The organism is Nocardia sp. NPDC057663 (assembly GCF_042799895.1).
Lineage (GTDB): Bacteria > Actinomycetota > Actinomycetes > Mycobacteriales > Mycobacteriaceae > Nocardia.
Map to the genome: position 1 here is coordinate 1 of NZ_JBHVHX010000030.1, position 53,880 is coordinate 53,880.

59 protein-coding genes are annotated in these 53,880 nt (G+C 67.6%); 29 read left to right on the forward strand and 30 right to left on the reverse strand.

Going from position 1 to position 53,880, the window contains the following annotated elements; all coding sequences use genetic code 11:
- Positions 1-1,448, reverse strand: a 1,448-nt coding sequence (locus tag ACFVAV_RS33205; protein WP_379039570.1) for a toll/interleukin-1 receptor domain-containing protein, incomplete at its 3' end; no start/stop codon positions are given.
- Between the two features lie 599 nt (positions 1,449-2,047).
- Here ACFVAV_RS33205 and ACFVAV_RS33210 point away from each other — a divergent pair.
- The gene (locus ACFVAV_RS33210; RefSeq protein ID WP_379039571.1) at positions 2,048-2,323 is read left to right on the forward strand and encodes a hypothetical protein; all 276 of its coding nucleotides are present in this window, start codon (positions 2,048-2,050) and stop codon (positions 2,321-2,323) included.
- Position 2,324: 1 nt separating this feature from the next.
- Here the strand turns inward: ACFVAV_RS33210 and ACFVAV_RS33215 are convergent, their stop codons facing one another.
- Together ACFVAV_RS33215 and ACFVAV_RS33220 are read right to left on the reverse strand one after the other, a co-directional pair.
- A complete protein-coding gene (locus ACFVAV_RS33215; protein WP_379039572.1) occupies positions 2,325-2,846 on the reverse strand; it encodes a hypothetical protein in 522 nt (173 codons plus the stop codon).
- Positions 2,847-3,002: 156 nt separating this feature from the next.
- Positions 3,003-3,374, reverse strand: coding sequence for a hypothetical protein (locus ACFVAV_RS33220; RefSeq protein ID WP_379039573.1), 372 nt, complete (start codon positions 3,372-3,374; stop codon positions 3,003-3,005).
- A gap of 104 nt (positions 3,375-3,478) precedes the next feature.
- Here ACFVAV_RS33220 and ACFVAV_RS33225 point away from each other — a divergent pair, with 104 nt between their 5' ends.
- Together ACFVAV_RS33225 and ACFVAV_RS33230 are read left to right on the forward strand one after the other, a co-directional pair.
- Positions 3,479-3,793: a hypothetical protein gene (locus ACFVAV_RS33225; protein WP_379039574.1), complete on the forward strand. Its 315-nt coding sequence runs from the start codon at positions 3,479-3,481 to the stop codon at positions 3,791-3,793.
- A gap of 727 nt (positions 3,794-4,520) precedes the next feature.
- A complete protein-coding gene (locus ACFVAV_RS33230; RefSeq protein WP_379039575.1) occupies positions 4,521-4,709 on the forward strand; it encodes a hypothetical protein in 189 nt (62 codons plus the stop codon).
- A 55-nt stretch (positions 4,710-4,764) separates the two neighbouring features.
- On the opposite strand, the gene rmuC is transcribed toward ACFVAV_RS33230, so the two are convergent.
- The 3 genes from rmuC to ACFVAV_RS33245 all read right to left on the reverse strand — a co-directional run bounded on the left by rmuC (position 4,765) and on the right by ACFVAV_RS33245 (position 7,810).
- Positions 4,765-6,339, reverse strand: coding sequence for a DNA recombination protein RmuC (gene rmuC / locus ACFVAV_RS33235; protein ID WP_379039577.1), 1,575 nt, complete (start codon positions 6,337-6,339; stop codon positions 4,765-4,767).
- Between the two features lie 529 nt (positions 6,340-6,868).
- A complete protein-coding gene (locus ACFVAV_RS33240; RefSeq protein ID WP_379039578.1) occupies positions 6,869-7,309 on the reverse strand; it encodes a hypothetical protein in 441 nt (146 codons plus the stop codon).
- 60 nt (positions 7,310-7,369) lie between these two features.
- On the reverse strand, positions 7,370-7,810 hold the full coding sequence (locus ACFVAV_RS33245; RefSeq protein WP_379039580.1) for a transcriptional regulator: 441 nt from the start codon (positions 7,808-7,810) through the stop codon (positions 7,370-7,372).
- A 280-nt stretch (positions 7,811-8,090) separates the two neighbouring features.
- On the opposite strand from ACFVAV_RS33245, the gene ACFVAV_RS33250 reads away from it, so the two are divergent.
- The 5 genes from ACFVAV_RS33250 (at position 8,091) to ACFVAV_RS33270 (ending at position 9,865) form a co-directional block, all read left to right on the forward strand.
- Positions 8,091-8,546: a hypothetical protein gene (locus ACFVAV_RS33250; protein ID WP_379039581.1), complete on the forward strand. Its 456-nt coding sequence runs from the start codon at positions 8,091-8,093 to the stop codon at positions 8,544-8,546.
- Between the two features lie 223 nt (positions 8,547-8,769).
- Positions 8,770-8,961: a hypothetical protein gene (locus ACFVAV_RS33255; protein WP_379039582.1), complete on the forward strand. Its 192-nt coding sequence runs from the start codon at positions 8,770-8,772 to the stop codon at positions 8,959-8,961.
- 58 nt (positions 8,962-9,019) lie between these two features.
- Positions 9,020-9,211, forward strand: a complete 192-nt coding sequence (locus ACFVAV_RS33260; RefSeq protein WP_379039583.1) for a DUF6011 domain-containing protein — start codon at positions 9,020-9,022, stop codon at positions 9,209-9,211.
- A gap of 127 nt (positions 9,212-9,338) precedes the next feature.
- Positions 9,339-9,572 (forward strand): type II toxin-antitoxin system ParD family antitoxin, encoded by a 234-nt coding sequence (locus ACFVAV_RS33265; RefSeq protein WP_379039584.1) that lies wholly within the window; start codon positions 9,339-9,341, stop codon positions 9,570-9,572.
- Positions 9,569-9,865 (forward strand): type II toxin-antitoxin system RelE/ParE family toxin, encoded by a 297-nt coding sequence (locus ACFVAV_RS33270; RefSeq protein WP_379039586.1) that lies wholly within the window; start codon positions 9,569-9,571, stop codon positions 9,863-9,865. Before ACFVAV_RS33265 ends, ACFVAV_RS33270 begins: the two co-directional genes overlap by 4 nt.
- Before the next feature lie 84 nt (positions 9,866-9,949).
- On the opposite strand, the gene ACFVAV_RS33275 is transcribed toward ACFVAV_RS33270, so the two are convergent.
- The 10 genes from ACFVAV_RS33275 to ACFVAV_RS33320 are packed head-to-tail and all read right to left on the reverse strand — an operon-like array spanning position 9,950 to position 20,004.
- The gene (locus ACFVAV_RS33275) at positions 9,950-10,249 is read right to left on the reverse strand and encodes a hypothetical protein (RefSeq protein ID WP_379039587.1); all 300 of its coding nucleotides are present in this window, start codon (positions 10,247-10,249) and stop codon (positions 9,950-9,952) included.
- Positions 10,246-12,957 (reverse strand): DNA translocase FtsK, encoded by a 2,712-nt coding sequence (locus ACFVAV_RS33280; protein ID WP_379039588.1) that lies wholly within the window; start codon positions 12,955-12,957, stop codon positions 10,246-10,248. Before ACFVAV_RS33280 ends, ACFVAV_RS33275 begins: the two co-directional genes overlap by 4 nt.
- Positions 12,958-12,967: 10 nt before the next feature.
- A complete protein-coding gene (locus tag ACFVAV_RS33285; RefSeq protein WP_379039589.1) occupies positions 12,968-15,955 on the reverse strand; it encodes a toprim domain-containing protein in 2,988 nt (995 codons plus the stop codon).
- On the reverse strand, positions 15,952-16,764 hold the full coding sequence (locus ACFVAV_RS33290; RefSeq protein ID WP_379039590.1) for a DUF4913 domain-containing protein: 813 nt from the start codon (positions 16,762-16,764) through the stop codon (positions 15,952-15,954). The genes ACFVAV_RS33285 and ACFVAV_RS33290 overlap by 4 nt, the downstream gene beginning before the upstream one ends.
- Positions 16,761-18,650, reverse strand: coding sequence for a type IV secretory system conjugative DNA transfer family protein (locus tag ACFVAV_RS33295; protein ID WP_379039591.1), 1,890 nt, complete (start codon positions 18,648-18,650; stop codon positions 16,761-16,763). Before ACFVAV_RS33295 ends, ACFVAV_RS33290 begins: the two co-directional genes overlap by 4 nt.
- Entirely contained in the window at positions 18,635-18,889 is a 255-nt protein-coding gene (locus ACFVAV_RS33300) for a hypothetical protein (RefSeq protein ID WP_379039592.1), read from the reverse strand. The genes ACFVAV_RS33295 and ACFVAV_RS33300 overlap by 16 nt, the downstream gene beginning before the upstream one ends.
- A 5-nt stretch (positions 18,890-18,894) precedes the next feature.
- Positions 18,895-19,218, reverse strand: coding sequence for a WhiB family transcriptional regulator (locus tag ACFVAV_RS33305; RefSeq protein ID WP_379039593.1), 324 nt, complete (start codon positions 19,216-19,218; stop codon positions 18,895-18,897).
- Complete coding sequence (locus tag ACFVAV_RS33310) at positions 19,215-19,469, reverse strand: hypothetical protein (protein ID WP_379039594.1); 255 nt, start codon at positions 19,467-19,469, stop codon at positions 19,215-19,217. The genes ACFVAV_RS33305 and ACFVAV_RS33310 overlap by 4 nt, the downstream gene beginning before the upstream one ends.
- On the reverse strand, positions 19,466-19,771 hold the full coding sequence (locus ACFVAV_RS33315) for a hypothetical protein (protein WP_379039595.1): 306 nt from the start codon (positions 19,769-19,771) through the stop codon (positions 19,466-19,468). The genes ACFVAV_RS33310 and ACFVAV_RS33315 overlap by 4 nt, the downstream gene beginning before the upstream one ends.
- Positions 19,768-20,004, reverse strand: a complete 237-nt coding sequence (locus ACFVAV_RS33320) for a helix-turn-helix domain-containing protein (RefSeq protein ID WP_379039596.1) — start codon at positions 20,002-20,004, stop codon at positions 19,768-19,770. Before ACFVAV_RS33320 ends, ACFVAV_RS33315 begins: the two co-directional genes overlap by 4 nt.
- A 160-nt stretch (positions 20,005-20,164) precedes the next feature.
- Between ACFVAV_RS33320 and ACFVAV_RS33325 the strand changes: the two genes are divergently transcribed.
- The 4 genes from ACFVAV_RS33325 to ACFVAV_RS33340 all read left to right on the forward strand — a co-directional run bounded on the left by ACFVAV_RS33325 (position 20,165) and on the right by ACFVAV_RS33340 (position 23,429).
- The gene (locus ACFVAV_RS33325; protein ID WP_379039597.1) at positions 20,165-20,938 is read left to right on the forward strand and encodes a GntR family transcriptional regulator; all 774 of its coding nucleotides are present in this window, start codon (positions 20,165-20,167) and stop codon (positions 20,936-20,938) included.
- 12 nt (positions 20,939-20,950) lie between these two features.
- A complete protein-coding gene (locus ACFVAV_RS33330; RefSeq protein ID WP_379039598.1) occupies positions 20,951-21,625 on the forward strand; it encodes a YdcF family protein in 675 nt (224 codons plus the stop codon).
- Between the two features lie 134 nt (positions 21,626-21,759).
- Positions 21,760-21,942 (forward strand): hypothetical protein, encoded by a 183-nt coding sequence (locus tag ACFVAV_RS33335; RefSeq protein WP_379039599.1) that lies wholly within the window; start codon positions 21,760-21,762, stop codon positions 21,940-21,942.
- Between the two features lie 206 nt (positions 21,943-22,148).
- A complete protein-coding gene (locus ACFVAV_RS33340; protein WP_379039600.1) occupies positions 22,149-23,429 on the forward strand; it encodes a hypothetical protein in 1,281 nt (426 codons plus the stop codon).
- Positions 23,430-23,517: 88 nt separating this feature from the next.
- Here the strand turns inward: ACFVAV_RS33340 and ACFVAV_RS33345 are convergent, their stop codons facing one another.
- Entirely contained in the window at positions 23,518-24,399 is an 882-nt protein-coding gene (locus ACFVAV_RS33345; RefSeq protein ID WP_379039601.1) for a ParB/RepB/Spo0J family partition protein, read from the reverse strand.
- Complete coding sequence (locus tag ACFVAV_RS33350) at positions 24,399-25,106, reverse strand: ParA family protein (RefSeq protein ID WP_379039603.1); 708 nt, start codon at positions 25,104-25,106, stop codon at positions 24,399-24,401. The genes ACFVAV_RS33345 and ACFVAV_RS33350 overlap by 1 nt, the downstream gene beginning before the upstream one ends.
- A 219-nt stretch (positions 25,107-25,325) precedes the next feature.
- On the opposite strand from ACFVAV_RS33350, the gene ACFVAV_RS33355 reads away from it, so the two are divergent.
- Positions 25,326-26,768 (forward strand): hypothetical protein, encoded by a 1,443-nt coding sequence (locus tag ACFVAV_RS33355; protein ID WP_379039604.1) that lies wholly within the window; start codon positions 25,326-25,328, stop codon positions 26,766-26,768.
- A complete protein-coding gene (locus tag ACFVAV_RS33360; RefSeq protein WP_379039605.1) occupies positions 26,768-28,609 on the forward strand; it encodes a hypothetical protein in 1,842 nt (613 codons plus the stop codon). Before ACFVAV_RS33355 ends, ACFVAV_RS33360 begins: the two co-directional genes overlap by 1 nt.
- A 78-nt stretch (positions 28,610-28,687) precedes the next feature.
- Here ACFVAV_RS33360 and ACFVAV_RS33365 read toward each other — a convergent pair whose 3' ends face one another.
- Positions 28,688-28,912, reverse strand: a complete 225-nt coding sequence (locus ACFVAV_RS33365; protein ID WP_379039606.1) for a hypothetical protein — start codon at positions 28,910-28,912, stop codon at positions 28,688-28,690.
- 292 nt (positions 28,913-29,204) lie between these two features.
- Between ACFVAV_RS33365 and ACFVAV_RS33370 the strand changes: the two genes are divergently transcribed.
- From ACFVAV_RS33370 to ACFVAV_RS33380, 3 genes are read left to right on the forward strand one after another with little or no spacing between them, the layout of a single operon-like run.
- Entirely contained in the window at positions 29,205-29,615 is a 411-nt protein-coding gene (locus ACFVAV_RS33370; RefSeq protein ID WP_379039607.1) for a plasmid mobilization protein, read from the forward strand.
- A 10-nt stretch (positions 29,616-29,625) separates the two neighbouring features.
- The gene (locus tag ACFVAV_RS33375; protein ID WP_379039608.1) at positions 29,626-31,485 is read left to right on the forward strand and encodes a relaxase/mobilization nuclease domain-containing protein; all 1,860 of its coding nucleotides are present in this window, start codon (positions 29,626-29,628) and stop codon (positions 31,483-31,485) included.
- Positions 31,486-31,543: 58 nt separating this feature from the next.
- Complete coding sequence (locus ACFVAV_RS33380) at positions 31,544-32,200, forward strand: hypothetical protein (RefSeq protein ID WP_379039609.1); 657 nt, start codon at positions 31,544-31,546, stop codon at positions 32,198-32,200.
- 126 nt (positions 32,201-32,326) lie between these two features.
- Here ACFVAV_RS33380 and mobF read toward each other — a convergent pair whose 3' ends face one another.
- Positions 32,327-37,078, reverse strand: a complete 4,752-nt coding sequence (gene mobF / locus ACFVAV_RS33385; RefSeq protein ID WP_379039638.1) for a MobF family relaxase — start codon at positions 37,076-37,078, stop codon at positions 32,327-32,329.
- A 325-nt stretch (positions 37,079-37,403) separates the two neighbouring features.
- Between mobF and ACFVAV_RS33390 the strand changes: the two genes are divergently transcribed.
- Positions 37,404-37,610, forward strand: coding sequence for a hypothetical protein (locus tag ACFVAV_RS33390; protein ID WP_379039610.1), 207 nt, complete (start codon positions 37,404-37,406; stop codon positions 37,608-37,610).
- A 221-nt stretch (positions 37,611-37,831) separates the two neighbouring features.
- On the opposite strand, the gene ACFVAV_RS33395 is transcribed toward ACFVAV_RS33390, so the two are convergent.
- Positions 37,832-38,350 carry a hypothetical protein gene (locus tag ACFVAV_RS33395; RefSeq protein ID WP_379039611.1) on the reverse strand — a complete coding sequence of 173 codons (519 nt, stop codon included), beginning with the start codon at positions 38,348-38,350 and terminating at the stop codon, positions 37,832-37,834.
- Positions 38,351-39,372: 1,022 nt separating this feature from the next.
- Here ACFVAV_RS33395 and ACFVAV_RS33400 point away from each other — a divergent pair.
- A complete protein-coding gene (locus tag ACFVAV_RS33400; RefSeq protein WP_379039612.1) occupies positions 39,373-39,645 on the forward strand; it encodes a hypothetical protein in 273 nt (90 codons plus the stop codon).
- Between the two features lie 14 nt (positions 39,646-39,659).
- Here ACFVAV_RS33400 and ACFVAV_RS33405 read toward each other — a convergent pair whose 3' ends face one another.
- Complete coding sequence (locus tag ACFVAV_RS33405) at positions 39,660-40,661, reverse strand: hypothetical protein (RefSeq protein WP_379039613.1); 1,002 nt, start codon at positions 40,659-40,661, stop codon at positions 39,660-39,662.
- Between the two features lie 128 nt (positions 40,662-40,789).
- Between ACFVAV_RS33405 and ACFVAV_RS33410 the strand changes: the two genes are divergently transcribed.
- Both ACFVAV_RS33410 and ACFVAV_RS33415 read left to right on the forward strand, forming a co-directional pair.
- Positions 40,790-40,951 (forward strand): hypothetical protein, encoded by a 162-nt coding sequence (locus ACFVAV_RS33410; RefSeq protein ID WP_379039614.1) that lies wholly within the window; start codon positions 40,790-40,792, stop codon positions 40,949-40,951.
- Positions 40,952-40,955: 4 nt separating this feature from the next.
- Complete coding sequence (locus tag ACFVAV_RS33415; protein ID WP_379039615.1) at positions 40,956-41,213, forward strand: hypothetical protein; 258 nt, start codon at positions 40,956-40,958, stop codon at positions 41,211-41,213.
- 54 nt (positions 41,214-41,267) lie between these two features.
- Here the strand turns inward: ACFVAV_RS33415 and ACFVAV_RS33420 are convergent, their stop codons facing one another.
- Positions 41,268-41,504 carry a hypothetical protein gene (locus ACFVAV_RS33420; RefSeq protein ID WP_379039617.1) on the reverse strand — a complete coding sequence of 79 codons (237 nt, stop codon included), beginning with the start codon at positions 41,502-41,504 and terminating at the stop codon, positions 41,268-41,270.
- A 139-nt stretch (positions 41,505-41,643) separates the two neighbouring features.
- On the opposite strand from ACFVAV_RS33420, the gene ACFVAV_RS33425 reads away from it, so the two are divergent.
- The gene (locus tag ACFVAV_RS33425) at positions 41,644-42,489 is read left to right on the forward strand and encodes a hypothetical protein (RefSeq protein WP_379039619.1); all 846 of its coding nucleotides are present in this window, start codon (positions 41,644-41,646) and stop codon (positions 42,487-42,489) included.
- 82 nt (positions 42,490-42,571) lie between these two features.
- On the opposite strand, the gene ACFVAV_RS33430 is transcribed toward ACFVAV_RS33425, so the two are convergent.
- The gene (locus ACFVAV_RS33430) at positions 42,572-42,934 is read right to left on the reverse strand and encodes a hypothetical protein (protein ID WP_379039620.1); all 363 of its coding nucleotides are present in this window, start codon (positions 42,932-42,934) and stop codon (positions 42,572-42,574) included.
- 101 nt (positions 42,935-43,035) lie between these two features.
- Positions 43,036-44,037 (reverse strand): hypothetical protein, encoded by a 1,002-nt coding sequence (locus ACFVAV_RS33435; protein ID WP_379039621.1) that lies wholly within the window; start codon positions 44,035-44,037, stop codon positions 43,036-43,038.
- 204 nt (positions 44,038-44,241) lie between these two features.
- Between ACFVAV_RS33435 and ACFVAV_RS33440 the strand changes: the two genes are divergently transcribed.
- Together ACFVAV_RS33440 and ACFVAV_RS33445 are read left to right on the forward strand one after the other, a co-directional pair.
- Positions 44,242-45,372: a hypothetical protein gene (locus ACFVAV_RS33440; RefSeq protein ID WP_379039622.1), complete on the forward strand. Its 1,131-nt coding sequence runs from the start codon at positions 44,242-44,244 to the stop codon at positions 45,370-45,372.
- A 264-nt stretch (positions 45,373-45,636) separates the two neighbouring features.
- Complete coding sequence (locus tag ACFVAV_RS33445; RefSeq protein ID WP_379039623.1) at positions 45,637-45,864, forward strand: hypothetical protein; 228 nt, start codon at positions 45,637-45,639, stop codon at positions 45,862-45,864.
- A gap of 309 nt (positions 45,865-46,173) precedes the next feature.
- Here ACFVAV_RS33445 and ACFVAV_RS33450 read toward each other — a convergent pair whose 3' ends face one another.
- On the reverse strand, positions 46,174-46,944 hold the full coding sequence (locus ACFVAV_RS33450) for a hypothetical protein (RefSeq protein ID WP_379039625.1): 771 nt from the start codon (positions 46,942-46,944) through the stop codon (positions 46,174-46,176).
- A 147-nt stretch (positions 46,945-47,091) separates the two neighbouring features.
- A complete protein-coding gene (locus ACFVAV_RS33455) occupies positions 47,092-47,667 on the reverse strand; it encodes a hypothetical protein (RefSeq protein ID WP_379039626.1) in 576 nt (191 codons plus the stop codon).
- A gap of 1,464 nt (positions 47,668-49,131) precedes the next feature.
- Between ACFVAV_RS33455 and ACFVAV_RS33460 the strand changes: the two genes are divergently transcribed.
- Positions 49,132-49,758, forward strand: coding sequence for a hypothetical protein (locus ACFVAV_RS33460; RefSeq protein ID WP_379039627.1), 627 nt, complete (start codon positions 49,132-49,134; stop codon positions 49,756-49,758).
- 225 nt (positions 49,759-49,983) lie between these two features.
- The gene (locus tag ACFVAV_RS33465) at positions 49,984-50,184 is read left to right on the forward strand and encodes a hypothetical protein (protein WP_379039628.1); all 201 of its coding nucleotides are present in this window, start codon (positions 49,984-49,986) and stop codon (positions 50,182-50,184) included.
- A 45-nt stretch (positions 50,185-50,229) separates the two neighbouring features.
- Here the strand turns inward: ACFVAV_RS33465 and ACFVAV_RS33470 are convergent, their stop codons facing one another.
- Positions 50,230-50,562, reverse strand: coding sequence for a hypothetical protein (locus tag ACFVAV_RS33470; protein WP_379039629.1), 333 nt, complete (start codon positions 50,560-50,562; stop codon positions 50,230-50,232).
- Complete coding sequence (locus ACFVAV_RS33475) at positions 50,562-51,191, reverse strand: recombinase family protein (RefSeq protein WP_379039639.1); 630 nt, start codon at positions 51,189-51,191, stop codon at positions 50,562-50,564. The genes ACFVAV_RS33470 and ACFVAV_RS33475 overlap by 1 nt, the downstream gene beginning before the upstream one ends.
- Positions 51,192-51,599: 408 nt before the next feature.
- Between ACFVAV_RS33475 and ACFVAV_RS33480 the strand changes: the two genes are divergently transcribed.
- Complete coding sequence (locus ACFVAV_RS33480; protein WP_379039630.1) at positions 51,600-52,511, forward strand: pentapeptide repeat-containing protein; 912 nt, start codon at positions 51,600-51,602, stop codon at positions 52,509-52,511.
- 83 nt (positions 52,512-52,594) lie between these two features.
- Positions 52,595-52,903 (forward strand): hypothetical protein, encoded by a 309-nt coding sequence (locus ACFVAV_RS33485; protein ID WP_379039632.1) that lies wholly within the window; start codon positions 52,595-52,597, stop codon positions 52,901-52,903.
- 66 nt (positions 52,904-52,969) lie between these two features.
- Here the strand turns inward: ACFVAV_RS33485 and ACFVAV_RS33490 are convergent, their stop codons facing one another.
- Positions 52,970-53,176, reverse strand: coding sequence for a hypothetical protein (locus ACFVAV_RS33490; protein ID WP_379039633.1), 207 nt, complete (start codon positions 53,174-53,176; stop codon positions 52,970-52,972).
- Between the two features lie 332 nt (positions 53,177-53,508).
- On the opposite strand from ACFVAV_RS33490, the gene ACFVAV_RS33495 reads away from it, so the two are divergent.
- Positions 53,509-53,829, forward strand: coding sequence for a hypothetical protein (locus ACFVAV_RS33495; RefSeq protein ID WP_379039634.1), 321 nt, complete (start codon positions 53,509-53,511; stop codon positions 53,827-53,829).
- The last annotated feature ends 51 nt before the right edge of the window (positions 53,830-53,880 follow it).

Sequence of the window (53,880 nt, forward strand, 5' to 3'; positions counted from 1 at the left end):
ACCAGACCCTGGTGGCCGGTGATCGGGTCGCCGGCGGGTTGTCCGGTGTCCGCGTCCCACAGCCGCACCGTGCCGTCGATACCGCCGGAGACGATTCGCTGCCCGTCCGGGCTGAACGCCACCGCATACACCGACTTCACGTCGACGAACACCGAGTTCTGGTGCCCGGTCATCGGGTCACCGATCGGCTGGCCAGTGGCCGCGTCCCAGCGCCGCACCGTGCCGTCCATACCGCCGGAGACGATTCGCCGCCCGTCCGGGCTGAACGCCACACCGGTCACCTGGCCTTGGTGCCCGTTCAGGGGTTCGCCAGTGGGTTGGCCGGTGTCCGCGTCCCGTAGTCGCAGCGTGCCGTCGCCGCCGCCGGATACGATGTACCGCCCGTCCGGGCTGAACGCCACGCTGGTCACCTCATTCTGGTGCGCGGTGATCGGGTCGCCGACGAGTTGGCCGGTGGCCGTGTCCCATAGCCGCACCGTGTCGTCGCTGCCGGCGGAGACGACGCGCTGTCCGTCCGGGCTGAGTGCCACCCTCACCGGAGCGGTCGTCTCGATGATCTCGAGCGCGCCGCCGCGGGCGATTAGGGCGTCGAGGAGTGCGCCTTCGTCCGGGTTCGATCCGATCCGCTGCGCGGCCAGGATCTGCTGCAGCGCACGAACGTCGCCGCCGGACCGGCTACCGGCGAGCATGGCCCTGGCGTCGGACACCAGCAGTCGAGCTATCACCTGGTTCCGTTGGTGTATCGCCTCTCTTCGTTGCATGAACGCGATCGTGGCCGCGATGACGGCGATAACGGTCAACAGGACCAGGCCGACGATGGCGGCGCGCCGGAGGCGGCGGAAGCGGCGTTGCTCGCGCAGGTCGTCACTGGCGAGTTCGTATTTGGGTTTGCCGTGGATCGGGGCGGCCAGGTCGGTGACCTTCTCCCGGAACATCGGTGCGCGCGGATCCCAGGGGGCGTCGTCGCTGACGTCGACATAGAACGGCTCCGCGGCGAGTGCCCCCGGCTCGGTCAGCACCGGCAGGGCCGCAGTGGAGCGGTCCGGGTCGAACCGTCCGGTGTCCTGGTCCCAGGTCAGATGCCCGCCGGCGACGACGAACAGTAGCCGTTCGGGCCCGCGGTCCTGCAGCCAGTGGGTGACCTCCTTGTTGACCCAGCCGGAGGCGGCCGCAGTCGGGGAGAGCACCACGATCAGGTAGCGGGCACGGTCCATCGCATCGGTGACCTTGCCCCACAGGTCAGGACTGGCTGTCAGGTCGGTGGCGTCACGGAAGACCCGCAGCGCGTGCAGTCGGCCCACCCGCCGGCCGATGCGGTGCAGGCTCTTCTGGATCCCGGCGGCGACCGGCCGATCGTGGTGGGTGTAGGAGATGAACGCGTCGTAGTCGAACGACGCCTCTTGTCTGCGAGTCTGCTGCTCCGGAGCCGGGGCAGCCTGAGCGCACATGGGTTCTCTCCCTGCTCTCCAGCTGGCGGTGTCGAGTCTCGTGGTCGGGACTATCTGAGCCTGACGCACGTGAGCACGGATGTCGCAGGTAGGTGACTACTCGTTTTTGCAGCACGGGTGTGCGCTCGTCCGCGATCGTTCTCTCAGCCGACCGGTTGAACCCGGTGGGCTGCGGAATGCGGTACACGCGGCAACAGTCGATGCGATCGGAAAGGTTGCTGTCCCGTTGACGGATCCGCTACCGGACGCGCTTCGACCTGGGCTGAGGCTCTCAGAAGAGGGTGTCGGCGACACGCAAGGGCCGGTACCCGGTGCCCTCAAGTACCGGTCAGCGACCGGCTCCACGTCATAGTTCCCATCGAGCACCGTCCAATATCGACCGCCAGATGGCATCTGAACTGGAAAAGCCCGCACCCGTCCTCCGTTCTCCGTAGCGGAATCAACACGGAGCCACAGAGCTACACACCTCAGAGAACAGTCGCAAAACCCCGTCGGAGTGTCGTCAACACCACGTCACACCACAGGTCCAGGTCCCCCAGAGAAACCTCTACGCCGCGCTGGTCCAGCAGGCCGTCACCATCGCCCGCCGCTGCCCCGTCGTGGTCGACGCCCCGTTCCTCGGCTACATCAGCGCCGCCGGCGAACAAGGCCAGCGGCTCAGCGAATACATCCGCACGATCGCCGGCGGCGACACCACGATCCGCACAGTCTGGGTCGGCACCGACACCACCCAGCTCCGCGAGCGCATGGCCCACCGCGGCGCCGAGCGTGACCAGCCCAAGCTCGCCGACTGGGAGACCTACCGCACCAGCGTGCTGGACTCCGGCCTGGCCCGCACCGGCCCTCGCGTCGTGGACTACCTCGTCACGAACTGACTCAGCTCTCGTGCTTCGCGCACAGGCCGCGGCCGCCGGTCGGGATCGCGCACCGCTGCCCGTTGGCCTTGACCGCACCGCACTGCAGGTCGGCCGCGTGCACGTGGCAGCGGTTGCGGCCGGCGAGCGGCTCGATGCCGCACGGCCGACCGGACTTCGTCGGCGCCGTGCAGCGGGTGCTGGTCTGGTCGATAACGTCGATTCGGGTGGCGATGCGCCGGTTGGTCTGGGTGGCGACCGCGCGGTTGTGCCGAGCCTGTTCCTGGCGGCCGCGTTCGGCGTCCTCGAGATCGGTCGGGCTCATCCCGGCGTACGGTTCTTCGCCGGTGATCCAGCATTTCGCGGCGTAGGCGGCGATCCCGTCGCGGCTTTGTGCGTGTAGCCAGACGATCTTGCCGAGCCCACGGAACGCCAGATCGTAGGGCTCCTGATCCGGCTCCCGCTTGGCGTAGTGCTCGATGTATTCCACGGCGGCGCGGGCCAGCTGCGCCCGCTCGGGGATGCTCGGTTTACGACGGGCCATGGGCCGGTACCGTACTGGCCCGCAGCAGGAACCACACCCCAAACCGGCGATTGGAATCCCGGGAAAAAGTCGAGGTGAAGGCATATTTCTGCTGCCACCGGGCGCCCGGGTCGCTGCCTGACGGCCCCGCTGGCGGATGCCGACGTGGTAGGTGGTTCAGCGTTCTCGGCCGTAGCCACGCTCGCGCTCGCGCAGGGCACGCTCAAGCGCGTTACCCGACCAATCGGCGAGGGCGTTTCGCTGTGGGCTCAGGATGTTTGGGTACGCAGCATCGTGGGCTTCCCGCTTCCGAGCGGCCTCGGCGGCGGCTCGCGCGATGTCGTGATCACTGCGAGCTTCCAACAGCAGGTGGTGCGCCCTACCGCGCATCTTGTCCAACCGGTCGTAGTCCGGCCCAGTCATCCCGGAGATCTTGAGCTGATGGTCCAGTTCGACCAGCTCGGCGCCGATCTCATCGAGGCGTTGCTGGTCGGGATGCCATCCCACCTGCTGCATCTCTGCGATCAGATCCAGGTAGCGATCGGCCAAGCTGCTCACCACGGTCCCCTGCCGTCGACGACGTCCAGGTCTGACGATACGCCGGATCCCCGTGCGGCCCTGGGGTTGTCATACCGCAGATGCACCATCGCTGTATGAGCGCGCACGATGCCGTCAACACCGCAAACCTCGAATCAGCCCGCCGGGCCGGATGGCCGGAACTCACCGGCACCCCCGCACAGATCGGCTGGGCGGCCACCATCCGGGCAGCGCGGATGCGCGAGTTCGACGCCGCCGAATCCCCCGTATCCGGGATGACCGCCGCGGCCCGGGCCGCGCTTCGCGGCGTGCTGCTCGAAGTCACCACCGCCAGCGATTGGATCGACACACGGTGCCACGCCCATTGGCACCTGGTCTTGCTGACCATCAAGCGAAGCCAGGAAGAGATCGTCGCGCTCGGCGCGCTGTAGCAGTCTCGGCGCGGGCCCTCCTGCCCGCGTTCAACCGTCTCGCGCGGTGCGCTTGGGCGAACACGGCTACACGTAGCAGGTGCTGATGCGGAACGGTGGGTGCAGGAACGAGGTCCCACACTCGCGGCACCGCACGAGGACATGGGCGTGAAGAGTAAATTCTCTGCCGCGATATCGACAGTGTTGTGAACCGGCCAATTCGAACGCGGATCCGCCGTCGTCGCCAGACGGACATCTGTCTGGAAAAGGCGCGAGAATCAGCGCATCACTGTGCTCTCGTAGCCTCGGATCCTCCTGCACCCATCGCAGTCCCTGAACCGTGATGCGCAGCACGAGAATTGCTGGTCTCTGTGGGTCCACCGTTGTGGCCATACGGCTCTCGACCAACCCGCGATCACTGAGGCTGCGGATCGCTCTGCGCCAGGTAGCTCGCGCGGGCCGATCCCGCGGCGCCTTGTCGTGAGGGTTGAGATCCGCATCCACATCCCACCAATTCGGCAGAGCGCTGAGGCGCTCCCACCGAAGGGGGTCGGCGCCGAGCTCGGTCCTGAGCATCAGGCCGAAAAGTATCTCGCGCTGAACGGAACCCAGACCCCGTGACATGGGCAGATTCTAAGTGCATCCCTTGCGGCGAAGTGCTTGTGCTCGAATAAGAACCGCCTTCCACCGGGCAAGGGCGGAAGGCGGTCAGATCACCGTCGTTGTGCATTCAGAAACGGAGACGAGGATGAGCGTAACCAAACGCCCGCCCCCCGAGAAAGACGTTCCGCCCCCGGCCCCCCAGCCCGTACACCCACTACTCGCGTTGGTCCTCGGTCTCGACATCGCCGCGGTCGTGGGTCTGCTGACCGACTGGCAGACCGCTGCGGGGGTGCTGGCGGCGGTGCTCAGCCTGTTCGGCGCGCAGCGCCGATAGTTGGGAAACGGCCGCCTACGTGCCCATGTAGGCGGCCGTTCCACCGTTCTTGGCCTCAGTTCCGGGCGATGAAATCCACGACGTTGCGGTCCATCTCGGCCGTGCCGACCTCCAGCACATCATCCTGATCGTCGGCCCGGCTGCCGTCGGTCTCCGTCGCCTCGGGGAGCGCGAGAGTCTTGGCCACCCGATCGACGGTGCTGGGGGCAGGGATTGCGTCGGCGGCGTCGGCGCCCTGCAGCTCCTCGATCTGTCGTGCTGCGGGCAGGACTTCGCGTTCCATGGCGTTGACGGTGACGTTGAACTGGTTCACCGCGCCGCCGAGTTTGGTGCCGAGTTTGTTCAGCTCTCCGGCCACTTTGCGCAGGTGCTTGGTCAAGGCAGCGCACATGGCCGCGGTGACCCTTGCGTTTTCGGCCATCGCCTCCTGCCGCAGGACCATCGCGACCGACTTCAGCATCGTCAGCAAGCTGGTCGGGGTGGCCAGGACGACTTTGCGGTCGACGGCGTATCTCCACAGCTCGGGGTCCTGCTCCCACGCCTCGTACAGGAACACCTCCGAGGGCACGAACATCACCACCAGCTCCGGCGAGTGATCGGGAAGGTCCCAATACTGTTTGTCGGAGAGCTGGTCGATGTGTCTGCGCATGGTCTTGATGTGGCTGGCCATCAGCTTCTTGTGCTCGTCGGCGTCGCGGGCGTCGTGGGCGTCGAGGAACGCGTTGAACGGGGTCTTGGCGTCGACCACGATCGTCATCTGCCCACCGATCCGCACCGTCATGTCCGGGCGCAGCGTGGCGTCGCCGTCGGTGAGGCTGGGCTGCTCGGCGAAGTCGACGTGGTTGAGCATCCCGGCGGCGTCGACGACGTTGCGCAGCTGCTGTTCGCCCCACTTGCCGCGGGTATGCGGCCGGCGCAGGGCACTCACCAGCCGCGCGGTCTCCTCGCGTGCCTGCGTGCTGGTCACCCGCAACTGCTCGTTGTCGGTGGACAGCTGCTGCAGCCGCTCACCGAGCGCAGCGTAGGACCCGACCCGGTCCTTCTCGACCCCGCGCACGTACTCGGTCAGGGTCGAGACCTGCGTCGAGAGCGGCTTGATCAGCTCGTCGATGGCCTTGCGCCGCTGGTCGAGCTCCTGGCCGGTGGCCTGGGCGCGCTGGTCGACCATGTCGGTGAGCTGCTTCATCCACCGGCCGTTGGTGACCTCGAGGACTTCGGCGGCCATCCGCTTGATGCTCTCCTTCTCGTTGCGCAACAGCTCGATCTGCTCGTCGTAGCGGCCTTCCGCCGCGGTCAGATCGGCCTCGGCCCGCGCACGAGCGGCCGTCTCGGTGCGGACCTTCTCGTGCAGCACCTCCAGCTGCTCACCGGCGGACTCACGATCGCGCCGAGCCTGCTCGGTGACCGCGTCCCGCTCGATACGCACCTTCTCGACCGCAGCCTCCTTCTCGATGTCGGCCTTCTCCCCCGCCGCATCCCGCTCGCGCCGCAGTTGATCCGCGGCCTCCTGCCAGCGCCGCGCCTGCTCCTCGGCGACAGCCGCGCGGCCGCGCCCCACCATGAACCCGACCCCGCCCGCGAGGCCGGCCACCACGAACACCATCACCACGAACACACCAATGCCGATCAAGTCGAAACCCTCCTGAACGTCGATGCGACCCCTGCCCCTGATGAGCGGGGGAAGTGGAACATCGCCCGGCCGAGCGCTCGCCGAACGCGCAGGGAGATGTACCACTACCCACCGACATCAACGAAACAGGCGCTGACCAGCGAAAACGGACTGGGCGCAAGGTTTTTCGACGTTTCGGAAGTTCAAGGTGAGGGCGTGCCTGATCGAATCACGCTGTGGCGGTGCTCATTCCGAATCGCGGAGTGCGCGGTTCAAGATCGCGAGGGCGACCCGGTCGGCTTCGGCTTTGGTCGTCGCCGGTGGGACTGTCTCGCTCGCTGCCGCGCTGCTGCCACAGCTGTTCGGCCAGTTCGTGCGCATACTCCTCGGCCTCGATCCCGAGGACGCGCACACAATCCTCGGCGCGGGCGGCGAGAGCGTGGATCTCGTCCTTGAGCGACCCCGATACCCCGCATACCGGGACCCCAGACCGCGAGAACGGGCCGCCGGCGACGATGCCAGCGGCCCGTTCTTCGTGTTGCGGTCCGAGTTACCCGCGCTTGGCGAAGCGGGTGGCATAGAACGCGCGGGTGCCTCCGAGGAGCTTCTCGAACCGGCGTTGCGCGGTTGAGCGGTAGTTCCCGCCCCCGGCGGCGGTCACCTCACGCCAGCTCAGGACCGGTTCTCGTGTCGGAGTGGTCTGCCCCGGCGGGTATCCGCGACCGATCCACAGCAGCTCGTCGTAGGTGGCCTCGAGCAGACGCTGTAAGCGCACCACATCGGTGATGGCGGAATCGAGCGTGGTCGGGTCGGCCAGGCTGTCCGGGTCGGTCTTCGCCGCGATCAACGCCGCGAGCGAGCCCGCCGCGTAGTCGGCGAGTTCCTCGGCCGCGCCGTGGTTGCCGATCCATGCCAGCTCGTAGGTGTGGCGAAAGGTTCCGTCGGGCTGAGGGTGGATCCCGTGGCGGCCGCGAGTCTGATCGATGTCCATCTGCGAATTCCTTACTGCTGTCGTGATTGCTGTCGTCGTGGAAGGTCGGAGGGGGATTGGTCAGTGCCCGGTGGTGACCAGGGCAGCGACGCCGAGCCAGAGCCAGTGCCAGGACTGATCCAGATGTGCCGCGCCAGAGGCGAGTCCGGTCCCGGCGCGGTAGAAGCCACCCAGGCCGAGGCGGTCGGAGAGCGCGGCCAGCGTGGTACGCCGGTCGGCCCAGTAGTGGGTCACCGCGCTGACCGCCAGACCGCCGGCGGCCCAGCCGAGGTCGATCGGCAGGTGTAGCCACCAGGCCACCGCCGCCAGGCACAGCGCGAGCGTCAGCGTGTAGGTGGCGACGTGCTTGGCGCACTCCCACCGCCCGTGCCAGCCCGGCGCGCCCTTGCCCGCGGCCTGGTGGCTGGTCTGCACCCAGTAGTCGCCGACCTGGTGGCCGACGAGGAAGGCACCGAGCACGGCAGCGAAAGTCGCTGCGGTGATAGCGGTCTGGTCGATCATGGAAACCCCCTGAGACTGTAGCAATTTTGCTACAGACAAATGTAGCAAAATTGCTACAGCTAGGGAAGGTGGTCGCGGAAGAAGCGCACGCAAGGCGGCTTTCGGCAACGGGACGTCAGCCGGGCGCCGATTCTGGCCAAAAGCTGCCTCGTGCAGACCGCGCTCTGATCGAGGCCCATGTGTTGTTTCAGCCCGCCTCATGCGTTTGTGCGAAACCGATCAATGCGCAGGTCGCAAGGTCGCTGGTGACCGGAAATTCGAGCTGAAACAGACCCGGTTCGTGTGTCATCAGCCCGAGCTCGGCAGCGCGGCCGAGCTCGGGCTGGACGAAACGGCCGTGTGGTCGCCGCAGCCGCGCGAGGATGGCGCGATGGCCACCCTCGAATCCGACACCGCCAGCGCCGATCCGACGCTCGACGGACCTGTCCGCTACACCCTCGCGATCCTCGTCTCCGCCGACACCGACGAGATCGTCACCGTCACGGTGAACGGTCTGACCGCACCCCGCGTCGGCGAGCGGCTCAACTTCGACGTCGGCGAACAGCCGCTGTCGGTGAAGGTCGTCGACGTCGCCCACTGGTTCTTCACCCCGGAAGACGACCCGGACCACCGCGAGATCGTCGTGACCGCCCAGCCTCTCGACGTCGATGTGCCGGTCGCCAAACAACTGCTCGACACCGATGTCCTGGAACAGTGGTGCACACGGTTCGCCGCCGTCGGACCCGCACGCAAATGACGCTGCGCCGGCGTTGAAACAGTCGCGGATTCGTCTGCTATCGGGGCACCCATGACCCTGGACCAATAGGACTGAAACAGTCGAAAATTGGTGCCCCAGGGTTGAGGTCATGCACGAAAACAACTACCGCACAGCCCATCCCGCACCGACCCCGCTCGTCTGGCGTAGCGACCGATCCCGACGAGCGAGGCGGTTGCACCCCGGTTTTCTACGGTCTCGCGCCATGACCGACAACGCCGCGGCCAACCCGCCGTCCAGCACTTCCGGCAGCACCTCGTCGCCCGAGGTTCCCCAGCGCTCCCGCTTCACCCGATGGGCCCGCTACGTCGCCGGTGCCGCTGCGACCGCCCTCGCAGGTGCGGTGGCAGAGGAACTCCTCCACTGCCTGGCCGAGGCCGCACTGTGGCTGCTGTAAGGCGGATCTGTCGGTGCCTCGTGTCACGCTTGCGGCATTGTGCTTGGAGGTGATCGGCATGGCCGGAACCGGCGACCGTCCCGAGGTTCGACTGGTGGCGCACTGCCGCCGCTGTAATGGGTGGCTCGTCTCGGCGGAATCGGTGCGAGCGGGCATCGGCCCGCGGTGCGCGAGCCGCGAGGCTGCCGAGCAGCGCGCCGCCGCAGCACTCCAGCCGATCGCGCTGACGCTGTTCGACGTCGCCGCGTAACCGCGTCAGCGTGGCCGGCGGTCTCTCCTGTCCGCCGCCCACTGCCTGCCGCGCCGTCGGTACTCGGCCTGATCGATCTGGCCGGTCCATACCCGCAATGTTACCAAAATTTGGTAATCTGCTGGTCATGGGTAGGAACACATCGATCAGTCTCGACGAGCACTACACCGGGTTCATCGCTGAAGAGGTCGCCTCTGGCCGCTACAGCTCGGCCAGCGACGTCGTGCGCACCGCGCTGCGCCTGCTCGAGGACCGCGAGACGCAGCTGCGCGCGCTGCGTGCCGCGCTCGTCGACGGCGAGAACAGTGGTCCGGCCACCCCGTTCGACTTCGACGCCTTCCTGGCGGGCAAGCGCCGGTGACCCGCTACCTGCTCACTCCGGCAGCGCAGACCGACCTGCATGACATCTGGGACTACACCGAAAAGATCTGGAACGCCGAGCAGGCCGACACCTACATCCGGCGGATCCAGGCCGCGATCGAAACCGCCGCCGCCACACCTGGTGTCGGCCGGGCGTGCGATGAGATCCGCCCCGGCTACCGCAAGCTCGCGGCCGCGGCCTCCCACGTCATCTACTACCGGATCAACGCCGACGACGACGTCGAGGTCGTCCGGATACTCCATCAGCGTATGGATGTGGACTCGCACCTGTAGCCGTGCCGCCTGAGAACATAGCTGGGCCCTCACCCGAATTCCGCTCGGGTGAGGGCCCAGTCTTGTGTGGCTACCGTGTGCCGGTCACAGCTCCTCTACGCAGGTAGTCGCGTCGGCGAAATACCGCACGGCCCCGGAGGCCGTTGCGCGTTTGCGCCACTGGCCGATCCGGGCGTACCCGGCGCCGCTCAGTGCCCGGTCCAGCGCGTCCAGGCTCGCTTCGGCCTCGGCGGGTAGGCGCACCGATTCCCACCACGAATTCACGGTGCGCCCGTGAAAGGTGCCGGTCTCGGCGTCGTAGTAGACCTCGCAGCTGTAGAGGTCAGCGGCCGCGTCCCCGGTGTCGAGGCGGGCGATGACGTAGAGGTCGATCAGCTCGGTCATCTCTCCACCTCGGGAGTGTGGATGTGGCGCCGACCGGCCGGTGCCCGCATCGGCACTGGCGCAGGCGAACTGGACTTCGACTGGTCGCCGCGAACCGACTTGCCGGTGCGCGGGGTGCGACCACCTCGCGCGGAGGCTGCGGCCTGGCGCTGGGCAACCCGGTCATCGCGTTGGGTGACGATCGCAGCGGTGCGGGCCTCCCACGCCGTGCTGCGCTGGTGCACCGCGCGACCGAGCTGTCCGGCCCGCCCGCCGACAGCGTTGATCTGCGCTCGGATCGCGGTCTGCTGGTCCACATCGGCACCCGCGAACGCCAGATTGGAGGTGAGGGCGTCGCGCTGCTGGGTGAACCTCTGACGGGCCCGCTCCACGCCCTCGGTGGCGCCGACAGTTACCGATTGGATCGTCTCACCGAGATCGGCGACACCGGACCGCACAGCCGCGGTCTGCTGCTCGGTGGCGGTGACCCCGGTGATGCCGGTGTCGTCGATCTGCTGGGTGATCGTCTCGGTGAACGTCTTCTTTAGGGCCGAGGCCGCTTTGATCGTGCGCCGATGGTCGAGGTCGGACTTGGTGCGCTCGTCGGCGAACATCAGCTCCGGCACCTGGTCCTCACGCCGGATTCGGCCGAGGTCGATGTCGTCGAGTACCGCGGTGAGTTGGGCGCGCTCGATCGGGGTCAGACCCTTGCCGTCGACGGCGATACCGCGCAGCTCGTCGCGGGCGGTGGCCATCCGCGCGATGCGATCGCCGACGTCGCCGCTGATGCCGACCTGGCGGCGCTCATGGGCGTCGTCCTCGACAAGGAAGTCGGCTTCCATGGCCTGCTCCTCGGCGTCGATGACGTAGGCATCGATCTTCTCGGCCAGCTCGTCGCGGTCGACGTAGTCGGGCCAGGGGTCCAGATCCGGCCGCTCCCCTGCCTTGAGCGCGAGGCCGATCGCGCGCACGGCCTGCTGGTCCGCCGGCGTCATCACCTTGAGCTCCTCGGTGATGACGGCGCCCGACATCTGCTTGGCGGCGAATCGGTCCAGCAGCGCGCCGATGCGGCCGCGGGCTTCTTCGCCCGGGTCGACCACCACGGGCGTGGTGAGCAGGTCCAGATCAGTGGTGTCACCACGCAGGTAGTCGACGGTGAAATCGACCATGGCCCGGTCGGATTCGCTGAGCTTGGCCTGGTCGAGGTCGGCGGCGAGCTGGGCTCGGCGGGCCTGCTCGGTGTCGATGTGGGTTCGCGGGGCGGCCGGGTCGATGCTCTCCTCACCGGACCACCGTGCCAGTGCTTCTTCCACTGCGACCTTGGCTGCAGGGGTGATCGGTGCCGTGGCGAGCATCCCGATCGCGGCTCGCTCACGTGCCCACAGCGCCGCCGCATCGGAAAACTCCTGGCGGGCAGCGGCATCGTGGCCGCCGTCGATGGTGACCTTCATTGTCTGGGGGTCGATGATCACGCCCCACTCGTGGGCGTAAGACGCGATGAGCTGATCGGCACGCTCGGCAGCCAGCGAGGATTCCTCGCGCCAGGTGAGCGCGTCGACCAGCATCATCGAGCACGAATCCGGGTTGTGCCAGGGGATCTGCGCCATACGGTCCTCGGCCGCGGTGCGTGCGGCGAAGTGGGTGGGCGCGAGCTCCTCGCCTGCGGCAGCGCGCAGCTGGTCGAGGTTGTGGCGGGCCTGGTTGACCGCGACCAGGGCGTGGAGCTGGGCGCGACGCTGCCCGTGCCCGACCGGATCGGGCTGGACCTCACGGTCGATGCGCGCGTACCAGCCCTGCCATTGCGATGCCCCTTCGAGAGCCTCGCGGTGCGTGCGCAGATGGTCCAGCAGCGCCGTGCGCGCTGCGTCGGTCTCGACGGGGTCCTGGCTGTCGTAGGCGGCGGCGAACTGCGCTTCCAGGTCGTAGGCGAGACCATCGACCGCATCGAAGCCGGGGACCGCGGCTTCGGGTTCGATGCTTGCCGGGCGGCCGAAAAGGGTTGTGTCATCTACCAGCGCGGGCACGGTCGCAGCCACATCTGCCGGGATCTGACCGGCGGCCGCGAGCTGGTCGACCTCGGTAGTGATCGCGCTGATCTCGGCGTCTGCTTTGCCGGTAGCCTCAGCGGTCAGGCGACCCGCGACGGCGTCCTCGAGGCGGTCGACATCGATCAGTACGTCGCGTGCTTTCGAGCCCCTGCTCGGGCCGACGATGCCCTGCTCGGCGAGCCGGTCCATCACCTGTGAGGCCGCCGCATAGCCGATCCGCAGCTTGCGCTGCAACATCGAAGTGCTGCCGAACTGGGCGGTGACGACGAGCTCGGCGGCCTGGCGCAGCAGCTCCTGATGGTCGGTCTGGTTGTCGTTCATGGTGTTTTCCTCCTGGTGGGTGGTGGTCCAGGCCGGTCCGGGATCGCCGGTCTGGGTCAGGTCGGCCTCGGTGAAGCCACGACGTTGCGCGGCGCGCAGCTTGCGGCCGCGGACCGCTTTGGCGACCGCTTCGAGCTGAGCGGGGGTGGCCTCACGCTTGGGCGGGGCCACCGTGGAGTCGAAGAGAGCGGCCCAGATCCGGCGGGCCTTACCGCGGCGCTTCGTTTCGCGGACCATGACCGCGACCGGCTGCGCACCGCCTGGGGCCAGGCCTGCAGCGCGCAGCTGGCGGCGGGTCATCAAGTGAGGCGGAGCAGCCCGCCACGGGTAGGTGTCGGGCTGCTCATCAGTGGTGCTCATCGCGGAAACGTCACCGACCCAGGCCCTTTTCGGGGCCCTTGCCTCGGCGACCGCGGTGCTGGGTGCGCGAGACACCCATGCCGGGCGACGTCCGTCGGGTGCCGCCGCGGGCGTTGCGCACCGCCGCGCTCGGCGGCCGCGCCCGTCCGGCGTCGGCGGCCATCCGCTGGGCGACCGAGTCCTCACTGACCCCGGCCGCGCGCACATCCTTTTCGAGGCCGGCGCGGCGTTCGGGGCTGTCGTAGTCCGGGCCCGCAGCGCCAGCGGCGGCGCCGGAGACTGAGCGGGCCACCACGACCGCTTCCCGGCGCTCGGCCCACCGGTCGGCGATGCGCTGGGCCGACTTGCCCGCACTGGCCGACTCCCCCGCCGCGTAGTCGAGGTGATGGGCCAGCTTGTTGCGCAGCGGTTCGGGCACACCGACGGCGGCGAGCTTGGCGCCGAGCTGCTGGTCCAGGCCCAGCCGCTCGTAGTCGGGCAGGATGCCGTGGCCCCGGCCCAACTCGGTCTGGGCGTCCATCACCCGGCCGAGCTCGGTCCGGACCCGCCGCGCCGTGCCCTCCGGCGCCTGATTCGAGGTGAGTATCTGCTCGGCTTGGCGGCGGTTGGCGTAGCTGGTGTCGCGGGCGATGTGGGTGGCGCGGTCGGCGTCGACGGCGGCCGCGGACCGGTCATCGGCGAACAGCATGTCCGGGGTCTGGGTTTTCCCGGCCTCGATGTCGCGCAGGACCGCACTGATCTGGTCGCGCTCGTAGGTGTGCAGGCCCTTGCCGGACTTGAGGGCCTTGGTGATGGCGTTGCGGTGCTTGGCGGCCTGACGCATCAGCCCAGCCGCGGTCGCATCGTCGAGGTCAGAGGCCTTGCCCGCCGCGAGCTCGGCCTGCGGGGCGAGGGTGGCGTACATGCGGATCTTGGTGGCCAGCTCGTCGCGGTCGACGTGGTCGGGCCACAGCGGCGGGAACTCCTCGGTCGGGGTTTTGTTGATGGCGCGGCCGCGATCACGGGCGGCGTCCTGGTCCTCCGGCGTCATCACCGCGATGGCCTCGGACAACTGGGTCCGGATCGACTCGGTCGGGGCACCAAGCTTGACCCGGTCCTGGTAGCGGTTCAGCAGGTCGTCGACGCGCGGCTTGACCTCTTCGCCAGGGTCGACCAGCGCCTCAGGCAGGCGTCGCAGCTCGGCGGTGGGCTGCACCGCGCGGATCTCGGCCAGCTCGGCCATCGGCACCACATCACCGGGGCGCCCGAGGTAGACGGCGACGAAACGCGCCTCGGTGCGCACCTTCTCCGGCACGCCCTTGTCTTCCATGACCTTGGTCAGCTCGGTCAGGGCCCGTGCGCTGGGATGCGCGCACCAGGTCTCGATCGCCGCGTACAGCTCGGCTTTGCGGTCCTCGTCGACCTCGGTGTTCGCGACGAGATCGACCATCCGCTTCCGGGCGGTGACGAGGCGGGCCGCGGCCGCGCGGTCGGATTCGGCACCCATGAGCGCACTGGCCAGACCTCCGGTGGCCTCGGCGGCAGTCTCGGAGATGACCTCACCGGTGAGCGGGTCGATCCGGACGCCGTAGCGCTGGTGTACGTGATGGCTGAGCTGAGCCATCGCCTGGGCAGCGACCTGCGAATCCTCGCACCAGGCCGCCGCATCGACGATGGCCTCGGCCAGCTGGGTGCGTGAGGCGTTGTCGAGGCCGGCGTCGGCGAGCTTGCGCAACCGCGCCTCCACTGCCTTCTGCTCGGCGGCGTGGCGGGCGGCGAGCTCTTCTGCCTCGCGCTCGGACCTATCGCGTGCCACCCGCTCGGCTTGGGCGCGCTTCTCGGCCTGCTTGCGGGCGATCTCGGCCAGCTGCGACATGAACAGCCGCATAAAGGTGCTCCAGTGCGCACCGATGGAATCGACCTCATCGCTGTGGGTTTGGGGGACATCGCCGGACAGGGCGAGCATGTACTCGGGCACGGGGGCTCCTTCAGGGGTGACAGACGGAGCAGCCGAGACGCTCGGGGTCTCGGCTGCGGGAGTGGAATCGGCCTGCGCTGCAACAGCGCCCGGGCCGGGGGTGTAGGGGTCCAGATGCGGGATCGGGACCAGCTCGCTGATGTCGTGGCCACACATCAGGTGGTCGTGCAGGTCCTTGCCGGTCGCGGCCTGCACGACCCGCACCCGCCCGACCAGGCCCGCCAGGGTCGACATGACCCGGTCGGCGCGCCGGTATCCGGCGGTGTCGTGGTCGGCGACGATCACGACCGTGCCCGCACCCTGCAACCACTTCGAGTGCTCCGGGCCCCAGACCATCGCGCCACCGGCGTTGGTGGTCGCGGTCAGCCCGGCCGAAGCCGCTGCCTTGGCGTCTTTCTCGCCTTCGACGATGTAGACGACGCCGCCGTCGGCGATGGTGTCGAGGACCTGCGGCAGCTGGTACGGGATCGGCTCGAACCCGCCGTTTTCCATCGCCCCGAGATCGGTGTTCCAGCGGCGCTGGGTGAACTCCTTGTCGCGGCCGTGCTCGAACCGGGCTTCCTTGCGGATGACCTCACCGGCGACGGTGCCGTCGGCGCGGATGTAGGGGTAGGCCTCGACGGTCTTCCACGCCGAGGTCTGACGCCCCAGATCCGGGCGGCCGGGCTGCTTGGGCGGCAGCCCCGCGGCTTCGAGCGCCTTGTCCGAACGCGACACCGGCCGCTGAGCCGGGCGGGGCCGATATGCGCGGCGGCCCCGCCCAGCGGCGCGGTCCAGGCGCCGATCGAACATGTCCTTCACCTCGAGACCGACAGCTTCGAGGACCTGCTCGTTCTCACAGCCCGCGAAACACCGGACCACGGTGCGCTGCTGGCCCGGGTCGTACTTGACCCCCAACGACGGCTTGTGCGCCCGGCCGTCGCCCTCGTGGCTCGGGCAGCAGTACTTCGTCCAGTCACCCGAGGGCTTACCCTCACCGACCCGGGATTCCAGGGCGGCGGTGATCGTCTCCCACGAGCCCTTCGGCTGCTGGCTGGTCATTCGCCGAACTCATCGATCGCGACCACCACACGGCCCCGGCCAGTCGACGGCGGCGGCAGGTACAGACCCGACGCCGTCATACCCGGCTCGGGTCCATCGTGAGCGTGTCCGTCGACGAACCAGCCCTTGGGCGCGGGCGTGGTCGGCAGCCGCTTCAGGGAGTCCTTGTGCCCGTCGGCGACCGAGCAGTACTTGAACACGCCTTCCGGGTCGTACAGGGCCGCCATCATCGGATCGGCGAACTGCACCCACCACGCCGCCATCTCCGCGCCCTCACCCAGACGGGCCTGCTCCCAGGCCATCCACAGCGCCTCGAGGCGGCCCACCGCCTCGGAGTGGTCCCACCACTGCGGGCACCAGCGGCGAGTGCTCTCGATGCCCGTGCGAGTGACCTCACGCCGGTAGCTGTGCGCGAGGTACTTCTCCACGAACAGGTCCAGGCGCTCGTGGTGCAGCTTGCGCGGCTCCTCCTCCGGCTCTTCTTCCTGCGCGGCTTCGGGATGCGGATCAGCGTCCCCGGCCGTGTCGTCGGCGGCGGCAACTGCGGCGGCCGCGTCGGGGTTGACCGCTGCTTCGGCTTCCAGCAGCGCGGTCTCGCGCATCGTGGCAATGACGTCCTTGGTGAGGAAGTCGTTGATCGCGCCCTGGGCGATCTCCTTCGCGGCGGCGGTGACCTGGGCGTTGACCGCCTTGCGCACCGCCGCCGACAGCGACTCGGTCAGGTCGACCCCACCGATCGCCGCAGCAGCCTCGGCGACGGTCGCGTCGGCGACCTCGGTGTTGTCGGTGGTGTCCTCGGTCGTGGTCATGCGGACTTTCCTTCCTGGTTGGGGTTGGGGACGACGTGCAGCGCCGGGCGGGCCGGGTGCTGCAGGGTGGAGGCGAGCTCGTCGAGCGCGGCGCGGATCTGGGGCGCGTACGGGCGGTCCATCCACGGCACGGTGGCGCCGAGCATCGGGGCGTGCCCGGAGATGAAGACCACGACGCGCCCCTTGGGCAGGGCGGCGAGATCGCTGGCGTGGAGGGTGATTTCGCTGGTGCGCGAGGTCGAGACCGACTGCGACTTCGAGCCCTGCCCCTGGCCCTTGGACTTGCTGACCGAGGTGGTGAGCTCGTAGTGCGGGCCGATCAGCTCGGAGCGATCGCGCAGGAATCCGGCGTCGTCGAGACCGGCGCCGAGGCACTTGATGTTGGCCGCCGACCACAGTGCGGTCATGCCGTCAGAACCCCAGCACCGCACGCCCTGGGCCCAGGACTGCAGCACGGTCATCACGACGATGCCGCGCGACCCGAAGTGGCTGTACTGCTTGGGCAAATCACGCCACTTCACGATGTTGGCGGCCTCATCGAGCACCACCAGCAGCGGCACCGGCATCCGGCCACCCGGGTACCGGGTGCCCATCTCGGCACCGGCGAAGGTGATGGCCTCACACAGCGCCGCCACCAGCGGGCCGCCGGAACCGGGGCCCTCCTTGCTCAACGGGTAGAGGGTGTCGCGGGAGCGCACGAACTCCGCGACGCGGAACTCCTTGCGCGCCCGCTCACCCTTGGCCGGCGGGCACACCCACGGCGCGATGTGGTCGTACTGCAGGCAGGCGGCCATCTTCTTGGCCGTGGAGAAGATGCCCGAGCGCTGCTTGTCCGGTGCGTTGTACTGGTCCGACAGCGCACCGGCGACCAGCTTGTAGCCGCCCTCGGCCACGACGTCGACCGGCTCCTGGTCCGAGGCCTTGGTCACCCACGCGAACACCTGCGTCACCGGGCGTTTGGCGAGCGCGGCCGCCAGGATCAGCCCGGCCAGCAAGCTCTCACCCTCGGGGTCGAAGAACGCGTCGCGGGAATCGGCGTCACCGCCGGAGGCGAAGTGCGCGGCCAGCATCGCCGCCCGCACCTGGGCGCCGCGGCCGCCGTCGTCTCCGGCGACCCACGCGATCGGATCCCAGAACCAGGTGCACGGCTCCTCGGCGACACCCTGCGGGTCGAACACGTGGGTGTCGCCGCGCTGGTCACGGATCGTGCGGGTCGCGTCGACCACGTCGCGCTTGTTCGACGTCGCCACGACCGCGCCGATGGCCTCGATCACCGCCGGGATCACCCGCGAGGTGGACTTGCCCGAACGCGGGCCCCAGATGTCGAGGTGCAGGTCCTCGTAGGAGCCGTAGATGGCGCGGCCGTCGACGACGTTGCGCGCCACCATCACACCGGGGGCGTCGTCGGCGTCCATCTGCACGCCCAGCTGGGTGGCCTTCTTCAGGATCGCGCCGCGGTGCAGGTCGGCCAGGGCCTTGCCGTCGGCCATGTAGCGGGCCTGCGCGTCGATCTCCTGGGCCGCGAGCTTGGCTTCGCGGCGCTGCTCCTTGCGCTCGCCGCGACGGTCGGCCAGCTGGGAGCACTTGCGGCACGCGGCCCGCCAGCCCCACACCGTCCCGGCCGCGCCCGCGGCGACGGCGGCGGCCAGGGTGACCGCACCGCCGGTCGCGGCTCCGGTCCAGTGCAGCTGTCCGGTGGCCATATTGAGCGCCAGGGCGATCGGGTTCCATGGGACTTCTTGCTGCACATCGGCATACAGGGCCTCACCGAGAGTGATGCTGGTCCTGGTCGCGACCGTGAGCCCAGCCACCGCCCCCACCGCGATCAGCTCCTTGCATTCGTCGAAAGTCGAACTGGTTCCGGGGTCTTTCACGCGGCGGTCCATGCCGCACCTCCTAGGTCGGCCCACACGACGCGGGTCGCGCCGTCGTGGCCGTGGATGGTCTGGATGTCGTCGATGCAGTCGGCGGTGACGGTCGTGCGCAGCGGGCCGCGCCAGCGCATCGAGACCGTCCCGTCGGGCCACACCACGCCGTCGGCGACATGACCGGCACCGGAGAACCCCGTGACGTCGTGGTCACGGACGAGGCGGAAAACCCGCACGTAGCCAGCGGTGTCGGTCATGGCCATCACGCGACCGACACCAGCTCGACGTCACCGGCCGCGATCGCGGCCAGCTCGGCGACAGCGGTCTCGCGTGCCGTGGCGTAGCGCTTGACCTGCTTGGCCGGGGCCAGCACGCCGGCCACCACGCCCTCGGTGATCAGACGGGCCTCGACCAGCGGGCCCGCCCAGCTCGCGCACTGGCGCAGCACCGGGCACGACCCGCACACGTCGCGGGCCCGCGCCAAGGTCACCTGGTCGGTCGGCTTGGGGAAGAACACGTTCGTCGGCACGGTGCGGCACGCCCGCTTGGCCGAAAACGCCGGGTCCAGCACGGTTTCGGTGCTCATCGCTGCTCACCTGCGTCCTGGCAGAACGCGGCGCACACCGGCGCGGTGCGGGCCGTCATCGGCACCGTGGAGACCTGCACCGGGGCGTCGGGGTAGGTGTGGCTCGGGAACGCCAGCACCACCAGGGCCATGACCAGCAGCGCCAGGCCGATGACAGCACCGAACGCACCGGCGATGGCCTTGAGCGGGTTGCCGGTGCCAGCGCCGGGCCCGACCGGGACGTAGATGTCGACGTAGTGGTTGCGCATCATGCCCCCACCGGCATGGCCAGGTAGCCGAGCGCCTCAGCGGCGGTCAAACCCAGTGCGGCCGACCAACGCTCGACCTCAGGCCACCCCGGCGCAATGGCGATCTGCAGGGCCGCCTTGGCCTGCTGCTGGGTCAGGTGACGGCCCGGCAGGTAGTCGACGACCCAGCGGCCCTCGCCCATGGAATCGGCGTGGTGCTCGGTCGCCTCGCTGACCATGTGCCCGTCGGCGACATACACCGCAGGGATGGTGGGAGCTGCCGCGCGCCGCCAGATATCGCGGCTCCAGGTCTTGGGGATGTTCATCGCCCCACCGCCGAATCATCGGCCCCGGCGGCGACGCCCAGGCTTGGTGAGGCCATGGGGGTGGCCAGCTTGAGGAGCTCGGCGCGGCTGACGCGGATCTGGTTCGACGCCATACGCCAGCCGTTCAGCTTGCCCTGGTCGATCCATCGCCGGAGCGTTCGCGAATGGACACCCACCAGGGCGGCACCTGCGGACAACCGGATCAGTTCATGAGCGTCTGCGTCCCTGCGCATCTGCGGATTTGTCACGACATGTACTCCCTTGCCGTAATAGAGGTAGCTCTATTGGAACAGGAAGGGAGAGTATCGTCAATAGAACCGGCTGTATTCCCGATGCGGTCTGGCACGGTGGGTTATGGCTACTCTTAACGAGCGAGAAGGAAGGAGCACGGCGATGGCGGCTATCGGTGGATACCGGGAGTTGGCAGCGAGTCTCCGCACTGCGATCCAGCAGGGCGAATACGCGCCTGGCGCGACGCTGCCCAAGCAGGACGAGCTGGCTGAGCGCTACGCGGTCAACATCAAGACCGTGCGCCAAGCCATCAACCTTCTGGAGTCCGAAGGCTTGGTGACCCCAATCAGACGGCGGGGCACCGTGGTTCGTGAGCGGCCGCCTATGCGTCGCCTGGGCGCCGATCGGTACTCGAAGAAGAAGTGGAAGTTCGGGGACACTGTGGCTTTCGTGGCCGACCGGGAGGCGTCTGGCCGTCCATGGCAGCTCACCGATCAAACGCAGACCGTCCAGCTGGTCGAGGCCGACAGCCAGGTCGCCGAGGCATTCGGGCTGGTGCCGGGCAGCCTCGTTTACGAGCGCGCTCGGCTCGTAAAAGACGCTGACCAGCCAACGCACACACTGACGAGCTACTACTTGCCAGCGCACGTCGCGGGCACGCCGCTAGTCGACCCGACTCCCGGGCCAGCTGGACGCGGCGGGGGTTTCGCCGTCCTGACCTTGCAGGGTTTCGAGCCTGACCACATGACCGAGACGATCTTCGCTCGGATGCCGACACCTGACGAGACCGAGCAGCTGAACCTCCCTGCCGGCGAGCCGGTGATGGTGCTGACGCGTCAGACCTACACCGCTGACGACACTCTGGTCGAGTTCGCCCGCGGAGTTCACGCTGCATCACGATTCGCCTGGACCTACAGCTTCGACCTTCCAGAGTGAGGACGAACCACCATGCCGTCGATCGCTATACCTGACCACCTCCGGGCCGAGGTCGAAACGCTATGGGATTACAACCAGCTCGCCCAGGAGATACATCCCGTAGACGTCGGGATCGGGCTCGGGAGCCACGATCTGGGTGTCGCTACCCACACCGCTGATCTCTACAACGAGGGGATGTTCCCGCTCGTCGTATTCACCGGCGCGAACGCACCAACCACTGCGGATCGTTTCCCTCGAGGCGAGGCGGTCCACTATCGCGAACACGCCGTCGGACGGGGCGTTCCCGACAGCGCAATCCTGGTGGAGCCCAACGCAACCAACACCGGCGAGAACATCGACTTCACTCGTGCAGCCCTAGAGCAGCGCGGCGAGCTGAGCCAGATCCGGTCGGTGATGCTGATCTCGCGGCCGTACCAGCAGCGTCGTAGCTTCGCGATCTGCCGTAAGAGGTGGCCCGAGGTCGAAGTGCTCTGTTCGTCTCTCCCACTCCCCCTGGATGATTACGTGCGCTCGATCGGCGATGTCGACCGAGTGATCACCATGCTCGTCGGTGACACCCAACGGATCTGGGTTTACGCCGAGCGCGGGTGGGCGACTGCGCAGAACATTCCCGACGAGGTGGACAAGGCATACAACCGGCTGGTGTCGGCGGGCTACACCAGCCGACTCCTTCCTACAGGTGAATAGCGCGGTTTCAGAGCATCATTCGATCTGAAACATGCCAGACCGAATGATGCGGATTGCCAACAGATTCGCCTGGGAGGGGTTCCGTGCGGCGTGTCGTTGTACAGCGGCTGGAGCGATCGAGTTATATAACGGGTATGAGCGCGGTACGCGGAAAGCCCCAGCTGGTCGAGATCGATGAGGCGCTGCTCTCCGCCGTCAAAGCAGAAGCGAAGCGGCTCGGTATGACCTACCGCGCCTACTTCGAGTCGGCTCTGACGCGGGAGTTGAAGGTGTCGAAGAAAACCAAGACACCTGAGCAGCTCCAGCTCGCCAGCTGAAACACCCACACGCTGTGTGACATCGCCTGGGCGCGAACGCTTCCCAGTAGTACCTTGCGACCCGTACAACCACCTCGAAGGAGGATCGCGACAGGGAGACCGACAGCAGCTCACTGAGCCTGCCACTCAACAAACCCCATAAACGCGAGAAAACCCCCGGCCTGGCCGCCAGGGGTTGTGTCTCGCCTCAATAGAGGGACTAGCTCATGCGGAGCAAGTCTCAGGATAACGCACGCACACACAAGATTGTGTGTGGACACGCGGTTTGCAACTGCCAAAGTGCGAAAACATATCCTGACCAGCAAATACGCCATGGTCTGAATCGACGACGGCGCCCGAAACCGGCGCTCACAGCGGTTCTTCCAATCCAGATTCCACCGCTACAGCTCGACCTGCCCGAAGATGCCTACGACGAGGCACCGGCGTGCTGGTGGTCGCGGGCCCGCTGGGTCGCACACAACCTCGCGCTCTACGACCAGCACTACACCGACCTGCGTGCTGCAGGCCGGTGTGAGTCCGTCGGGCGCAAGACCTTTGAGCTGTACCTGCTCGGCGAATCCGCCGGCGCCGACTACAGCACCGGCCGCAACAGCCGCGTGACGATCCGATCGCTGCAGACACTCACCCGCCGCAGCGAATCCACCATGCACCGGTGCAGACGCCTCGTCGCCGTATTCGGCACCCGCACAGTCGTATTCCGCGGCCGCCAGCGCACCCTGCTTGAGCGGCTGGATTCCTGGCGTCGCGACGACCGTGCCCGCGGCTGGGCAGCGGTGTCCGCGCTGCACGAATCCCCGCTCTTCCCTGTGGATAACGCACTCGTCGAATCCATCCTCCACCAGGGTTTTGGCACCCCACCAGGGCGTAGCTCTGGTTCGCTTTCTCTCTCACGATCCAGCTCAATTACTCCCGCGCAGAACGTGATCGACAGACGCGCTTCGCGCGGCATGGACACGAAGCGGGCTCGCCGGAAAGCTCGCTCCTACGACCCCAGGGCACTGCTGCTGGCCTCCAGATGCCGTTCTGACGAACGTTTTCCGCTCTGGGTACGTCAGCTGGGCCCCCAAGGGCTCGCGGCCGTCCTGACCCGCCGCGCGATCAACGGGTGGACCGCCGACGACGTCCACGCCGCGCTCGACCAGGTCTACCTCTCCGGACGCAAGATCTTCGACCGACCCCGCGATCCGTACGGCTACCTGGCGTGGCTGCTCAAACCCGTTCCCGTAGACGAGCCGCCCATGCTGCTCGACCGGGCACGCGAACGCACGCTCGACCTTGAGCAGACCGAACGCGACCGGGCCCACCGCGAGCAGCTGCGCGCCGAAGCAATGGCGAAAGTGCCTGCCGCACCGGACTCCCCCATGCGTGCCGCCGCGCTGGCGGTCGCGGCGAAGGCCGGACGCCGCGCAATCAGCACCACCTCGACATCACGCGCCGCCGCCGAAGCTGCCCAGCGCGAACTCGCGCGCCTGGCCCGCGATAGCTGAGCGATCTGTAGATATGCGGCCGGAGGCGGGGCAACCCGCGCACCGGAGTGCGGCATGGGGTTTACCGCGGTAAACCCGCACTGGGCGGTCAGTCGGTGCTGCGGATCGCCTGTTCGACCGCCGCCGCGTTGAGCGAAGCGATCAGTTCCTGGAGCTGGTTGTGGTCGAGGTAGTCAGTCAACGCCGCAGCCAGCGTTTCAGGCCCAGCGCCGAGCTTCTTCAACGCCTTGGAGATCCTCGGGACCGAGGCCGGCTCCGACACTTTCGGCGGCCGCTCGGCCCTCTCCTCATCAAGAGAGTTGGCGGCCAGCCATCGGGCGACCTGTTCCTCACGTGGCACCCGGGCGAGAGTGCGCGCCACCCGCACCGCCAGGTCGCCACGACGCAGCGCGTCCTGCAGCTCCGGCGCCAGCTCGAGCAGCGCACGCCGCTGCGACACCCAACCCTTCGACCGCTTAAGCTGCTCGCCGGCTGCCGCCGCGGTGCCACACTCGGTCACCAGCGCGTCAACCGCGCGGGCTTCCTCGAGCACGTCGAAGTTCTGCCGGTCAACGTTCTCAGCGATCGATGCGGCCAGCAGACTCGCCTTGGTAGTCGCGACCTGATCCCTGATGACGAACTCCAGCACGGTGCACCCGTACTGGCGGGCGGCCGCGAGGCGGCGGCACCCGTTCACGACGATCCATCGGGCGCTGCCGATGGCGCCCTCGTCCTCTGGATAGAGCTGAAGGTATGCGGCGCGGGTGATAACCAGCGCGGGCTGCAGCTGGAGCTCGGCGATCGAGGCCAGCTCGGCCAGATCGCCGAGGTCGATACGCGGGTTGTGCGGGTTCGCAACCAGCTCCGCCAGCGGTGCCGACGTCTGTGCTGCGAAGCGTCGCTGCTGGGCGTTCTTGCCGTCGACGGGGGAGTGGTCGCCGACTGCCGCGGTCAGATCGGCGAGGTTGACGCGTGTTCCGCCGCGTGCCATCACGACACCCGCAGTTCGAGCGCGAGCCGGAAGAAGTCCTCGCGTGCACGCAGTGCGGTCCCGGAGCTGGCGTACTCGGTGACGACCTGTCCGTTGGCCGAGGCTCGTGAGTGGACTTTGTACCGGCGGATGACGGTCCGTGCGTTCGACCACTGGTTGCGCGCCATGAATTCCAGGGTCTCGTCGCGTTCGGCCTCGCCGTCGCGGGGGTCCCAGTTGTTGAGCACGACGGTGTACTTGAGGTCGCGTGGTATGACGACCTTCCGGATCGTCCGCACGGTCGGGTCGAAGCTCAGGGGTTCCGGCGTGATCGGCACGACCACATGGTCGGCGCAGTCCAGCACCGCGCGCAGGGCATCCGCGGCCGGGCCCTCGCCGAGAGGGTCGCTGTCGTCGTCGGCCGGTGTCATGTCGATCCAGCCGGGAGTGTCGACGAAGACGTGGTTGATGCCGGGGAGCTCGCGTAGCCGGCGCAGCCCGTCGAGGTCCTCGTGGGCCTGAACGACGTGGAACGGCAGGTTCTCGACCCGCGAACCCCACCACACCGCCGATCCCTGTGGGTCGATCGACACCGCAGCTACGTCGGCCGGGTCGTCGTCGGCGCCAGGTCGTGCCGCGACTTCGGCAGTCACCGCGGCCAGGTTTACGGCCAAGGTCGACTTCCCGACCCCGCCCTTCTGATTCAGCAGGACGTGTACGTACGCCATTCAGTTCTCCTCCGTGGCTTCACCCGGGCGCACCTGCCCCGGGCTACTCGGACGACCGCAGCATAAGACCCCCGCTCGCCGGGCTCTCGCTGAAACGCCTGTCTCGGGACGACTGCACGCCGGGGAGCGCGAAATCAAATCGTTTTGTTTCGTTAAAACGTATTGAATAAACGTTTTGGAAAACGTATCAAAACTGACGAAATGGGGTAGAATTGTGGTATGACCGAGCCTCAGCCCGAAAATTCCGCCCCGTCCGTGGCGGCGACCGCCCCGGCGCGGGTGTGCCAGTTCCCCACCGCGCGCGACCCCGAGACCGGCGATTTCGTCGTGTGCGGCCGCGCTCTCGACGCCGTCGCACCTCGACCCGGCCGCAAGGCCGAGTACTGCGGGGACAACCGCATCGACCCGGACGGGCACCAGCGCCGCCACGACCGCGCCGGCGCCTTCGCGCGCAAGCGCGAGCTGGAGCGCGCCGCCCTCGGCACGGCCGCGCCGGTGCAGCGGGAACGCTCCACCCCTCGGCCGGTGACGTCGGCCCGCGCGTCGGTCGCTGATCTGCTGGCCCAGTTCGAGATGGTCGCGGCCGGACACCGCGAGCAGGTGTCCGGGCTGCTGGACCGCGTCGTCGACGTCGTCGCGGCCGCCGGGGACCCGGACGCCGCCGTCGCCGAGGTCAACTCCATGCGCCGTGAGGCCCAAGGCGAGATCGAGGCAGCGCAAGCCCGCGCCGACGAGGCCGAATCCGACGCCATCACCGCCCGCCGGGAACGCGACCGCGCCCTCGAAGACAAGGAACTCGCCGACGGCGCCGCCGAAGACGCCCTGGCCGAGCGCGACCGCGCCAACGCCGAGCGCGACGCGGGGATCGCCGAGGCGCAGCAGCGCGCCGACGCTGCCGAGGCCGACGCTCAGGCTCAGATCGCTGCTAGTCAGCGCACTGCCGACGAGAAGGTCGCCGCAGCCGCCGCCGAAGCGAAAACGCAGGTCGACGCCGCCGACGCGCGGGTCCGCGCTGCCGAGGAACGCACCGCCGCTGCAGAAGCCGACGCTGAGCAGGCTCGTCGCGACGCGACACAGCAGGTCGAGACCCTCACCGCCGATCACGCCGCGCGGGTCGAGCGGATCATCGCCGACACCAACGCCCAGGTCGCCGACGCTGCCGCCGCCCAGCAGCGAGCCGAGTCCGCAGCCGCAGCCGCCGAGGCCCGCGCGGCCGGCGACCGCGACGAACTCGCCCGCGTCCGCGACGAGCTGGCCAGTGTTCGTCGCGAACTGACCGACCTGCACTCCGAGCTCGACACCGCCCGCACCAGCCACGCCGCCGAACTCACCCGCGTTCAGGACGCGGCGGCCGCGCAGGCGCGCGATGATGTCGCCGCAGTCCGTGCCAGCGCCGACGAGGCTGTCGCCGACGCGAAAGCCCGCACCACCGAGGCCCGCGCCGAACTCGCCCGCATCCGCGAGGAGCTCGCCGAAGTCCGCGCCGAAGCCCGTACCGAGCGCGAGCAGCTCCGCAACGACCACGCCGCCGAACTCGCCCGCGTTCAGCAGGCCGCCGCGGTCAGCGCCGACGCCCTGCAGCGGGCACTGACCACCGCCGAGGCCTCCGTCACCCGACTCGAAAACCAGCTCGCCAACACCACCCAGAAGGGGACCCGCTGATGTTCCGACGCAAACCCACCGAGGCCGATCCGCTGCTCACCGCGCAGCTGCCCGAACGCCGCGCCGAAGCCCACGACCGCATCGCCCAGCAGCACGACCCCGCACTGCTGGCCGCGCTGTCCGAGCGCGAGCTGCGCGAGGAACGCAGCGTCGCGGAATCGGTGCGCAATCACGACCGCCAGGAACGGCTCGCCCAAGCCGAGTCCGCGCAGTCGATCGCCGGCGTGATGCGCCGTGCCCAGGAGGACCTGGTGCGGGCCGAGGCCGGCGACCTGGTCACCGCCCGGCGCGCCCTCGCCGAACAGCGTCGCCAGGGCAGCGCCCACGCGCAGGTTGCCGACCTGTTCCGCAAGAAGACCTGGACCGGGCGGGCGCTGGCCGGGGTCGTCGTTGCCGCGATGCTCTACAGCGCGGTCAATGTCCAGCACAACCTCGCCCCCGGCGGGCCGAGCGAGCCGCTGTACTGGGCGAGCTACCTGCTCGAAGCGCTCATCTCCACCGTGCTGGTCGCCTTCATGGTCAACTCCGCAGCCGTCTCGAGGTGGCGTGTCAGCGAGGACGAGACGCTGATCCGCTGGCTCGAAGGGACGCTGCTGGCGATGAGTATCGGACTCAACGTCTATCCCTACGTCGGCAAGGGCGACCTCTACAACATCGCCGTGCACTCCGTCGCTCCGGTGATGGTCGGTGTGGCCCTGTTCGCCCACACTGCGGTGATGCGCCGCTATGGCCTCGCGATCGAACGCGCAGTCGCGGCCGCCGACGCCGCCGGCGACGACATCGCCGACCGCATGGCCGCACTCGCCGACACCGCGCACTTCGCCATCCGCACCCGCACCGACGCAGCCGCGCCGACGGTCACGACGCCAGCGAGGGACGACGACATGGTGCTCGCCGAGTACGAGGACGAGCTGCGCGCGATCGACGATCCCGCAACCGGCCCGCTGCCGCGCGCGACCGAGAACGTGAGCGATCGCCCGCGCGCGGCCACGCCCGCGGACGATCGCGCGCAGACGGACGAACCGATCGCGCGCGACGAGGAGCCCGCGCGCGATGCCGATCGCGCGCCGATCGCGCGCGAGGACACCGATCCCGCGCGCGGAATGATCGCGCAGTCGATCGCGCGCGCCGCGCACACCGCGCGCGACACCGACACTCTCGCGTGCGCGGTTGAGGACGGCGAGACCGCTCCGATCGCGCGCGACGAGCAGCCCGAGCACGTGACCGATCGCGCGCCGATCGCGCACGGAGACGACAGCGCCGCGCGCGCGGAGGTGCCGTCGATCGCCGCGCACACCCCGGCTGAGCTGGAAACCGATCACGCTCCGATCGCCGCGCACGATAGCGATCACACTCTCGTCGACGCCATCGAGAGCGAGCAGCCGCGCGCGGAGATCGCTCCTGTCGAGGAGCCGGTCGCGCGCGAGCAGGAGACCGTCGATCGCGCGCGGACCGCGCCGATCGCGCTCGTCTCGATCGCGCGCGAGGACACCGATCGCGCGCGGCCCTCGCGCGTCGATCGCGCGCGGGAAGCCTCGACCACTGGTGCGCTCGCGCGCGCGACCGAGCCCGCGCCGATCGCGCGCGGCGACCGATCGCGCGCGGACGATCACGGCCCGTTCGATCGCGAGCTGTCGCGCGCGGAGGCCGGTCGGTTCGCGCGCGCGGTGTCCGAGCGCGGGCTCAGCAAACAGCCGGTGTCGGTGCTGACCGAGATCTACCTGCTCGCCTCGCAGGGCCACAAGGCCAACGCGATCGGTACCCAGGTCGGTCTGGCGCACTCCACGGTCGGGCGCGCACTCTCGCGCGTGGACCAGGTGGTGGGGCCCCGCCCGATCTGATCTCCGCCCCGTACACAGCGACAGGGCCCTGGCGGCGCATATCCGCCAGGGCCCTGTCGTGTGCAGACCTTACGTGACCTACCCGCTGATCCTGCCGCGGGCTACTTCCTCGGCGAGTGCGAGTGTCGCGTGCACCTGTGCCTGCGCTTGCAGGGCCTGTACCCGCTGCCACTTGTTCCCGCCGATCCCGGCGGCCGCGAACGCGTTCGTGTGCCCCTTGTTCTCCAGCTCGATCTCTTTCCGCATGATCGCTTCTGCTTCGGCCGCCAGTGCCTCGGCGCGCGCCGCGTGTGTGTCTCCCATGACGGTGCCGGTAGCCGCCGGCGGTCCCGTGCCGCCCGGAAAATTTCGCCGGTGAGGTCGCGTTGCAAGACGCGTCTACCTCGCCAACCAGCGCGGTCGCGTTCTGGACTTTTGAAGAGGGAGCGAGCTAGTATTTAGGTGACCTAAGATCGGTCACCCCACCCGTTCGGGTGGTCGCTGCGCTGGGCTGTAGGGAGGCTGCGGGATGGCTGGAGAGTCGTCGAATCGGCGGGCGTCGGTGCGCCGTGAGCGGCAGGCCAACGTTCCCGGTGGCCGCCCGCATCGCCACATCGTGAAGCTCTCGGATGCCGAGCACGAGGACCTCACGCGTCGGGCTGCTGAGGCTGGTGTGTCGGTGCCGCGGCTGCTGGTGGAGTCGGCGCAGGACTCGGGCAAGGTCGAGGCCGGCCGTGCGTTCGCGGCGATGCGGTTGCTCGAGTTGGACGATCAGATTCGGCGGATCGGCGCGAACGTCAATCAGCAGACGCGGCACATGCATCAGGTGCGTGGGGAGCTCGCGCCGGATCTGGTGGTCGCGCACCTCGACGCGCTGCATGCGGTCGTGCGGGCGTGCTTGAGCGTGGACGCGACCGCGCGGTGGGTGATGGGCAAGGGGCCGGCGGTGACCGAGACGTCGGTGGTCGTCGATGCGGATCTGGCGGTGAGCGAGGAGTGGGCGGCCGCGGTCGACGGCGAGGGGTGAGCGGTCGATGATGCCGAACATCGTGAAGGGCTCGAACATGGGTGGGTTGCTGCGCTACCTCGCGGGCCCGGGCCGGGCGAACGAGCACACCGACCCTCGGGTCGTCGCGGGCGACCTGGTGACCATGGCCGTCTACGCCGGGAGCATCGACGTGGCGCGCGCGGGCGAGCTCGCGAAGTTGTTGGACTCTCCTCGTCAGACGGTGCTGCGCGGGGAGCCGGTGTTGGTCACCAACTACCGCGAGGCGCGGGCTCGCATCGCCGAGGGCGTGCCGCGCAAGGAAGCGTTCGACGCGGCGACGAAGGATCAGAATGTCTGGCACTGCTCGCTGTCGCTGGACCCGAAGGAGGGTCAGCTCGACACCGCGAAGTGGGGTGAGATCGCGCGCCGGTTCATGGAGGAGATGGAGTTCGTCGACCGAGCCGACGGAGCTCCGGATGTTCGGTGGACGGCGATCCATCACGGGCTGACGAAGAACGGTGGCGACCATATCCACATCGCGATGGCGGTGGTGCGGCCGGATGGTTCGCTGGCTGATGTGCGCCGTGATCATCCGCGCTCGCAGGCCGTGGCCGCGACGATCGAGCGCGAGTTCGGGCTGAAGGTGCTCGCCTCGCGCGAGGACCGTGCCACCGAGCAGGCGACGCGTCCGGACGAGCGCGGCCGCGCGGAGCGGGTGGGTGCGCCGGAGACCGACCGCGAAGCGCTGCGGCGCCGGGTGCGCGCGGTCGCGACCTCGACCGAGTCCGAGGCGGAGTTCGTGCGCGAGCTGCGCGCCGACGGGATGGTGTTGCGACCGCGGTTCGCGAAGGGCGGCACCGACGAGGTCGTCGGCTACGCGATCCGGATGCCCGCGCAGAAGAACCTGCAGACCGGCGCGTGGGAGAAGGCGGTCTGGTACGGCGGCGGGCAGCTCTCCAAGGACCTCACGCTGTCGTCGCTGCGCGGGTGGACTGGATGGGACGCCTCCGAGGACGCGCGCACTGCGGCGGTCGCGGAGTGGTTGCGGCCAGCGACCACTCGCAGTGGTCGGGCGATCGGACCGAGTCCGATGTCGGAGCAGGACGCGATCCGTCAGCTCGGTCGGTGGAGCCAGTACATGTCCACGATCCCGGTGTCCGATCGTGACGCGTGGGCGAAGGCCGCGTCGCAGACGGCTGGGTTGTTCGCCGCGGCGTCGGTGCGCACCGAGACAAAGCCGGGCCCGCTGGACTCGGTGTCGCGGCAGCTCGCTCGCGCCGGGCAGCTGCCCGCGCATCGGCGCCGACCGCAGCAGGTGCATGGGCAGGGGATGCGGGCGGTGGCGCGGATGCTGTGGTCGATGCAGTCCGAGGCGACGAGCAAGGTCGCGTTGGCGGTCGCGCTGACCGAGTGCCTGCTCGCGATCATGGACATGCTCGCCGAGCGTGACCGCGCCCAGGCCGCGAAGATGTTGGCCTCCCACGCGCACCGGTCGCTGACTCAGGTCCACATGCGCGCCGCCGGGATCGACCCGACGCGGCGGACTGTGCCGGTGACCGAGGTCGGGTCCCCGCCGTGGGCGGCCGCGCGGCGCTCGCTGGCGGTCATCAACCGCGAGGACCAAGAGGTCGTCGAGGACGAGGTCACTACGACGGTGTCCGCTTGGCAGGCCAAGCGGACCGCCTTTGCTGGTCGGCCCGGCACCCTCAACGTCGACGAGTTCGGCCACGTCCTGGGCGAAGTGCGACGGCCGCCGACCAGTGCTGATCGGGCGGCCGGACCGCTGACCCCACAGTCGGGTGCACAGCCAGGCAAGCCGACGCGACCGCAGTCGACGGGGCAGACGCAGTTCCCGGGCTACAACCCGTACGGGCGCGACCGGGACCGCGGTCAGGGCCACGGTCGGTAGCGGTTGGTGGTCTGGAAAACCGCTGGACAGTGACGGCTGCGACCGTACGGTAGTCGGAATGAGCGAAGACCTCCCGATGTCGGACGACTTCGGCATCTCGGCTGATTCTCCTTGGCCGAAGGGCAATCACACTCTCGATGCTCGCGGCGCGGACTGGCGTTCCGCTGCGTACTTCTACAGCGGCGCCGCCCCGGGTGAGTACGTCCGGATTCACGGCTTCCGGCAGGCGGCCGAGCTCCTCTTCACGCAGATGCTCGCCAGCTCGGTAGACCGGAATCTGTTGGTGTATCCGTTCGTCTACAACTGGCGGCATACCGTTGAACTGCAGATCAAGGAGCTGATCGGGCTGCTCGCGCGGACCGGGCAGCTCACCATCGACGAAGGTCTGCTCCGTACGCACAACCTGGCCAAGCTGTGGAGCAAGGTGCAGCCTGTGGCCGAGGAGCTGATCGGAACCGGTGTTGTCCGCAAGGTCGAGGTCGTCGCGACAACCCGGATCATCGGGCAGCTCACCAAGATCGACCCCGACGGCCAGGAACTGCGGTACCACCTCCGCACTGATGGCACGCCATCGTTGGCCAACCAGAACCACATCGACCCGCCGAAGTTCCAGGAAGCAATGCAAGGATGTTCGGCGTTCCTGGACGGCTTTATCGAGCACGCCTTCCAGGAGTTGGAGTTCAAGCGGGAAATGGCCGAAGAGTTCGGCCCGTAGCAACCGCACCGCGCCCGGCGGCGCGCCGATTGTCGTAGGGGCTTGAGCAACGGGCTGCCGCGCACGCTTCGCGCACTTGCCCCACAACCTTGTGGCAAGCCTGCGGAGCAGGCGCGGCAGTACCTCCTACAGACCCAGGTCCGGGCCGGTGCGGGGCGGCTCGGGGACGGGCCGGTGGTGCAGCGGCGGTTCGACCCGACGCGGCGGTTCGACCCGACGCGGCGGTTCGGGCTCGACGTCGAGGACTCCGGTGGCGCGCACCAGCGCGTCGGGGCCGTCGAGATAGTGGCGGGCCTGGTTCTCGCGGTCGCGGTCGTCGTCGGTGAGCTCGCTGCGGCGCCGGTGCTCGGTGACGACCGAGCGCAGCCGCCCGCGCAGTTCCTCGCCGGTCTGGACGAACTGCAGACGGGAGTCGGCTCGAGCCTGATCGTGGGCTTGGGCGGCGTCGAGTTCGGCGGCGCGTGCCTCGACATCATCGGCGGCGGTCAGCACCGATTGCCAGCGCTGGTGCGGGACACCGTCGTGGCCGGCGGCGTTGTAGATCGCGCGAGTGCGGGTGAGGTAGTCACGGTGCGCGGTCTCAGCGGCCTGTAGCTCCTGCTGCTTGGCCTTGAGGTCGTTGTCGCGCTGGCGGCGGGCCCACCATGCGGTGTCGCGATCACGGATGTCGGCGAGCTCCTGGCGCAGCGCGGCGACCGTGGTTTCGGCGGTGCGCTGTTGGTCGGCGAAGGCGGCGAGTTCGGTTTGGGCTCGCCGGATTCGGGCGGCGTCGGCGTCGAGACGAGCGTGGGCGGCGGTGACCGTGGCGACTTCGCTGCGGTCCTGGTGGTCGGCCAGGTGCGGGATCGCGGCGGTCTGGTACTGGCGGAGTCGCCCCCGCAATCGCGCGAGCTCGTCGGCGAGAGCGGTGTCGCTCATGCGGCGGAGCCGGTCGTGCTCCATGATCTGGATCTGCCGGTTCGCCGGGGCCTCGGTGGCGGGCGGGAGCTGGTCGAGGTCACCGGCCAGGCGCCAGCGCAGTGCGGCGGCGGGCTGCTCGGCCGGGAGCGGGCGGGCGGCGGCCGCGGCGCGGGCGGCCTCGGCGATGTCTCGGCCGTGATCGTCGGCGCGGGAAAGGTCGGCGGCCAGCAGCGGCCACACCGGATCTTCGGTCAGACCGGACACCGACAGCTCCCCGGCGAGCGCTTCCCAACGGCGGACATCGGTGTCGGTGTCGCCGAGCCGGTTGGCCACCCGCTCCTCGAGGTGCTGTTGCAGGTCGCGTTCGGCGTGAGCGCGAACGGCGGGCCCGGTTGGTCGGCGGTCGGTGTCGGGCACACCGTGTCCGGCGCGCCAGGTCGCCAGCGCCGCAACCAGATCCGGGTGCGCAGTCAACGGCTGTGCCCACAGCGGCACCTGGTCGGCGGTTGTGTCAGGCCAGGTGCGGGCGAGGTCGCGGACCTGGTTGGCCAGGTCACGGATCTGTGCGTCGCGGGCGGCCAGGTGCGGTCCGAACTCGACGTCGGCGCGCAGCTGGGCAGGGATGGCGGGCAGCCAGCCCAGCGGCCCCAGATCCCCGAGCGGTTTCCCGGGGCGGCTGGAGTGGAAGCCGCTGGGGTCGATGCGCCAGTCCAGCACGGCGGCCGGGTCAACGGCCGTACCGAGCTCACGGGCACCGATCGCGGTGGCCAGGGTCTGGACGGGATCGTTGCCGTCCAGGGCGAGGGTCACCAGGTGCTGACGCAGGACCGGGTAAGCCGCGGCCGTGGTCAAACCAGGCAGCAGACTGTCGGCCGCGTCGTCGAGAGCGGCGAGTGCCTGCGCGCCGTAGCGAGTTTCGGCGGCGACACCGAGCGCGTCGAGATAGGAATCGACCGCACCGACGAGCTGGGTTCGCGGGTCGTGGGCCTGGGCTTCGGCGGTGGCGGCCGAGACCTGGACGCCGTCGCGGGCTAGCACATTGGTGAGCAGGTCCAGGGCGGTCGGTGGCCGCACCGACTCGTACTCGTACAAGTTCGGTTCGCCGCCGTCGCTGGTGGACAGCCAGATCCGGTTGCTGGCGCGGCCGCGGGTGAGCGCCACATACAGCTGGGGGCGGGATTCGCGGCCGGTCAGGACGGTGTGGCAGGTGTCGACGGTCATGCCCTGGGCGGAGTCGATGGTGGTGGCGTAGCCGAGCTGGGTGTGCTCGGCGACGTAGTCGGCGGGCAGGGTGACCCGGCGTCCGGAGCCGATGTGGGCGGCGGTGATCCGGCCGTCGTCGTGCACCCGCTGCACGGTCCAGCGGGCACCGTTGCGCACGTAGTCGGTCTTGGAGATCCGCAACCGCCGCTGGTTGAGGCGGGTGCAGATGATGTCCCCGGCCGACGCGCGCAGTCCGTCGCCCAGGACCACCTCGTTGCCGGGGTCTTCCTCGAGGCGGGCGAGGCGGTCGGCGCGGGCGCGGGCGTTGAGGTCGGTCACCAGTTCGCGGGTCGGGGCCAGCAGCGCCGCGTCGCGCCCGTCGTCGATGTCGGCGGCCCACGCCAGATAGGCCTGTTCGACGATGGCGTCGAGGCTGCCGATCCGGATCCGGTCATGGTCGGTGTAGTAGGCGAGCCCGGCCGGGTCGCCCTCACGGATTGCCAGGCTCGCGGCCCGTTCACCGAGGTTCGTAAACCGCATCACCGTGGACAGATTCGCTGCTCCGGCGTGGGCGACGATGTCGCGGATGACCCCGCCGGCGGCGACGGCGGAGAGCTGGCGGTCGTCGCCGATCGCGCGGACACTCGCGCCTCGGTCGAGCAGCCAGCCCACGGCTGAGTCGAGTTTGAGGGTGGCGGACTTGGCGGCCTCGTCGAGGATCACCAGCGTCTGGGGTCCGACCTCGGTCAGCCACGGCGGCGGTTCGACCAGCTCGCCGGTGTCGAGTCGGTCGGCGAGGCTGACGAGCATGTCGACGGTCGAGGCTGGGGGCTCGATCTCCTCGGCCAGGACCGCGGCCGCCGACGCGGTCGGCGCCAACCCGATCACGGTGCCGCCCGCCGACCTCCAGGCATCGGCCAAGACCCGCATCGAGGTCGTCTTGCCCGTCCCGGCCGGGGCCAGACCAACTTGCAGGCGGGCACCGGACGTGGCGAAGGTCCGCACCATCGCGGCCTGGCCCGGGTTGAGGGCCAGGCCGTCGTTGTTGGCGGCGTATTCGATGATCGCGGCGTCGACGTCGGTGATGGTGATGCGGTGTCCGTCGTGGCGCAGACCGGCGTCGACGAGCCGGGTTTCGGCGGCGATGATCTGCGGCGAGGTGTAGAGGGTGGAGCGGGCGGTGGTGTAGACGCTGGTCCCGTCGCTGCGCGACAGCTCGGCCACCGCCGGGGCCACGTCGTGGACTCCACGCGGGACCGAAACCGGCTCGGCGAGGGCAGCATTGGTGATCTGGGCGACCACGGTGGCCCACTGGTCGCCGGCGACGCGGCCGCGGACCTGACGCTCGACTTCGGCGCGTATGTGATGGTGCTGCCAGGTCGCGCGCGTCTGCGAGACCACCGCCACCGCCTCGGCGGCGGTGCGGGTGATCCACTCGCCGGTGACCTGCTCACGGTCGGGAACCTGCTGGGACAGGGCGGTGTTCACCATCGCCTCGACGGCATCCTCACTACCCAGCACCGCGACCGCGTCGGCACGCCAGGTAGCGCGCTGCTCGGCGTGACTACGCGCGGCATGCTTGCTCGCGCGTGTGGACAGCGTCGCCTGCTGCGCTAGGTCGACCAGCTCCAGCGCGGTCGGCTCCCGGTCGTGGTCGGCTTGGAACTTCGCGGCCAGTTTCGAGGTCGCCGAGCGGATCGCGCGGCCACGTTTGGACCACTCATGGGTGAGGCGGGAGTCGACGCCGACGACCTCACGGACCGGTCGCTTCTCGGCGCCGTCACCTCGGTCGGCGAACACCAGCCCTAGTGACGCCTCGAGGTGGGCTTCCAGGCGGGTGTTGTACATCTCCGAGCAGGTGACGTTGTAGCGGTAGATCATTCGGCCGTCGATCGCGCCCCACTTCCCGTCAGCCCTCAAGACGGTGTTGGCGATGACGAGGTGGGTGTGCAGGTCCGGGTCGCCGGCGCGGGAATCGCGGTGGTCGAACGCGGTCGCGATGAGTCCGGCGACCTCGACCTGGCGCACGCTGTGGCGCCCGACCCGGGTGTAGAGCACCTCGGATTCGATGTAGGAGATGACGTCTCGGATCGCGGCGTGATGGGCGGCCTCGATCTTCTCGGAGACCTCACGCGAGCCCACCGCCCACAACGCCGAGACAGATTTGACTGGCGAAAAAGTGAGGTCGAACCCGGCGATCGCGGTCTTGGACGGGCGGCTCGCGCGGGCAATCCAGCCGGAGAGCTCGCGGGCGTTGAGCGGTTCGCGGCCGACGTCGGTGGTGAACATCCGCAACGCGACTTCAGTTCGGATGCGGCGTCGTTCCTGGGCCGGGACGGCGGCGCGGGGATCGAAGCCTCGCTTGGTGTTCCACTCGGTGAGCTCCTTGGCACACTCGTGGCGGTAGCTGCCCGGCGCGGTCGTGTACCGGCTGTATGGGCGGCCCAGCTGAGCCTTCTTGAGCGCGTAGCGGATCGCGTCCTTGGCCTTCGCGCCGAGCGCGACCTGTTCGGCGATCGTGGCGTCGATGATCTGATCTGCGTTGGGGTGCAGGCCCTCACCGATCAGCGCCTGCATCTGCGCTTCGGTGACCCGGTCGCCCTCGGCGATGCCCAGCGCGGCCAGGCCGGCGCCGAGCCACACACCCGGCGACTCACCCTTCTCGGAGTAGTAGTCGTCGATCCCGGTGGTGCCGCGCTCGTTCGCGTCGTGGGTGGCGATCACGCGCGTGTAGTACGCGAAACCTTCTCCAGCGCTGAGCTTCGCCAGTGACATCACCTCACCCACGGTAAGCACGATCCCGACCGATAGGACCGACCTCGGACGCGCTGTGTGGGATAGCTCGATCACGCCACCGAGACCGAATTTCGGGTGTCCGCAGGTCAGGCAGGGTGGACACCTTTCGAGAACACCCGAAGGGCCGTTATCAAAAAGTTACCTACGGAGCATGAGGTGTGCCAGATTCTTGGTGGTGTTGTGGCGGGATTGTCCTGTTCGGATGTAGGTTGCGGTGTTCGAGGTTAGCTTGCGGGGGTTGTTGCGGAGTTCGGGTGTAGTTTGCGGGTTTTGGGGACGTGAGGACTGCGAGCCTGTGCGGAGTGTGAGTTCGGCACGCGGGGGCGTGCCGCGCCCGCCGGAGGGCGGGGAGTTCGAGATCGCCTACGTCGATGTCGATCCCGGTGAGCAGCGGGTGGCGCTGGCAGGGGCGTGGGGTGTGCTGTTCGAAACGTGTCTGCCGGTGCGCGGGTTTCCCTCGTACAAGGGCCAACGCAATCTGGTAGGTCGGTGGTGGAGCGCGATCGGCTGATGCTGTCGGGGGTGGTCGGTGTCGCGGCGCAACCGTTCTGGTTGTTCTGGACCACGGCGGAGGGCAAGCGGCGCTCGCACGCACCGGACTACTTCGCTCGGTTGGCCGATGGTGGGGCTCTGGTACTCGACTGCCGCCCGTTGGATCGGATCGAACCGCGAGATGACGAAGCGTTCACGGCGACGCGGAGAGCGTGTGCTGCGTGTCCGTTTGGGGTTTCTTCACGGGACGATTACGTCGAATGGTTTGCCGCCAAGGTTGGTGGTGTCGAGGCCGAGGCTGGCTACGGTCCACCGGCATGAGTCGGCGACGACCTGGGTCGGTTCGCCCGTCACGACGATCTCGACCGTGATGTCGCGGCCAGCGCGACCGGTAATCGGGAAATAGTAGCTCAACGAATTGGTGCGGTTGATAGTTTTTGGCTCGTTGGGAAGGTTGGGGTTGATGACTACCGCCTGGACCTGGGTCTTGTCGCCCGCGACTGGATAGCTGTACTGATAGTGGGTCGGTTGGTCTACGTTAGGTAGCTCGAACACGCAACCGGGCGGAGATGTCAGCCGCAATTTGGCGGTCGGCTTCAGAAACTTCACCGATACGGCACCGGTGGGCATGATGTCGACAATGATTTCTTCGGTCTTTGGCGTGAAGAACTTCCCATCCTTGCGAACCTTGAGTCGTCCTGGGACGAGATAGATGTGCCCAACGGGGCATTCCTTGCTGACTTGTGCGTTGGCAGCCATCGTTTTCGCCTCTCGATCGTCCGAAGTAATGGGGAAGGTTCGATGTGGTCGGTGTTTCGGTAGTAGCCGAGCAGAAAGAGAAACAGCGACCGAATCGTGGTCGGCGTTGAAGTACCAGGCGCTGGCGATATCGCCGTCAGGGACTCCCATTCTGAACCAAAGGATCGGCCATGGTCAGCAGGTACTCCGCCCTCCTTGCGCTCACTGATGTCCTCGCTGCGACCGAGTGTGACGCACGGCAGCGGCCGGTCATTGTTGTGACGGTGAAACTGCTGTTCGGGAAGTTGTCACACCCAGTATTCCGTACCAGCAGGGTCCATGTTCATGACTTCACCGAAAAGGGGCCTCGACCAGGCGCACCTCGTCGCTGAGAAACGTGTCGGCGGCACGTGAAGAATTGGCGTGCTGTTGACAAAACTTCGTATACGAGCGAGCGGCGGCGGTCGACACGCGGCGGAACGCGCTGCGGAATGTCCTGGAGGTGTATTCGAACGAGTGTGCAGCAGATGGTCTCAGTGATCCCCTCGAGGTGGACAGACAGCCTGCGGATAAGCACGAGCAAGGTTAAGGTTGTGGAGCGCTGCCGACCCACGGCTCGGGGCCGTCTATACGAGTGGAAACGGCTCGCAGTCCCTTTCCGTCGTCGAATCCGCAAGGTAGGTCCGAACTGATCGAGCTGGAGGCTGTCTGGACCTGGTCTGCGGATCGCAGGTCAGCCCGGGGGCGATCCGAAAGATTCCTGCGAACCGGACATAGGTGGGTGTGTGGCGCGGTGGTGGAGGGCTGAGAGTGCGCGTGGGGTGTTGGGTGGTGGCTGGCGAGAGGTTGTGGGTGTTGGGAGCGATTGGTGGTGGAGGCCTCCGGCGCGACCGGGCCGCGCTGCGGGGCCTTCCACCCCGCCCGCCACCGGACCGAGGTCGGGACTCCGGCCGCGCGGGCCGGTTCGTGTGCTCACATGGATGGTGCGAGCGGACTACGGTGAGCACCGTTTCGGTCGGTGCGATGGGTGGGAGGTGGTGGCCATGTACGGGAGCGGCTATCGGTGCGACCGGTGTGCGGTCGGCTGGCACTCGGGCCCGTCGTGCCCGAACTCACCGGGGGCGAGATTCTCGCCGACCATCCACGAACTGCAGCGCCAGGTCCACGCGCTCAACCGTGTCGGCGGACCGGCCGACCGCGACCGACACCGGCCGCTGCGAGGACCGCTGCCGCAGATCCCGCCACCGATCGGGTTTCGGTGGTGGTGGATCCCGGTCGGACTGGTGGTGTTCGTCGCGCTGGTGATCCTGATCTAGTCAGGCACCCGGCGTCACTTGTAGCCGATGCTGGTGATGAGGAAGCGGCCGGCGGAGACCTCGGCGGTACGGACGAGGTAGGCGACCTTCTCCGCCGCCAGGTCCTCGGGCCACTGCTGGCGCACGGTCACGTCCCACACGGCAGGGTCCTTGGCGTCGCCGCGGGTGATGTGCACGCAGTAGCGCACGTCCTGGGGCAGGCCCGCGATGCCGATGGCGAGCGCGGCGTCGTTGCCGACCTGGGCGTCGCCGGTGACGAAGGTCCGGGCTTTGACCGCGCTGCGGTCGACGAAGTAGCTGTACTCGAATCCGAGGATCGCGCCCTGCGGGGTGGAGGTGTCGCCGGGCTCGGCGCTGATCGTGATCGACGAGCTGCGGAAGCTCTCGCACCCGGGCAGCGCGTGAGCGGGCAGCGGCGCCGCGGTCGTGGTGGCCGTGGCCGCCCGCGTCCCGGTCGTACCAGCCTGCCCAGGCGTGGTCGGGTCGTCGCCGCCGGCGGTGGCCACCGCACCGACCACCGCGACCAGGGCCACGGCTCCGACGATCCCGCCGACCGCAGCCACGATCCGGGTCTTGCCCCGGTCGCCGTCGAAGCGTTCGTCGTCGTAGTTGCGGCGCGGCCGCCGCGCGACTTTGCCGCCACCGCCGTAGTCGGTGAGCCGGGGCAGCGTCGGGGTGGGCACGTAGTCGCCGCTCTGCTCGGTGGCGGTCGTGGTGGCCCAGTCGTCCCAATCGACCTCATCGCCCGGCTGGGCCGTCGCGTCGGCGGCGGGGAGCTCGGTGTTCCAGTCGTTCCAGTCGCCGGTGTACCCGTCGTCGACCACACCGGCATCGGCTACGACGTCCTGCTCGACCTCCCCGTCATCGTCGTCAGCCTCTGGCTCCAGCGGCGGCCAGGTCTCCGGCGTCGTCCCGATCGTCTGGGGCTCGGCCTCGCGCCGCGGCCGCTCAGCCTCGGACGGCGCCGTGGATTCAGGCGCGGTGAAGTAGGCGCTGAACGGATTGTCGTCGGCCATCGTGTTCCCCCTTCGTCGTGGTGCCGTGGGCCCCTGCGCCCTGAGCGCGGAAATACTAGTGAGATCCGCCGATTCCTGCGGACAGCGCGGCGATTGATTCACACACATGTTCGACTAGGCTCGGGTCTATGCAGGTGGGCGACTTAGTCAGGCTCGGGACAGGCGGGGTCTGTCAATTCCGTGTTGTCGAGATCGAGGGCACCAGTGCTCGGGTCGTCGCCACGGTCGAAGCGCCGGGCGCGTACACGTTCTCGATGCGGCTGATCGACCTGACGCCCTGGACGGAGTAGTCGCGTGGCTGACGAGCACCTGCTCTCGACGAGACAGCAGCAGCTGGTCCTGGCCGTCGTCGAAGCGCTCAACCACGGCGCCGGCGACCTCCACGCGCGGGTTCGCGCTACGGTCACGCCGCGGCCGGAACCTACCGACATCGACGCGGTCCGGCGGATCGTCGCGCTCGACTGGGTCGGCTACACCCCCGGCGAGAAACCCGCCGTCATCTTGGCTAGGTTGCTGGACCGCATCGAAGAGATCACCGACAGCGCAACCTGACCCGCGGTGAGCGTCGGCCCGGTCGAAGTAGCAGACCGCAGCGCATGTGCCTGGTCATGCCCAGCCTGTCGGGGAAGCCCGAAGACGGCCGCGTAGCCGCTCCAGGTCCTCACCGTCCAACCACACATCGCCTCTGTCCTCCGGGCCGCCGCTGAGCGCGATCGCGGTGTCGGCCATCTCGACGACGTATTCGTCGAGATGATGCTGGACGTCGTCGGGGTCGAACCCCTCGTGCCCCAGCAGGTTCGCCGCCTTGAGCGGACCGACAAGTTTCGCGTCGGTCTCATCCATCTGGCCAGCATGGGCCAGCACACCGACACCTCTGCCACAGATCCCGGAACCGACTTCAGCAGAACGACGTTGATCAGTCGGCCCGTCCGCCACCACCTCTGGCGCGGTTGAGCCGAGAACTCAGAGATGAAGGAGCAGAATGACGACATATCGCGCACTGCGGGCCTTGTACTGGCTGCATGGGCATCGCGACCAGCCGGTACCAGCCCTACCTCTCGAGGTCGTACCGAAAGAGGACCAGCGGGCTGTGTTCGACGAACTGGTCTCGCAGGGCGCCATCCACAACACCCTGACCATGGGCGGCGGCCCCGATGGCAGCTTCGACTTCTACCTGACAACCGAAGGACGCGTTCAGGCTCGCATCGCCCGGGACACGTACCGTCACGAGCTCGCGATGCGCCGCGTCCTCGAACGGCTGGATGCGAATGTCAACCCCAGTTCAGGTGTGAACGGCGACTTCAGCGGGGTGTTGTCGCCCGAGGAACTCCGCGAGGCAACCCACTATCTCGTTGAGATTGGTCTCTGCAAGGGCTCCGAACGAGCAGACGGAGAGTTCTATCACGTGGAAATCACCCCCAAAGGTCGAGCCGCCGTGCGCCGTCCGTACCTGATCGATGGAGGTTCTGCGCCCATCGCGCCGATCACCAACATCTCAGCCGACAACTACGGGACGATGACCGTCGGTAACCAGGCTGTCGGCGGGCAGGGGCACACCATGAACGCCACCGTCACACAGGGGGCGTCTCTCGACGACGTCCTGACAGCGATCAGCCAGCTGCGCCATGACATCGAATCCGCCCCCGGCATCGATGACGTCGACCGCGAGGAACTGCTCGAAGAAGTCGACACGTTGACCGCGAAGGGGAACAAGCGTGGGCTCGGCTGGTTGAAAGCAGCGCTGCTCCCGTTCGGGGTGCAAGTTGCCAACGTGGCAGGCCAGGAACTGGCGGACCGGGTGCTGGCCATCGGATCCCAGATCATCTAAGCAACTAGGCCGCGGTCGGGGTGTTCGGAAAACGACCGCCTACCGAACACCCACCTCGACCGCGGCGCCGATGGACAAGTGGTCAGGCCAGACCGAACCAGTCGAGCTTGTCGAGCAGCTTCTCGCCCGCCTTGCCGAGGAGCCGGCCGAGGGAGCTACCGGCGAAACCGGCGGTGAATGCGCGAGCCTGCTGTCGGCGAACTGCCGCCTCGACCTCCTGGAGCAGGCGGGCAGCGTCCTCGGCGGCCTGGATCGCGCGGGCCACATCCTCAGCGGTGACCGGGTGAACGGGGTGTTGCTGTTCGGCGGCGTCGCGGGTGATATCTGCCGTGGAGGTGCTGTCCGAGCCCACGTGACCCTGTGGTGGGCGGCCGTTGATTTCATTTCCCATGTAGCCAACAAACCGCGCTGCATGAGAATTGTCGAGATATTCAACATTAATCATGCAGCGGTTTCGTGAATCACGAAAACATTCATCCAATTATATTGCTTTCATGTTTGCGAAGCATTTGTTCGCGAACATGAAAGCGGCGGTGAATGCTTTTGTCATTCATGAACAGTGGCAGTAGGTGGTGGGCCTTCCTCGGTGGGCAGCTGTGCCGGGGGGAGCATCGCCCGGAATTCGGGTGTCCTCACCAGGGTGTCGGTCGTGACGTAGAGGCGGTACAACTCGTCCTGCAACCCCCGTGCGCCTCCGCCGGGGCGGGTGATGGCAGGGTCGAGCTCGCTGAGCTGGTCGAGAACGTGGCGGCCGACGCGGGCGCCGTTCTCCATCCACTTCTTGTAGGCGCCCGGATCGGTGGGCCCGTGGAAGCCGGGGTCGGTGAGGACGAACTGGAGTCGGTTCAGTCCTTTGCCCAGGATCGGGCGAAACAGTGCCTTGTACCGCGGATCTTCGTAGTGGCGGATGCACTCCTCGAAGATCTGGCGCACTGCGAGCGCCGTCTCGGCGTCGGGGATGCCCCACTGCAGCAGCAGTTTCCAGGCGTTGCTCTGGTACCGCTCGGTCTGGGACTGCATGACCGCGATCGTGGTTCCGGGGACGTACATCGAAAAGAAGTCCACCCCTCCCAGGGCGGACTCCGTGTCGATGCGGTGCTCGCGGCACACTGATCTCGACAGTTGCTTGAACTGGTACTGGTTCAAGACCTTGGATCGCCCAGCGACCTGAAGGACTCCGGCCTTGTACTCGGGTAGGCGGCGGCTGGAGACGACCGCCTCGATCCCTTCGCGGCGGATGGCGCGGTAGGTGCGGATGACGCGCACGGCCTCGAGCCTCTGCGCCACGTCGGCAGGGGTGGCGATGTGGTCGGGCGTGGTGACGACCACGCCGTGGAAGACCCCGATGTCCTCGCTGCCCAGCTTGTCGATCCCGAGGACCTCATAGCGCACGCCTCGCTCCTCGCATTGAGCGACCGCGCGCGCGGTCAGCCCGTGCGCCAGCGGTCCGGCCGATTCGACCACTGCCCACGGACCCGTGCCATACAACTCCGCTCCATCAGGGGCGCCGGGGTCGCCGGCGCCGTTGTGATGATCGCTAAGGCTCATGGCCCGAATTCTCCGAGAATTGGGCGGAGCCGTCAATAAGCCGTATGAATGTTCGGGTGATTCATGCACCGATGGCGGGAAATTCATGAATCCGTTCATGCAACCCCGGTCCGTTCATGTATCTATTCATGCTTCAGGGCTGGTTTTGTAACTATTCATGTAACGCGCATTGTGCTGTACTCGCGAATGTCGGAGAGTTAAGGCGTGTCCGATCAGATTCTCGCCAGATACGGTCATTTGGACCGTGATCTAGCCACAGTAGTCAGGACGAGTATGAACTCGGTCCTGATCGTCGTGGTGCTCCGATTGGAAGAGGCTCATCGGAAGCTTGTGGAGCTGTCGCGAGACGGTGTCGAGGTCGAACTACCCGACAACGGCCCGTCTGACAGGCTGCTGGTGCTGATGGTGGAACTGTTCGGTGTCGAGCACACCGAACTGCTCGACACCAGCCTCGATCCGATCCGCACGCGCGTCGCGAACTTGACAATCGACGACGACCCAGCAGCGAAGCGCACGGTTATCGACCTCTTCGCTTCGGTCAGCATGTTCCTAGTCGCAGAGGCGAACATGCTCTATCAATGTGTCGACGATCTACCGCCCGATCAGTGGCAAGACCTCCGGCAGTTCCTCGGGTCCGTGGCCGCGGATGCCCTCGCTCGAGCGCTGTCTTTGAACCGCGAGGTCGACGACACTGCATCGCTGCATCGCCTGCTGGAACGAGCCGCCGGCGATCCCGGCGACGAAACCGGGATAGGCATAAGCCCTGGTATAGGTATAGATCCGTTCGATGACGTCGGTCCTTTGGAGTGGCAAAGCGATTCGCCACGTCCCGAACTGGACAATGCCCCACTGTGCGCGTCCGCCGACGAGGATGCGATATGGGAACAGCTCCAGCAGATCTACTACTGCGGCGAGACTTCATGCGGAGACCCGCAGTGCCCTCTACCCCCGGCTCTCGCCCGACCTGAGAGCGAAGCGAAAACGGCCAGACCCGAGCTTTCCTCGGGAGAGTCGCCTCCCTCACCAACCATCAGGTCAGCCGGTCACCCCCGCTGGAGAAGACGTCTACGACAAGCCAGTCCATGGATAAGTGCCGCTCTGACCTGCACACTGTCGATTGGATTCGTGGCGTCGTTCTTGGCCCGTGGTGGCTCTTCATGGACGGCACTGCTCTGGGTACTGCCGTTCTGTTGTCTGGCCTTTGGTCGGCTTGTCCTTGAGCTATCGATGGTTTTGAGACCAGATCCGGTGGACCGCCTGGCCGTCCTGCGCGCACTATCTATCAGTCATCGTTCTCACCGGGCCGTAGCGGCCGATCGACGCTCCATTCACTGATGCCTCCGGAGGAGTCCGGGGGCATCTGTGTATCGCCTTGCTCCGGGGATGTGCCACCGAAGACCTTGCGGTCGTTCCCCGGTCGGCCCCGACCATCTCCTCGATTCGCTTGGTGACATCGGCGTCGTGTCGAGGTGATCGGATGCGCGGAGTGGGTGTTCGGAAAACGGCGCCTGGCATAGGAACGTTTGCGGCGACCTGTGAGGCGCCACCGCCCTATGATCGCCCCGGAACTGGATGGACCGGTCAGGAGCGTGAAAACGAATGAGCGCGAGAGTACCTCGCAAGAAGTTGACCATCGAGTTCGACGAGCCCCTCCCGCAGGAGCTGTACGCGAACCTGGCTTCGCTGGTGTGGATGCAGCTACGCACGATCGCCGTCGCGGCCGACTTCGAGTTCACGGTTCGGCATGACGGTCCGTCCTCGATGAACGAGGAGCTGAACCGGCACTGGGATCAGTTCGCCCAGCAAGCCCAGTGGGAGAACGAATAGCCAGGTTCCGCGGCTTGCGTGACTCCGTCGGGTTGATGACGCCCCCGTTTTCGCGCGCTGCCGAGAGTCTCCGCACTCGGTCAGCGGCTGATGCGGCTGACCGAGTGCGCGGTTGGTCGCCTCGTGGGCGCGAGGTTCAACCCGGTCACCGTTGCGGCGATATCCAGACGCGCCTCCGGCGTGCCAACTGCGCTGGGTGATCCGTCCGATCAATGCCAACAGCTGATCGCGCTGATCGCGCACCGTGCGGAACTCTTCGGCGAGGGTGGGACCCGGCCGGGATCGCGGCCGGCCAGCCAGCCGATACTTTCACTTCTCGCGCTGCGCGAGCCACGCTTCCAGGGCGGCCCCGGCCACCTCGGCACGGTTGAGCCCATCCTCAAGCGCGGCCTGCTCCACTCGCAATGCCAGATCGTCGTCGATGCTCGTCGCGAAATTCGCCTTGCCCGCGGGCACCGGTGTCGGACGCGAAGCGAGTTCGAGCCAGGGGAACTTGTCGACGATCTCCTTGAAGTGGGTGTGGTCCAGCACGATCGGGTCGCCCGCTTCGAACCACTGCAGGATCTCGCAGGTGGCTGCGCCTTTGACGCGCGCGACGCCACCGCGATGAGCGACGTCGTTGCGCAGCTTGCGCAGGTCGCCGAAGAACGGGATCTGGAAGTCTCGGGGCTTACACCCGTGCGCGTCGGCGAGACGGTGTCGGTAGTCCTCCTCCCACCGGGAGAAGAACGTCGGCAACCACATACGTCCGCCCCAGGCGTGGTGCTCGCTGCCGTAGGCGAGGGCATCGAGCAGCAGATCCGCCGCGATGGTCGTCGACGATGCCTTCCATACAGGTAGTAGCCCGTTCGGATCGCATACATCGAAACCCGCAGGGGCGCGGCCCTTCGTCACGCTGTAGCCGTAGGTACGCCCGAGGAACGGGACCTGGACACCTTTGATCAGCTGAACGGCTACCGCGCCGGCTCGCGGCGCCATGCGCGCCACCGCGATCGTGAGCAACAGCTCGGTCCGCATGTCCTCAAGGATCGCGACGACGGCGTCGCTACCGATCTCGGCCACGTCTTCATTGGTAGTCACATCGGGATGCTCTCACTTGGCACCGACGCCCAGACTGCTGCTGGAGCCCGCCGAGCGGGCCACGCACGGCGCAGTGCGTTCCGCCGAGCACCGTGCACGGCATGACAGCTCGGCCAGCCTGATCGGGTCGTCGTGCTCGGGCCTCGATCAGAAGATCGGCTCCGCTGAGGAGTTCGGTGGCCATCGGTTGTCCGGCACCGGGATGGCTTCCCCCTCAAAGCTCGATGCCCACGGATCAGGTCGGAAGGGTGTCTGTGCAGGCCTTTGTGCAGGTCGAGGCGGAGCATACGGGGGTTCGATGGTGAACAGCCTGCGCCGGAAGGTCCGGTAGTCGGAGCCTCCAGTGGCGTCGATGGAGCGTTCCTGGACACTGAGAACGTTCTCCTGGATCAACTCATTGAGTCCCTTCAGCCGCGTGCTCTCTCCGAGGCCGTGTAGATCCCGGAATCCTTTCTTGCTGAACCAGATTCCTTCCGCAGAATCATCGAAGTTGTGGTGGGACAGCATGCACAGGTACAGGGCAAGGCTGGCACCCGACAAGCGCCCGATCAGCCGGGTCGTCCACAGCTGGTGTGGAATCCGGAGGTAGTTCGGTTCGGCATCGGCATACGGCAGCGTGTAGGGACTCCCATCTCCGAGTTCGCTGAGCAGCTGGATGGTTGGGGGTTGCCCCCGGCGGCCGCCCGCCATTGTCAGGTAGCCGCGGTCGTGCAGTTCGTGCATGGCGTTGAGTACACGCCGCGCACCTCCTACGGCTGGATCGGGAAGTCCAGCGATGTCGGCCCACCACCGAGCTGGACGCGTTGCGTCGTGTGGTGGCGCGGCAGCAACCCAGATGATCGACACCAGAAGGGCAAGCCGGACTTGGCCACCTCGGCCTCCGCCGCCGCTGGAACTACTGCTCATGAGCCTGGCGACCGAGCTCTGTGCGTGGCCGGCGGCACCCGTGTGCAGGAATGCACGTCGCACCGGCGCCCCGCGTCGATACCGGGCGTCCAGTCGCATCTGAAACCTTTTCGCGGCTTCACCTCCGCGGGAGGCTTCCGTCGAGTTCGGCACCACAGACTCCTTGGCATCGCGCCACGAATAGTAGCGACATTAAGTAGTTATTACATAATGAAATGCGCTATAGGTATGTTTACCACTGCGCTAACGAGTATACGCGCATTGCGCTAACGCGGTCGCCTGCTGCCGTGGGCGGCCAGTCCTGAACTTCGGGAAGCTCATGCCCGTCCCGTGCGCACCCGTTGGCGTCATCGGCGAGCAGTTCGCGAGCGCTAGGGGTCTGCCGTCGGCACACTGTTGCTGAGTTCGGCATCGGAATGAACAGATCTTCTTGATCGACAGGGTGCAAGCCCAGGGCGGGCTGGGCGCTGGGCTCTGGCGTGTATCGCCGCGGTGGGCGCTGTACTAGGCGGCGGGTGCGACCCGGACGCTTCTCGTTGGATTCGTGGGCGCGTCGGCTTCGGTGATCTCGACGACGCACCCAGTATCCGTGCTGGCTCACCGCCGTCGGCGCGGCCGAGCACCCGGCGCGCTCGTCGACTCGGTGCCCGCGACCGGGCGGTGGCAGCGTGGCTGGCCGATCGGACGTCGATCGGCAAAAGTGGTCCTACGCTGGCGATTTGGTGAAGATCGCCGGTGCTGGGTAAGATTGCGACCGCAGGCGGAGAGATGCGACATCTCTACCGGTCGCGCACCCCCGGTTGGGCGTCCTTCTTAGGGAGACTTCCGGGACAAGTGCTTCGATTGTCCAACGTTTGCCGAAAGGTCCAGGTGCGCGCGCCTGGGCCTTTCGTCGGTTATCGCCCCTAGCTCATGGCGAGTCGGCCGAGGGTCGGCAGGCGAGATCGCCGCCGCCGCGCCGTCGTTCGATGTTCTGGCCACTGATACCCCCCGTCCCGGGCGATATCGGCGGAGACGCATCCCCCGCGGTTCACGACCGTGATTCCCGGCCCAGCGCATGTGTGTTTCCCGTTCGTTCTCCTACTGGCGGGGGGTGTTCGGAAAACGACCGTTTACCGAACACCCCGGGCGCGGTCGGGTGCCGGCGGCGGAATCGCAGGCGCGGGTGTTCGGGAACTCGTTCAGCATCGGCAGTCAACCGGCTCGACCCACTACGTGCCTCGCACCGCTGGCGGGAGCCCTCAGAAGGACTGCTCTCCACCCCGGCTATACGGTGCCTCGGTGACCGAACTCCCCCGCGCCACCTACATCCCCTTCCAACCTGAGCACGGGTACGACCGAGCAGTCGAGATCGCTATCGCCTATCTCGACCGTGTCGGTGCCCGCGGCACGATCGTCGTTGTCCCCCAGAAGAACACCCTCACCTTCTCCGCGCCGTTGAACACCTACGCCGCAGGCCGTCCTGTCCTGACTCCGAAGAACTCGAACCAGTCCGGGATCGGCTACGGCCATCCTGCTCTGGTGTACGCACCGGGACTGCGGGAACTCGCGCTCGCCACCAAGTTCGCGCGGAACGCGCCGATCGCGGTCGTGGAAGACGCGGGATTCTCGGCCTCGCGGTGGGCTGACGAGATCGGGGCAGCCAACGTGATCGAGAAGAGGATTCACGCGGTCGACCGTTCGGCTGAACACCAGCGGCTGCTGGAACGGATCGAATTCGCGGGCAACAACGGCTGGGGCGACGCCTACGGACTGCGGGATCTGCGCAGCCTCCTGGGTGAGCTGCAGGAGCGGTCCTTGCTCGACAAGGACGAGGTCTTGGCCTACCTGATCGTGCACGGCAAAGCCCATCATTACGACGCTCTCGTTCGTGTCGGCAAGGAGATCGACAAGGTGCAGGCGAGCTGAACTCGCTGACACTGACCAGCAGCTACGCCATATCCATTGGTTTTTCGGCGGTTACTACCGAACCCCCATCCAGTGGCACGGCGTGAGAGCCGGGATCTTGCACTGGAGGCTCTTGCACCCCTGGTCGCTACCGTGCGCGCCGCACGCCCGAAAACTGTTCTGACCAGCGATCCGCAGACGGGTCGGGCGTGCCGCACTCATCAACGGATCGCGAAGGAGTACACGATGGACATGCCCTGGCTGGAGTCGGTGAAGGACGCGTTCAACAACGACAGCGCGGTCAAAGCGCAACAGGCACGGATGTTCGAGGACCTCTGCGAGGTGCTCGGGCCGCAGCTCGACGAGGTCGGGCAGCTGGTGGCGGCGAAGCTGCAGGCCTCGGATATCTCCTGGCTGCCGCGTCCGGGCGAGCGTGGTAGGCGGTAGTTGGTAGTCGGGGTGTTGCGCCGAGCTGGTGCAACACCCCGACGTTCAGTAGTCGAAGTCGGGATCGGCGAACAGGCGGCAGGCGAACAGGATGCCCGCACGGAAGTCGTCGCTGATACCACTCTCGTCGAGGCGGTTCAGCGCAGCCTTCAGCGTCGGCTCGGATTGAAGAGATGCCTGCTCCTCGAGGAACTCGAAGATGCAGTCCTCGGGCGAGCGGTTGTCGAACTGCTTGCGGTTGACCTTCGGTCCGCCCAGGAACATCTCCTCGATGGCCAGGGCGACGTACTTGCGCGCCTCCTCGGTCGCGCGCTGCCGGATCTCCTCGCCGAGCCCGGCCAGTTCGTCGGCCAGCTCGGACGCGGACTTCTTCGCCATTACCAGTGTTCTCCCTCTTCGGAATTCGTCGCGGCCGCCAGCGCCGGGGCCGCGGTCGAGCTGCTGAGCTCGGGGACGTACTTGTAGATCGTGGCCCGGGAGACCCCGAGCAGTCGGGCGACCGAGGACACCGTTTCTTCGGGCCGGGTCAGGATCGCGCGGGCCTGGCGGATCTGCTCGTCGGTCATCGCCGGTGGCCGGCCCAAGCGTTGCCCGCGGGCGCGCGCGGCGGCCAGGCCCTCGTTGGTGCCCTGCACGATGAGCTCGCGGATGAACTCCGCCAGCGCGGCGAAGACATGGAACACCAGGCGGCCGCCAGGGGTGGTGGTGTCGAGTGCTTCGTGCAGGGACCGGAATCCGATACCGCGGCGGCGCAGGCCGGCCACGATCGTGATCAGGTCCTGCAGCGAGCGGCCGAGCCGGTCCAGCGACGGCACCACCAGGGTGTCGCCGGGACGCAGGTAGTCCAGGCATGCCGACAGCTCGGCGCGCTCGACGTCCTTGCCGGACTTCTTGTCGGTGAAGATTTTCTGGCATCCGGCCTCGCGCAGCGCGCGCAGCTGGCGGTCGAGGTTCTGGTCGCGGGTGGAGACCCGGCCGTAGCCGATGAGCGCTCCCCCGCCGCCGATCGGGTCGAGGGCGTCGCCGTCGAGGGTCAACGGCGCCAGGCCGGTGTCGTCGGAAGTCGCTGTCACGCAACGAGTGTACAAAAAAGGGCACTCGGGAGTTGTTGAACACTGTTGATTTACAACACCTTTTTCAACACGGCCGAGATTCGAGCGGCCTGGCCGTTCGCGTCCGAGCGGCCGAGTGTCGTAAAACGAACGTTTTTTGACGCTGCCGCAACGGGCGAGGATGTCGACGAATCCCGAAAGTCCGCGCGTAACACGAGTCTCTGAGGGCGGCAGGCTGGATGATTCCCAAATATGAACGCCACGCCTCCTGCTCGACGTCGCCTAACCAGGGTGGTTGCTGGGACTCGCGGGAGTGCGCAAACTGTTCAGTCGGGCGTCCGTTTGCGGCGACCGGCGCCCGCGGTGCGTGGATGGCGGCGCTGGTCGCAGCTGAGCCGTCACTCCCTGCTCGGCTTCGTCGGCTGGAGCGGCTGGTCCAAGGTCGCTGCACTGGCCACAGCAGCGACAGCTATTGCAGCGCTGTGGTTCACCGGACAATCCTTGCGATCCACCGAGCAGCAGTACGCCTTGTCCGAACAAGGGCAGGTCACCGAGAGGTTCACCAAGGCGGTCGAGCAACTCGGTTCGGACAAGCCTGATGTCCGGCTCGGAAGCATCTACTCGCTGGAGCGTCTCGGCCGAGACTCCCCCGAGGATCAACCCGTCATTCTCGAAATCCTGACTTCCTTCGTACGTACTCACGGCGTCACCTGCGGCCAACCGCCCGACAAAACGTCGTTTCCAGTGGACACGCAGGCCGCCTTGACAGTGATCGGCCGACGAAGCATCGACCACGATGGCCCCCGACTGTTCAACCTCAACAACGCCTGCCTCGCTGGCGCAAGTTTGTTCGATGGCGACTTCTCCGACTGGGCCTTTTTCGACGTCGACTTGACCGGCGCGAACCTGAACGCTGTGCGCCTCACCGGCGCGAGCATGACTGAGGTGCGCCTCGGCAATGCGGCCATCAACGATGCCGACCTCGCTGGCGTCGGCCTGCAATTCGCTGAGCTCACCGGCGCGAGAATGCGGCAGGTGGACCTCACCGGTGCGTGGCTCGACTACTCAAACCTCACCGGCGCCGACCTTTTCTACGCTCGCCTCACCAACACTCACCTCGCCGGCGCCAACCTCACTGGGGCCGACCTGACCTACGCCAACCTGACCGGCGCCCACCTGACCGGCGCCAACCTCACCGGGATCTGCTACGACCACAGGACCATCTGGCCCGAAGGCTTCACCCCACCGCAGCCACCGAGCTGTCCCCCTGCGTGACCCACGCCAGGCACTCCTGCCGAAGTCACGCCGACCTCGGCGAACCCGGGAACCGGACAAACGACCAATGGAAGGATCCCTTGATGGCCTGGAATTCTGCAGGAGACACCGTGTTCGGGCCGGTAGCCGAGATTCTGCTCGAATGCGACGCTCCCCCCGAATTCATCACCCCTACCCTGACCGCTGTCATTCACGAACTCTTCCAAAACGACTGGGGCTACGACGGTGCGCTCAGCTCCCTCGCCGAGTTCGCCAAGTACCCCGCGGTCGTCGCAGCCTTCAGAAACAACGACGTCCCCGACCCGGACGACCCTGAGTACGCCCGCATCGTTGCCGACCTCGAACTCGCCGCAACACCGACAGCACGAGCACTCGACAACCCACCCACCTGAGCACGGGCTCGCCCCGGCGGTGGCCAGTACACAGGGCCGAGACCGAGATCTGGGGCCGACCCATTACTAGGGCTCGATCGTCAAGCGGTCGTTGCGTGAGGAGAGCGGGCGTCGCCACCGGAGCAAAGGGTCCAGTGCACGAATGATTGCGGGCCGCTCCTTGGGTGGCGCACCCTTCAATGCGTACAAGGTGATCGTGATCCTGGTGATCGCAGTCAACCCTGCAGTGACGGACGCCGCCAGCACGGTAGCGTGAGTGATCTCGGCGAACATCGCCGCGCGCTCCTCCCCGGTCGAGGAGGGTACGACAGACCTCAGCTCGACCAGACGAATTCGACTGGTTGAACCAAGGTCCCGACTGCCGGCATAGAGGGGAACTTGTGTTGGTGCGGACTCGGTCTCACCGAACCGCGGCACAGCTACTGATTGGCTGCTTGCTGAGCACCTGCCGGCGCATAAAGGCTCATCACACTGATGGCGCCGAGGTGAGAGGTCTCGCACGCCGTGTTCACCATATCGCAGGTCGTCCTGCACCTGCGGCGAGTTTCCGACGCTACGCACCACGCGCTATCAGCGTGCCGACCCGACGGCTTACGCTGGCTCGCATGCCATCTCGTCTTGAAGTCGATCTTCCCTACCCTGGCGATACCATGCCCTTCGGTGAGCTTGAGATGTTCGTGAAGCAGGCAATCTCGGCCGGGGCGACCCCGGACACGCTGGTCACCGCGGTGCCCGTCGACAACCACGACGAGATGGTCGACAGTCTCCGGATCGAGTTCGATCAGGTCGGACCTGTGCGAGTTGAACGGCAGGACCTCGCCGAGCTGCTCGGCCTCCTGGCTGAGATCGAGCAGAACGATGGTGATGCGAGGGCTCAATTGCGCGCTATCCAGGGCCTCCGCCAACGGCTGACCGGCCAGGGCTGACCTTTCAAGTCGCGCTACGACGAACAGGCCGCACCGCCCGGGCGGTCTGGG

What these genes read in the sequence shown, in the direction of transcription:
- ACFVAV_RS33275 (WP_379039587.1), bottom strand. Translation starts at nt 10,249, where the DNA reads ATGACCGAGCTGATCGACCTCTACGTCATCGCCCGCCTCGACACCGGG.
- ACFVAV_RS33375 (WP_379039608.1), top strand. Translation starts at nt 29,626, where the DNA reads ATGCCGAACATCGTGAAGGGCTCGAACATGGGTGGGTTGCTGCGCTAC.
- ACFVAV_RS33260 (WP_379039583.1), top strand. Translation starts at nt 9,020, where the DNA reads ATGGCCGGAACCGGCGACCGTCCCGAGGTTCGACTGGTGGCGCACTGC.
- ACFVAV_RS33265 (WP_379039584.1), top strand. Translation starts at nt 9,339, where the DNA reads ATGGGTAGGAACACATCGATCAGTCTCGACGAGCACTACACCGGGTTC.
- ACFVAV_RS33365 (WP_379039606.1), bottom strand. Translation starts at nt 28,912, where the DNA reads ATGGGAGACACACACGCGGCGCGCGCCGAGGCACTGGCGGCCGAAGCA.
- ACFVAV_RS33420 (WP_379039617.1), bottom strand. Translation starts at nt 41,504, where the DNA reads ATGGATGAGACCGACGCGAAACTTGTCGGTCCGCTCAAGGCGGCGAAC.
- ACFVAV_RS33230 (WP_379039575.1), top strand. Translation starts at nt 4,521, where the DNA reads ATGAGCGTAACCAAACGCCCGCCCCCCGAGAAAGACGTTCCGCCCCCG.
- mobF (WP_379039638.1), bottom strand. Translation starts at nt 37,078, where the DNA reads ATGTCACTGGCGAAGCTCAGCGCTGGAGAAGGTTTCGCGTACTACACG.
- ACFVAV_RS33285 (WP_379039589.1), bottom strand. Translation starts at nt 15,955, where the DNA reads ATGACCAGCCAGCAGCCGAAGGGCTCGTGGGAGACGATCACCGCCGCC.
- ACFVAV_RS33360 (WP_379039605.1), top strand. Translation starts at nt 26,768, where the DNA reads ATGTTCCGACGCAAACCCACCGAGGCCGATCCGCTGCTCACCGCGCAG.
- ACFVAV_RS33485 (WP_379039632.1), top strand. Translation starts at nt 52,595, where the DNA reads ATGGCCTGGAATTCTGCAGGAGACACCGTGTTCGGGCCGGTAGCCGAG.
- ACFVAV_RS33435 (WP_379039621.1), bottom strand. Translation starts at nt 44,037, where the DNA reads ATGAGCCTTAGCGATCATCACAACGGCGCCGGCGACCCCGGCGCCCCT.
- ACFVAV_RS33305 (WP_379039593.1), bottom strand. Translation starts at nt 19,218, where the DNA reads ATGAGCACCGAAACCGTGCTGGACCCGGCGTTTTCGGCCAAGCGGGCG.
- ACFVAV_RS33245 (WP_379039580.1), bottom strand. Translation starts at nt 7,810, where the DNA reads ATGATCGACCAGACCGCTATCACCGCAGCGACTTTCGCTGCCGTGCTC.
- ACFVAV_RS33300 (WP_379039592.1), bottom strand. Translation starts at nt 18,889, where the DNA reads ATGACCGACACCGCTGGCTACGTGCGGGTTTTCCGCCTCGTCCGTGAC.
- ACFVAV_RS33405 (WP_379039613.1), bottom strand. Translation starts at nt 40,661, where the DNA reads ATGGCCGACGACAATCCGTTCAGCGCCTACTTCACCGCGCCTGAATCC.
- ACFVAV_RS33400 (WP_379039612.1), top strand. Translation starts at nt 39,373, where the DNA reads ATGTACGGGAGCGGCTATCGGTGCGACCGGTGTGCGGTCGGCTGGCAC.
- ACFVAV_RS33425 (WP_379039619.1), top strand. Translation starts at nt 41,644, where the DNA reads ATGACGACATATCGCGCACTGCGGGCCTTGTACTGGCTGCATGGGCAT.
- ACFVAV_RS33430 (WP_379039620.1), bottom strand. Translation starts at nt 42,934, where the DNA reads ATGATTAATGTTGAATATCTCGACAATTCTCATGCAGCGCGGTTTGTT.
- ACFVAV_RS33290 (WP_379039590.1), bottom strand. Translation starts at nt 16,764, where the DNA reads ATGACCACGACCGAGGACACCACCGACAACACCGAGGTCGCCGACGCG.
- ACFVAV_RS33410 (WP_379039614.1), top strand. Translation starts at nt 40,790, where the DNA reads ATGCAGGTGGGCGACTTAGTCAGGCTCGGGACAGGCGGGGTCTGTCAA.
- ACFVAV_RS33470 (WP_379039629.1), bottom strand. Translation starts at nt 50,562, where the DNA reads ATGGCGAAGAAGTCCGCGTCCGAGCTGGCCGACGAACTGGCCGGGCTC.
- ACFVAV_RS33330 (WP_379039598.1), top strand. Translation starts at nt 20,951, where the DNA reads ATGCCGTCGATCGCTATACCTGACCACCTCCGGGCCGAGGTCGAAACG.
- ACFVAV_RS33395 (WP_379039611.1), bottom strand. Translation starts at nt 38,350, where the DNA reads ATGGCTGCCAACGCACAAGTCAGCAAGGAATGCCCCGTTGGGCACATC.
- ACFVAV_RS33380 (WP_379039609.1), top strand. Translation starts at nt 31,544, where the DNA reads ATGAGCGAAGACCTCCCGATGTCGGACGACTTCGGCATCTCGGCTGAT.
- ACFVAV_RS33255 (WP_379039582.1), top strand. Translation starts at nt 8,770, where the DNA reads ATGACCGACAACGCCGCGGCCAACCCGCCGTCCAGCACTTCCGGCAGC.
- ACFVAV_RS33340 (WP_379039600.1), top strand. Translation starts at nt 22,149, where the DNA reads ATGCGGAGCAAGTCTCAGGATAACGCACGCACACACAAGATTGTGTGT.
- ACFVAV_RS33280 (WP_379039588.1), bottom strand. Translation starts at nt 12,957, where the DNA reads ATGAGCACCACTGATGAGCAGCCCGACACCTACCCGTGGCGGGCTGCT.
- ACFVAV_RS33490 (WP_379039633.1), bottom strand. Translation starts at nt 53,176, where the DNA reads ATGTTCGCCGAGATCACTCACGCTACCGTGCTGGCGGCGTCCGTCACT.
- ACFVAV_RS33335 (WP_379039599.1), top strand. Translation starts at nt 21,760, where the DNA reads ATGAGCGCGGTACGCGGAAAGCCCCAGCTGGTCGAGATCGATGAGGCG.
- ACFVAV_RS33310 (WP_379039594.1), bottom strand. Translation starts at nt 19,469, where the DNA reads ATGATGCGCAACCACTACGTCGACATCTACGTCCCGGTCGGGCCCGGC.
- ACFVAV_RS33315 (WP_379039595.1), bottom strand. Translation starts at nt 19,771, where the DNA reads ATGAACATCCCCAAGACCTGGAGCCGCGATATCTGGCGGCGCGCGGCA.
- ACFVAV_RS33495 (WP_379039634.1), top strand. Translation starts at nt 53,509, where the DNA reads ATGCCATCTCGTCTTGAAGTCGATCTTCCCTACCCTGGCGATACCATG.
- ACFVAV_RS33240 (WP_379039578.1), bottom strand. Translation starts at nt 7,309, where the DNA reads ATGGACATCGATCAGACTCGCGGCCGCCACGGGATCCACCCTCAGCCC.
- ACFVAV_RS33350 (WP_379039603.1), bottom strand. Translation starts at nt 25,106, where the DNA reads ATGGCGTACGTACACGTCCTGCTGAATCAGAAGGGCGGGGTCGGGAAG.
- ACFVAV_RS33215 (WP_379039572.1), bottom strand. Translation starts at nt 2,846, where the DNA reads ATGGCCCGTCGTAAACCGAGCATCCCCGAGCGGGCGCAGCTGGCCCGC.
- ACFVAV_RS33345 (WP_379039601.1), bottom strand. Translation starts at nt 24,399, where the DNA reads ATGGCACGCGGCGGAACACGCGTCAACCTCGCCGATCTGACCGCGGCA.
- ACFVAV_RS33455 (WP_379039626.1), bottom strand. Translation starts at nt 47,667, where the DNA reads ATGCACGAACTGCACGACCGCGGCTACCTGACAATGGCGGGCGGCCGC.
- ACFVAV_RS33225 (WP_379039574.1), top strand. Translation starts at nt 3,479, where the DNA reads ATGAGCGCGCACGATGCCGTCAACACCGCAAACCTCGAATCAGCCCGC.
- ACFVAV_RS33320 (WP_379039596.1), bottom strand. Translation starts at nt 20,004, where the DNA reads ATGCGCAGGGACGCAGACGCTCATGAACTGATCCGGTTGTCCGCAGGT.
- ACFVAV_RS33295 (WP_379039591.1), bottom strand. Translation starts at nt 18,650, where the DNA reads ATGGACCGCCGCGTGAAAGACCCCGGAACCAGTTCGACTTTCGACGAA.
- ACFVAV_RS33445 (WP_379039623.1), top strand. Translation starts at nt 45,637, where the DNA reads ATGAGCGCGAGAGTACCTCGCAAGAAGTTGACCATCGAGTTCGACGAG.
- ACFVAV_RS33325 (WP_379039597.1), top strand. Translation starts at nt 20,165, where the DNA reads ATGGCGGCTATCGGTGGATACCGGGAGTTGGCAGCGAGTCTCCGCACT.
- ACFVAV_RS33355 (WP_379039604.1), top strand. Translation starts at nt 25,326, where the DNA reads ATGACCGAGCCTCAGCCCGAAAATTCCGCCCCGTCCGTGGCGGCGACC.
- ACFVAV_RS33465 (WP_379039628.1), top strand. Translation starts at nt 49,984, where the DNA reads ATGGACATGCCCTGGCTGGAGTCGGTGAAGGACGCGTTCAACAACGAC.